The organism is Pseudomonas sp. NFACC24-1 (genome assembly GCF_900115235.1).
GTDB lineage: Bacteria > Pseudomonadota > Gammaproteobacteria > Pseudomonadales > Pseudomonadaceae > Aquipseudomonas > Aquipseudomonas fluorescens_AA.
In genome coordinates this window covers 57672-104806 of record NZ_FOVS01000023.1, presented here as the reverse complement: position 1 = coordinate 104806, position 47135 = coordinate 57672, and the positions used below count along the sequence as shown (strand labels likewise).

Below are 47135 nucleotides of genomic sequence, written 5' to 3'. Positions count from 1 at the left end.
GCCCCGTGCATCTGTCAAGCGGTTATTTTAAGAAGTTTTCAAAGTTTCGCCTCGGAAACCTCAACAACTTCAACCACTTGCGCCTCCGATCTCTCGTTAGCGGGAGGCGAATTCTACAGCGTTACTCGCTGCTGTCAACACCTCTTTTTCACCGCTTTCGACCGAGAAGATCGAACCGCACATAGAGCCAAACAACACCGCCCTATCTGCTCCTTCCAGACTTCGATGAACTGAAGCCCTGCGCCTTCGAAACCTACTTAACTCATTGAATCTCAAGGAGTTTTCCGCTTAGACTGCGCCGGAAGTGGGGCGAATTATAGACTTCCAGAATCTGCCGTCAACCCTTAATTACGCTTTTGTTGCAGAAGGGGCTTTCCTACCCAGCAAACGCGGGATCCGACGCATAACCGGCGGGACTCTCAGCATCAACAGCACGGCCCCAATAAAGGCGTATATCGACCACTCCTTCAAATCTGCCCGCACGATCCACAGCATATGCAGCAGCCCAAGACCCAGAATCAGATACACCAGGCGATGCAATTTCTTCCAGCGCACGCCAAGTCGACGCTGGCTGTAGCGATTGGACGTGACAGCCAGCGTCAGCAGACCGAGAAACCCAAGGGCCCCAACAATAATGTAAGGCCGCTTGCTCAACTCGACGCCCAACTGCGACCAGCCGAACCCCAGTATGAACGCCGCATACCCGCCTAAATGCAGCGTCACATAAGCAAAACACCACAACCCCAACTGGCGTCTGACCGCAATCCACCCCGCCCACCCCGTCATTTTTTGCAACGGCGTCATACTCAAGGTGATCAACAGCAAAATCAGCGTCCCCAACCCGAGCCGATCCACCAGCACTTTGCCCGGGTCAGGGCCCAACACGCTCATCAAGGCTTCGTAAAGCCAGAGCAACGGCCAGACAGCCGCGGCGATGAAGACGCTCATTCGCCAGACTGGAAAACGCATCAGTAGTCCTTCCTCAGGTCCATCCCTGTATATAAAGAAGCGACTTCATCCTGATAGCCGTTGAACATCAGCGTATCGCGCACATTGGGACTGAACAGCCCACTGGGCAAACGACGCTCACGTGCCTGGGTCCAGCGTGGGTGATCGACCGTTGGATTGACGTTGGCATAAAAGCCGTACTCGTCAGACGCAATGCTTTGCCAGGTGGTCTTTGGCTGCTCGCTCACCAGACTGATGCGCACGATGGACTTCACACTTTTGAAACCGTATTTCCAAGGGACCACCAACCGCAGCGGCGCGCCGTTCTGATTCGGCAACTCCCGCCCATACATGCCAACCGCGAGGATGGCCAACGGGTTCATCGCCTCGTCCAATCGCAAGCCTTCCACATACGGCCAGTCGATCAAGGCGAAACCGGAACGCTGCCCCGGCATGACCTTGGGGTCCTGCAAGGTTTCGAAGCGGATGTACTTGGCCTTGGAGGTGGGCTCGACCTGCTTGAGCAATGCCGAGATGGGAAAACCGATCCACGGAATGACCATCGACCAAGCCTCGACACAGCGCAGTCGATAAATCCGCTCCTCCAGTTGATAAGGCTTCATGAAGTCTTCCAACCCATAGCGCCCCGGCTTACCCACCTCCCCGTCCACGACCACGCTCCAGGGTTCGGTCTTCAAGGAGCCGGCATTGGCAGCCGGATCCCCTTTGTCGGTCCCGAACTCATAGAAGTTGTTGTAATGGGTCGCATCCTTGAACGGTGTGATGGGCTCGTTCTTGACCGTGACCGCCTCCCACCGGACGGATGGCAATTTCTCGGCAAACCAGGACGGCGCCTTGCCCGGCTCGACCTCGGCATAACGCGCCGCGTCGGCAGCGCTGGCCCATCGCGACAAGCCGCTCACGGCGAGACCCGCCATGGTTGCACCAAGCATTTGACGACGGGATAGGTAGAGGGATTCGGGCGTGACGTCCGATTCACGGCAGTCGGACGACTTGGGGATCTTGATCAGCATGACAACTCCGCAGTATTGGAGGGCAGATGCACCAATAGACTGCGGAGTATGGGGGAAATTACATTAAGGCAACGTTTAGCGTCGGCGAAGACGCAACAAGTATTGCACCGGACCCGAAGCGGCATAGGCGAGGAATACCAGCAGCAGGATACGCGGCGGATCACTGAACACCACCGCGAATACCAGTACCACTGCCAAAATCGCAACGAATGGCACACGCCCCTTCAGATCCAGCTCCTTGAAGCTGTTGTACTTGATGTTGCTGACCATCAGCATCCCGGCCGCGGCAACCAGCAGCGCCACCAGGAACGACATTTTAGAACCCTGGATGCCGTAGTCGCTGAATGCCCAGACCACACCCGCCACCACACCTGCCGCGGCCGGACTGGCCAGGCCGATGAAGTAACGTTTGTCAGCCTTGCCAACCTGGGTATTGAAACGAGCCAGGCGCAACGCCGCACCCGCCACATAGATGAAGGCAACCATCCAGCCGACCTTGCCCATGTCTCCCAGCGCCCAGCCGAACGCCAACAAGGCGGGAGCCACGCCAAAAGCGACCATGTCGGACAGTGAATCGTACTCGGCGCCGAACGCGCTCTGGGTGTTGGTCATGCGGGCGACACGCCCGTCCAGGCCATCGAGCACCATGGCGACGAAGATGGCAATGGCGGCGAAGGCGAAGTAACGGCTCGCCCCTGCGCTATCACCGGCGCTCAAGGCAGCCTGGGCACTCATGGAGTTGATGATGGAATAGAAACCGGCGAACAGGTTCGCGGTGGTAAACAGATTCGGCAGCAGATAGATGCCACGATGCCGGACCTTACGGCCTTCAGCGTCATGGCCTTCTTCGATGTGTTCATCGATGGGCAACAGGCTTTCAGCGTCAGGAGCCTGGCTTGGCTCGTCGGGACGTTCGCTCATGGGCAATAACCTTGCAACGGTGTGAAAAAAGTTCGACAGATGTCTGGGACGACGGTTCGGCCGCAAACGATGCAGCTTTATACCAGAAGCCATCGCCCAAACGAAAAAACGCGGCCAAGGCCGCGTTTTTCGACTCAAGTTCGCGACTTAGTTCTTGGCTTTGTCGACAATCTTGTTGGCGCTGATCCACGGCATCATCGAACGCAGTTGCTCACCGATGATTTCGATGCCGTGCGCAGCGTTGTTACGACGCTTGGCAGTCATCGAAGGATAGCCGGTAGCACCTTCGCTGATGAACATCTTGGCATATTCGCCGTCCTGGATACGTTTCAGGGCATTGCGCATGGCCTGACGGGATTCGGCGTTGATCACTTCCGGACCGGTCACGTACTCGCCGTACTCGGCGTTGTTGGAGATCGAGTAGTTCATGTTGGCGATACCGCCTTCGTACATGAGGTCAACGATCAGCTTCAGTTCGTGCAGGCACTCGAAGTAAGCCATTTCTGGTGCGTAGCCTGCTTCGACCAGGGTTTCGAAACCGGCCTTGACCAGCTCGACGGTACCGCCACACAGAACGGCTTGCTCGCCGAACAGGTCGGTTTCAGTCTCATCCTTGAAGGTGGTTTCGATGATGCCGGTACGACCGCCACCCACACCGGCAGCGTAGGACAGGGCCACGTTCTTGGCGTTGCCCGAAGCGTCCTGGTAGATCGCGATCAGGTCAGGGATACCGCCGCCTTTCACGAACTCCGAACGCACGGTGTGGCCCGGGGCCTTCGGCGCGATCATGATCACGTCGAGGTCAGCACGCGGCACGACCTGGTTGTAATGGATCGAGAAACCGTGGGAGAAGGCCAGGGTCGCGCCCTTCTTGATGTTCGGTTCGATTTCGTCGCGATACAGAGCACCCTGGAACTCGTCCGGAGTCAGGATCATGACCAGGTCGGCAGCGGCAACGGCGGAAGCCACGTCAGCCACTTTCAGGCCGTGGGCCTCGGCCTTGGCAACGGTGGCCGAGCCTTTACGCAGGCCGACAGTCACGTCAACGCCGGAATCCTTCAGGTTGCATGCTTGGGCGTGACCTTGGGAACCGTAGCCGATGATGGCGACTTTCTTGCCCTGGATGATCGACAGGTCGCAGTCTTTATCGTAGAAAACTTTCATGAATTTCCCCTATATCCGGCCGTTCAGGCCATTCGCTAATTTGGTTAGATGCTCAGTACTTTGTCGCCACGGGCAATCCCGGTGACGCCACTGCGTACGGTTTCCAGAATCGAGGCAGTGCCGATCGATTGAATGAAGCTGTCGAGCTTGTCGCTGGTACCGGTCAACTGAACGGTATAGACGCTGGCGCTGACATCGACGATCTGCCCACGATAAATATCGGTAGTACGTTTGATCTCGGCGCGCTGGGCGCCGGTGGCCTTGACCTTGACCAGCATCAGTTCACGCTCGATGTGAGCGCTTTCCGACAGGTCCACCAGCTTGACCACCTCGATCAGCTTGTTCAGGTTCTTGGTGATCTGCTCGATGATTTCATCGTGCCCCACGGTGGTCAGCGTCAGACGCGACAGGGTCGGGTCTTCGGTTGGCGCCACGGTCAGGCTTTCAATGTTGTAGTTGCGCTGCGAGAACAGGCCTACAACACGAGACAGCGCACCCGGTTCGTTTTCCAGAAGCAAGGAAATAATGTGTCGCATGATTAGGTACGCTCCGTCTTGCTCAGCCACATATCGCGCATGGAGCCGTCTTTGATCTGCATCGGGTAGACGTGCTCGCTGGTGTCGACCGCAATATCGATCACCACCAGGCGATCCTTCATGGCGAACGCTTCCTCCATCTTCGACTTCAGATCCTTCGATTCGGTGATGCGCACGCCAACGTGGCCATAGGCCTCCGCCAGCTTGACGAAATCAGGCAGCGATTCCATGTAGGAGTGCGAGTGACGGCTGCCGTAGCTCATGTCCTGCCACTGGCGAACCATCCCCAACACACCGTTGTTCAGGATCACGATCTTCACCGGCAAACCGTATTGCAGGCAGGTGGACAGCTCCTGGATGTTCATCTGGATGCTGCCTTCGCCGGTGACGCAGGCGACGTCGGCATCCGGGAAGCTCAACTTGATACCCATGGCCGCCGGGAAACCGAAGCCCATGGTGCCCAGGCCACCGGAGTTGATCCAGCGGTTGGGTTTGTCGAACTTGTAGTACTGCGCAGCGAACATCTGGTGCTGGCCCACGTCGGAGGTCACAAAGGCATCGCCCTTGGTCACTTCGCACAGGGTTTCGATCACGGTCTGCGGCTTGATCACACTGCCGTCACCCTTGTCATAAGGGAACAGGCCACGATCGCCGCGCCATTCATCGACCTGCTTCCACCAACTGGCCACGGACTCCTTGTTCGGAACCTCGCCGATTTCCTTGAGGATGGCGACCATTTCGGTCAGCACGCTCTCGACAGGACCGACAATCGGCACGTCTGCCTTGATGGTCTTGGAGATGGACGCCGGGTCGATGTCGATATGAATGATCTTGGCGTTCGGGCAGAACTTCGCCGGGCCGTTGATCACACGGTCATCGAAACGCGCGCCGACCGCCAGGATCACATCGGCGTGGTGCATCGCCAGGTTGGCGGTGTAGCTGCCGTGCATGCCGAGCATGCCGATGAACTGACGGTCCGTGCCTGGGAACGCGCCCAGGCCCATCAGCGTATTGGTGACCGGCAGGTTGAGCATTTTTGCCAGTTCAGTCAGCGGCGCGGAGCCACCGCCGAGGATCACGCCACCACCGGAGTACAACACAGGGCGCTTGGCCGCCAGCAGCATTTCGGCTGCCTTGCGGATCTGCCCGGAGTGACCACGGACCGCCGGACTGTAGGAACGCAGCTTGGCTTTTTTCGGGAAAATGTATTCGAACTTCTCGGCCGGGTTGGTCATGTCTTTCGGGACATCGACCACGACCGGGCCCGGACGACCGGATTCAGCCAGGTAGAAAGCCTTCTTCATGACTTCCGGGATTTCCGACGCGTGCTTGATCATGAAGCTGTGCTTCACGATCGGCCGGGAGATACCGATCATGTCGGTTTCCTGGAACGCATCGGTGCCCACCATGGTGCTGGGCACCTGGCCGGAGATGATCACCATCGGGATGGAGTCCATGTACGCGGTGGCGATACCGGTGATGGCGTTCGTGGCGCCAGGACCGGAAGTCACCAGGACCACGCCGGCCTTGCCGGTAGCACGGGCATAACCATCAGCCATATGGGTGGCCGCCTGCTCGTGACGAACCAGGATGTGGGTCACTTCCGGTTCTTTGAACAGGGCATCGTAGACATGAAGAAGAGCACCACCGGGGTACCCGTAGATATATTTGACGCCTTCGTCACGCAAAAAGCGGACGAGCATCTCACCGCCAGATAAAAGCTCCACGTTGTTCACCTCTAAAACGCCAGAATACCGACCCACGAAAAGGGGACGGGTCTTAATAGGTTTACTTCTCGGCAGAGCATGAGCGACGGTGGTCGCCGACTACGTCAGCACTGACTGAGCAAGTATTGGGATCGTCCCAAGTGTTGCGGGCCTTTCCCACCCAGCGCGAGGTAACGCGTTGCGGGTGTAACAGGTCGGCGCGGATGTGCGCCTCATGATCTGCCGAGTGGGTCTGCTTCTGGCAGTCCCTCTACAGCGGACTTTGGATTCTTCTGTTTCGCCTCCTTCAAGTCAAGTCGTCTATGTGCTTTATTCGAAGTAAGCGCATGAGAACGCAAGAAAAAACCCTTAAACGGCAACTGTGTTAGCTTCAATTGCGCAACTCAAGACAAGGAAACAGCATGCGAATGATCTTCTTGACGGCCAGCCTGCTGGTTGGCCTGAGCCCGATATGCATGGCCGCCCAGGTTTACAAATGGGTGGATGCCCAAGGTGTCACCCACTTCGGATCCCAGCCGCCCCAGGACGCAGAGGCCACGACTGTGATCAAGTCCTCGCCGTCCGCCACCAAACCGCCCGCGCCTCCTTCCGGCGGTGTCATTGGCGACCAGAAGGCGATCGATAAAGAGGTCAAGAAACAGGTTGCCGAGCAGGAAGCCCAGCTCAAGGCATTTTGCGAGCAGGCCAGGACCAACCTGGCGCAGTTGCAGAACAACCCGCGGGTGCGTGAAGACGTGGAAGGGGAAATGCGCCGCCTCAATGACGAAGAGCGGCGCCAGCGCATCGAGGAAACCCGCAAGCAGATCGATGAGCACTGCCAGTAACGTCGGTCAGCCGACGTTGCTGATCATCTGGTCGAACTGCGCCAACAGCCGCTGCAATCCCACGCCCTGCCCGGGTCGCTGGGCATAGACCATCTCGGCCATGGCCAGGATGCCCGAGGCGTTGGGCAGCGGCAGGTCGTTTTCCAGGATGGCTTTCATCCTGGGCAGGAAAATCCATTGCAGCCACTGCTCGAAATCCAGGGTGTCGACCGCGAACGGCTCTACACTGGCCAGTGCCTCGGCCGAAGGCGATACCTCACTCCACCAACCCTGGACCCGCAGCTCCCGCTCGATCAACAGCAACTGATCGGCGATTTGGGGAAAACGCGTATCCATCAGAGCGAAACCTTGGCCTTCTGACGGGCCAACGCCGCGCCAGCGGAATCGCCTTGTTTTTCACGGGCCTGGGCGATCAATTCCCACAGGCTGGCCTGAAGCGCCGGGCGACCACTGGAGAATGTCAGGCCACGGCGGGCCAGTTGTTCGGCTTGCGGCGCATCGCCCTGGGCCATGCGCACTTGGGCCAGGCGATAAAGCACCTGGGGTTCGCGCGGCGCTACACGCTGGGCACGCTCCAGGCTGGAGGACGCACCGTTGAGGTCACCGCCGGCCTGTTGCTGTTGTGCCGTGGTCAGCAGGGCCAGCACTGGGCCGTCCAGTTGTTCATCGGCGGACAAACCACCGGAGCTTGCCGACGGGACGCTGCTCGGCGCCGAAGGCATGCTGTAGCTGCCCTGATCGATCGGCGAAGTTTCGATAGGTCCTGGCGTGATCGGGCCCGGCGTGATCGGCGTGCTGCTGATCGGCGCCGAGGTTGTCGCACCACCGCCAGGCACCATCACGACGACACCGGTGTCACCCTGCGGGATGGCCTGGACCTGGCCCTGTGCCGGCCGCTTCACCGTCGTTTGACGGAAACCGCCGTTGGCCGAAACCCGCTCGCTGTTGGACACAGCCGTGCCGGAGTCAACGACCGGAATCGAACCGCGTTGTACGGTAGAGCAACCACTGAGCAAAGCCACGGCCGTTACCGCTGGAATCAACCACTTGTTCACTTGAAACCCTCTTTGCTTAATTCATCCAGTCCTTGACCCAATCCATCACCGACTCGGCGGGATTCGTGCCGCCACAGGCTGCACCGGGCGGCGGTTCGCTGCCGCGAATATACGGCATCTGTACGGCCCCCGGGCAATTGGCGTCGGAGCCTTGGCCAGTACGCGAATCGACCCAGGCCTGGACGATGTTGTCCGGTTGCGGCATGTCCAGCGGCAGCGGGTCGGCCTTGCGCATGAAACTGGTCCAGACCTGCAGCGCACCAGTGGCGCCGGTGAACGGGGTCTTGCCGTTGTCATCACGTCCGAGCCAGACCACCGCCAACAAGTCCTGGCTGAAACCGGCGAACCAGCTGTCGCGCGAGTCGTTACTGGTCCCGGTCTTGCCCGCCAGGGTCAGGGTCCGGGGCAACACGTTATAAACCGAACTGCCGGTGCCTTCACGCATGACCCGCTGCATCGCACTCTGGATCAGATAAATGGAGGCCGGGTCGAAGCGCTGCTGGATCTGGAACGGATAACGCTTGAGCGGCTCGCCATCGGCGGTCAGCACGCTGCGGATCCCGCGCATCGGCGTATTGAAACCACCGTTGGCCAGCGTCTGGTACATCGCCGCCACTTCTATCGGCGTCAGCCCACCCGCCCCCAGCAACATCGACGGGAAGGCCGGCAGTTCGCGGCTTACTCCCAGGCGCGCGAGGGTCTTGAGTACGTTCGGCACGCCGACTTCCAGCCCGAGGCGAGCCGTCGACAGGTTGTAGGAATGCGCCAACCCCTGATAGAGGAACACCGTGCCGTGGGAACGACGATCATAGTTCTGCGGTTTCCAGACCTGGCCGTCCGCGCCCTTGACCGAGAACGCCTCGTCCGACAACCAACTGGTCAGCGTGTACTGGCTCGGTTTTTCCAAGGCAGTGAGGTACACCGCCGGCTTGATCAGCGAGCCAATCGGACGCACCGCATCCAGGGCCCGGTTGAAGCCGGCGAAACTGGCCTGGCGACTGCCGATCATGGCTTGGACTTCGCCGGTTTCCGGGTTGGTCACCACCATGGCCGCTTCGACTTCCTCGGCGCCCTTGCGTCCGCCCAGCCGCTTGAAGGTGTCCTCGACCGAGGCTTCGGCCTTCATCTGCAGGATCGGGTCGAAACTGGTGAAGATGCGCAGGCCTTCTTCGGTCAAGTCTTCGTCGCGGTAGTCTTCCCGTAGCTGACGCTTGACCAGGTCCATGAAGCCGGGGAACGAACTGTCCGCCAGGCTGCCACGCTTGGTCACGCCTAGCGGCATCTTCTTCGCCGCCTCGACTTGCTCGGCCGTCGCCACACCTTGTTGTTGCAACAGGTCGAGCACCAGGTTGCGCCGCTCGAGGGCACGTTCCGGATTACGCCGCGGGTTGTAGGAAGACGGTCCCTTGACCATGCCCACCAGCAACGCCACCTGATGCAGCTTGAGTTCGGACAGCGGCTGGCTGAAGAAGAACTGGCTGGCAAGGCCGAAACCGTGCACCGCCCGTTGACCGTCCTGGCCGACGAAGACCTCGTTGAGGTACGCCTCCAGAATCTCCTGCTTGTCGTAGTGCAGCTCCAGCAACAGCGCCATCATGGCTTCGGTGAGCTTGCGGGTCAGGCTGCGCTCGTTGGTCAGGTAGAAGTTCTTGACCAACTGCTGGGTCAGGGTACTGCCGCCCTGGCGCATATGCCCCGAGGACGTGTTGACCCAGATGGCCCGGGCGATCGACTTGGGCGAGACGCCAAAGTGATGGTAGAAGTCGCGGTCTTCGACGGCAATCAGCGTGTCGAGCAGGAATGGCGGTACCTGGTCGATCTTGATCAGGATCCGGTCTTCGAGGTTCTTGGGGTACAGGCCACCAATGAGCAGCGGCTCAAGGCGCACCACTGACAGGCTCGCGTTGTTGGCGCCGGTCAGCGCAGCCACATAGTCACCGGAAAAACGCACCCGCACCGGTTGCGCCTGTTCCATGCCTTCATAGAACTGGAAACCACGGGTGTTGAGATCGATGGTATTGCCATTGACCGAGGCCGCACCCGGACCATTGGCCACGCTTTCACGGCGATAACCCAAGGCATCGAGTTCGGTCAGGAAGTCGTCCTTGCTCAGCTTTTGTCCGACGAACAGCTCCAACGGCCGGGCATAGACCTTGGCCGGGATGGTCCAGCGCTTGCCGGAGAATTTCTCCTGGACCACGGCATCGAGATAGACCGCAAAACCGGCGAGCACGACAAGGCCCACCAGGCTGAGTTTAAGGGCCCAGCCCAGCCAGGGCCGCAGGCGGCTGGCGGGTGGTTTCTTGGGGGTACGGGGGGATCGGGTACGAGTCATGGCGGCGGATTATACGCACTTTGCTGCGGTTCAACATGAGCCCGCCACGCGGTTTGCGTTAGCGCGGCTTGCCGCCATAATGACGACCTTGAATTTTCCCAGACTCTGAAGGACCGCCCGTGAGCCAATCCCTGATCGCCGCCTTGCAAAACCCGGCCCTCTACCCGCATCCCGTCGAAGCGTTCCAGGTCATCGAAACCCACATTTCCTGGGTATTGCTCACCGGGCCATACGCCTACAAGTTCAAAAAGCCGGTCAACTTCGGCTTCCTCGATTTCACCAGCCTCGAGGCACGCCAGCATTTCTGCAGAGAAGAGTTGCGCCTGAACCAGCGCCTGACCCAAGACCTGTACCTGGACGTCCTGCCGATTACCGGTAGCGTCGAAGCACCACAACTGGGTGGCGACGGTCCGGCCATCGAATACGCCCTGAAGATGCGTCAGTTCCCGCAAAGCCAATTGCTCAGCACGTTGCAAGCCAACGGCGAACTGACCACCGCGCACATCGACGAGATGGCCGCCCAGATCGCCCAGTTCCACCTCTCCACGCCCAAGGTGCCCGCCGAAAACGCCGCCGGTACTCCGCAAAGCGTGATGGCACCGGTGCTGCAGAACTTCGAGCAGATCCGCCCGTTCCTCAACGACAAGGCCGACCTGCTGCAACTCGAAGCGTTGCAAGCCTGGGCCGAAAGCAGTTTCGAACGCCTCAAGCCGCTGCTCACCCAGCGCAAGGCCGAAGGCTTCATCCGTGAGTGCCACGGTGATATCCACCTGGGCAACGCCACCGTGATCGACGGCAAGGTGGTGATTTTCGACTGCATCGAATTCAACGAACCGTTCCGTTTCACCGACGTCTACGCCGACACCGGCTTCCTGGCGATGGACCTGGAGGACCGTGGTCTCAAGTCCCTGGCGCGGCGTTTCGTCAGCCAGTACCTGGAACTGACCGGCGACTACCAGGGCCTGGAGCTGCTGAACTTCTATAAAGCCTACCGCGCCCTCGTCCGGGCAAAAGTCGCGCTGTTCAGCATGCCGGCCGAAGCCGATCCGGTGCAGCGCGCCACCACCCTGCGCCAATACCGCAACTACGCCAACCTGGCCGAAAGCTACAGCACCATTCCTTCGCCTTTCCTGGCCATCACCCACGGTGTTTCGGCCGTTGGCAAAAGCCATGTCGCGATGCGCCTGGTAGAGGCACTGGGCGCCATTCGCCTGCGTTCGGACGTGGAGCGCAAACGCCTGTTCGGCCAGCAACAGGTTCCCAACGATCCACAAGCCGGCATCTATAGTAGCGACGCCAGCAGCGCCACCTACGCCCGCCTGCATGAAGTCGCCGCAGCGATCCTGCGCGCCGGATTCCCAGTAGTGATCGATGCCACCTACCTCAAACACGATCAGCGCGACGCCGCGGCAAAAGTCGCCGAGGCCACTGGCGCTCCGTTCCTGATCCTCGACTGCGACGCACCGCAAGCGGTCATCGAAAGCCGGCTGGCACAGCGCCAGGCCGACCAACAAGACCCCTCCGATGCGAACCTGGCGGTCATCGCCGCACAACAGTCCAGCCGTGAAGCCCTGACCCCGGCGGAAATTCTCTGCAGCAAACGGGTCCAAACCAACGAAAGCGGTACGCTCGACATCGTGGTCGCGCAGATCCGCCAGCGCCTGCCAGGCCTGTAGATCACTATTTCGGCCGTGAAGCGATGTCCGGCTTCACGGCTGCCAAATAGTGGCACTATACTGGCATCATAAAACCATCAGGTGATATGAAATGAGCCTCCCCAAACTTCTCGGTACCCCGCTTTATGCCTTGCTGCGCAAAGATGATATCGCCGGGTTCAACAACGAACGCCCACAAGGTCCGGTCGACATGCGCGGCGGCGATTTTCGAGGGCTTGATCTGCGGGAACTGAACGCGGACGACGTTGACTTCAGCGACGCCTACTTCCGCTCCGCCGATTTGCGCGGCATCGATTTTCGCAAATCGTCACTAGAGGGCGCGAGCCTGGCCCATGCGCAGATATCCGGCGCCTACTTTCCGCCCGAGCTGTCTGCGGATGAAATCTTGATGTCGATGAACTTCGGCACCCGGCTGCGCTACCGCACCCGCTGACAGTGCCTGAACCGCGCCGGCCAACGCGCGGACCTGCCACGACCGAACGGACCTCCAGCGCCCCCGCTTGCGCTGGAGAATGCAGTCTTTTCCCTCCTCATCGTGCGTAATGCATTAGAAGCTTTTGCATCGAATCCCACCAAAGAATCACGCTTTTCCTACTGACCGCTACACTGCTCAGAAGCTTGCCCACCGCACCAGTCGGCCGTCGCAAGGAGGCTCGATGAATGATGAACTGCAACACCTGAAGAATCTGGGCAAGACATCGGCCCAGTGGCTGCACGCCGTGGGTATCCACAGTGCTTCCGATCTACGCCGGCTTGGAGCGGTAGACGCCTATCGCGCCGTGCGCACGCGCGGCTTCCGGGCGTCCAAGGTGTTGCTGTACGCCATCGAGGGGGCGTTGATGGATGTGCATTGGAACGACATTCCCGCTGAACGCAAGGAAGCCCTGAATAAACAGCTGGACGCCATTTCGACGCGTCACAAAGTCTGAGACCCCTTTCGTTTCCAGTGCGAACCCTAGCTGCGAGGTTATTTCGACGAATCGCAAAAACAATGTTTGACATGGTAATGAGAATCGCTATGATTACCACATCCAGTCGCGAGACTGGTCGATATTTGAACAGCCCTTGGTTCGGACTCTCAGATATCTCCTCATCAGGCTAATCACGGTTATTTGACCCGGCTCTTGCCGGGTCTTTTTTTGCCTGGAAGAAACCCTCTTTCCCACACACCGCCCCGTAGGAGCTGCGTAGGAGCTGTCGAGTGCAACGAGGCTGCGATCTTTCCCCAGACACTTGAATCCCAAGCGAAAAATCAAAAGATCGCAGGCTTCGCCAACTCCTACGGGGCGGGGTTGGATTTGCGCATCTGCGCACAATAATCCTGGGGCGGCATGGCCGGGGTGTACCACACGTAGTCCGCCATGGCCGACGTCACGTCGCTGCCCTCCTCGGCCAACATCAGGACGATTGGTGCCTCGCTGGCGCCAAGGTCCAACGCGTGCAGCGGCACGCCGACATCTTTTCGCCCATGCCAGGCGCCTGCGAACAACAATGCCGGTGTCGGCGCTTGCAGCAGGCGTTCGGCCATGCGCCGGTCACGCTGTTGCTGCACGGCCAGCATGGGTGGCATTTGCGACTCGGGCAGCAAACCACAGTGGGATTCACGGATCTGTCCCAACAACGCGTCTTTCACCGTGGCGGCATTGGCGCGAGCGCCCATCAAGCTGGGCGCTTGTCGGTAGAAACCTTGGATCTCGGCGGCGTCCAGATTGGCGGCCAGCAACGGATAGCGTTGCGCCAGGGCAAACTCGACGACGGGCCCGTACAGGCTCCAATCCCAACCGGGGGACCAGGCCAACGCGTCGGGCAGGTCCTTGGGCAAGGCGGGCAGTTGGCGGACCGAATCAACGCGTGGCTGTTGGGAGGGGGTGAGCATTTCCAGCAACAGGCTGCCCTGGGCCCGCTGCCCGGCCAAGGCCTGGAGCAGCCATAGCTGCAGCACGTGGTGGTCAGGATTGTCGTGCCGCTCCCCCACCACCACCCGAGGCGCCTTTGCCAGGCGTTCGACCAGTGCCTGGGGCGTCACGGCCTGGCCGTTGTGCAAATCACGGATCCGTCCGTCGAGCGGGGGCGGGGCGATGCTCTGGCACGCCGTCAGTACACTCAATGCCAGAATCAGGAGCAGGCGCACGTCCGTATCCTCCAGGGCGCCCTCAGCGGGCAATGATCAATGGATGCCCGCGCTCCGGATGATCTTGCACCAGCACATCCAGGCCAAACACCGCCTTGAGCGGTTCCGGGCGCAGCACGTGCCGGGGCGTGTCCAGGGCCACCGGTCGACCAGACGCGAGCAGCAACAGGCGATCACAGTAACGCGCCGCCAGGTTCAGGTCATGCAGGATAACCAGCACGGCGGCGCCGCGACCGGCGAATTCACGCACCGCCTGGAGAATGGTGTGCTGATGCAGCGGATCGAGCATCGAGGTCGGCTCATCCAGTAACAGGGTCTGCCCCGCTTCACCCGGCCACAACTGCGCCAACACCCGCGCCAGATGTACCCGCTGGCGTTCGCCGCCGGACAACGCCAGGTAACTGCGACCGTGCAGATGCGCGGCGTCTGCCGCTTGCAGCGCCGCGACGACGATTTGCTCGTCGCGCAGCCGACCACTCTGATGCGGCAGGCGCCCCATGCCGACGACTTCCTCGACGCGAAAGGCAAAATCCAGGGTCGAGGACTGCGGCAAGACCGCCAGGCGACGGGCGCGCTCGGCACCCTGCCATTGGTCCAGTGGACGGTCTTCGAGCCAGACCTGCCCCTGGCTCGGCCGCAACTCACCACACAGGCCCGCCAGCAAGGTACTTTTGCCCGCACCGTTGGGCCCGAGCACGCCGAGCACTTCGCCGGGGTTGAGCAGCAGATCGATGTCCGCCAGCACGGTGTTGCGGCCACGCTGAATGTGCAGGTTTTGTGCTCGCAACATCAGGCGCGCCCTCGTACCAATAGATAGAGGAAGAACGGCGCGCCGATGAAGGCCGTGACGATGCCGATCGGCAATTCCGCGGGGGCCAGCGCCAAGCGTGCCACCAGGTCGGCGAGCAGCAACAGGCTTGCCCCCGCCAGCACTGAAGCGGGCAGCAACACACGGTGGTCAGGCCCGGCCACCAGGCGCACCAGATGCGGCACCACCAGCCCGACGAAACCGATCATACCCGCCGCCGCCACCGCCGCGCCAACCCCCAGGGCCGTACAAAACACCAGCTCACGCTTGAGGGCTTCGACGTTGACGCCCAAATGGGCTGCCTCCGACTCCCCCAGCAACAGCGCATTGAGCTCCCGGGCCCGGCGTGGCAGCCAGAGCGCCACGCCGGCGCTGACCAGCAACAGCGGCCACAACCTCGCGTAGCTGGCGCCGTTGAGACTGCCCAGGTTCCAGAACGTCAGGGTGCGCAGGGTCGCGTCGTCCGCCAGGTAGGTGAACAGGCCGACGGCGGAACCGGACAGCGCGGTCAGGGCAATGCCCGCCAGGAGCATGGTCGCGACATGAGTCTGGCCATTGCGTCGACCGAGACGATAGACCAGCGCCGTAACGCCGAGCCCGCCAAGGAACGCACACAACGACAACACGTAGGGGCCGAAGGCTTCGGGCAATCCACCCAGTGCCGAGCCACCGACAATGGCGACGGCTGCACCTAACGCCGCACCGCTGGACACGCCCACCAACCCCGGGTCTGCCAGCGGGTTACGGAACAGCCCCTGCATCGCCACGCCGGACAACGCCAACACCCCGCCCACCGCCAGGCCCAGCAGCGTGCGCGGCAAACGGATCTGGCCGAGGATCAGTTCGGCCTGCTCCAGGCCATCGGCGGCCACCGGCAAGCCCAACAGGCGCAAAGCAGCGCGCAAGGTGTCCAGCAGCGGCAGGCTCACCGGCCCCAGGGCCAGGGACAGCCAGGTCGCCAGCAAGCACAGCAGGCCCAGGCCGAGAAACAAAGTGCGTGGCTTGACCAACGAAGTCATGGCGCCGCGGCCGGCTCAGCCGGATAGAAGCCTGCCGTCAGTTTCACCAGGTTTTGCGGCAACCGCGGGCCCAATCCGCCCACCAACAGCGTCGGGTCAAGCTCCATGATGCGCCCGTCCCTGGCGGCCCGGGTCGAGGAAAGAATCGGATTTTCCCTGAACAGCGCCGCACGGGCTTCTTCACCACTCAAGGCTCGGTCGGCGAAGACCAGCACTTCAGGATTCAGGCCGGCCAGGGTTTCCACAGAAAAAGACTTGTAACCGCTGTGGGTCGCCAGGTTGTGACCGCCGGCCTGCTGCAACAGCCAATCGGCAGCCGTGCCCTTGCCAGCGACCAGCGGCTTGCCACCGGAGCTGCCTACCAACAGCAATACGCCGGGAGCCTTTTGCTTGCGCTGGGCCTCGGTCACCCGGGCATGCTGCTGGGTGAGCTGTTCCTGATAATGGTCGAACAACCGTGTCGCCTCGGCCTGCGCCCCCAACAATTGCCCCAGGTGCTGCAAGTTGCCCTGTAGGGTCGGCAGGTCTGGCGTGGCCGAGAACAATTCGACCTTTACGCCGGCGCTGCGGATTTGCGCCAGCACAGGTGGCGGCCCCATTTCCTCGGTGCCCACCAGGATCTGCGGACGCAGGCTCAATACCCCCTCTGCGGACAGTTGTCGCTGATAGCCAATGCTGGGCAGGGCCCGCAAGGATTCAGGATGCTGGCTGGTGGTGTCCACGCCCACCAGTTTCGACTCGCCCCCCAGTGCACTGACCCATTCCGACAAGGCGCCGCCGGCGCTGACCCAGCGCTGCGGCAATTCAGCCGCGCTGGTCCCCTGGTTGAGCAACAGTGCGACACAGAGCGCAACAACGCGGATGTTCAGGCGCATCGGGCAGCTTCCTCAAAGAAGTTTTTCGCAGGACCGGGCCGGGCCAAGTATCCTCAACCACCTGCGAAGGAGGCGCCATTTGATAATTGTTTTCATTTGACCGTCAAGGGTGGATCTTTTGCTACATGAAGCCCAAAGAGGCTCACTCCGACAGACATATAGAGACACACATGAAGTTTCTTTGTACTACCGCCGAACTGCCCGACAACGGCAGTCGCGGTTTCGAGTTCGATGGGCGCAAGGTGCTGGTCGTGCGACGCGCCGGCCAGGTGTATGCCTATCTCAACCGCTGCCCGCACCGGGGCGTGCCACTGGAATGGCAACCCGACCAGTTCCTCGACCCCAGCGCCAGCCTGATCCAGTGCGCCACTCACGGCGCGCTGTTCCTGATCGAGAGCGGTGAATGCGTGGCCGGCCCCTGCGCCGGTCAGTTCCTGGCCGCGCTAGACAGCCGGGAGGACGAGCAAGGCATCTGGGTGTAGCGGTTCAAGCAACACTGGCAACGCACGGTCCACCCACATCTGCTCGGGCGTCAACGTCACTCCGTAGGCCAACACTTCCACACCCGCCGCTACCGCATCGCGCAGGGCTGCGGCGTATACCGGGTCGATCTCGTGCGCCGGGCGCACGGCCTCGATGCCACTCAGGTTCACGCAATACAGCTGCACCGCCCGCACACCTTCCCGGGCCAGGCAGGCCAGCTCCCTCAGGTGCTTGGCTCCGCGCAGCGTGACCGCATCGGGAAATGCCGCCACCTGGGTGCCATCGAAACCCAACGTGACACTTTTGACTTCGACCCAGGCCGAGCCTTGAGCGTAGTCCAGGCGAAAATCGATGCGGCTGTTTTCCATGCCATAAGCCACTTCACGCTTGAGCCCGGTGAACCCGTTCAGCTCACTAATGACCCCGGCGCGCAAGGCTTCCTCGACCAAGGCGTTGGCCCGTGCGGTATTGATGCAGGCCAGCCGCCCTTGCGGGGTTTCGCCGATTTCCCAGGTGCCGGGCAACTTGCGCTTGGGGTCGCTGGAGCGACTGAACCAGACGCGCGCGCCTTCAGCCATGCAGTTGAGCATCGAGCCGGTGTTGGGGCAGTGAATAGTGAGGAGTTCGCCGTGAACGGTCTCGATATCAGCGAGAAAACGCTTGTAACGTCGAATCAGACGACCTTCTTCCAACGCAGGGGAAAAACGCATCAGCCTTGCCAGCTCCGCAGTCCACGTTCGATTCGCGCCACCGCTTCCTGTAGCCGCGGCAAGCTCTGTGTGTAGGCGAACCGCACATGGTGGCTGGCCTGATGCCGGCCGAAATCCAGACCCGGGGTGAAGGCCACGTGTTCGGTTTCCAGGAAATGCTGGCAGAACGCAAAGGCATCGCCGCCGAAGGTACTGATATCGGCATAGAGGTAAAACGCCCCTTGCGGCTCCACCGCGATACCGAAGCCCAGTTCACGCAAGGCCGGCAGCAGAAAATCGCGGCGCAGCGCGAACTCGGCCCGCCGCTGCTCGAAGATTTCGATGGTGGCAGGCTCGAAACAGGCCAGGGCGGCGTACTGGGCCATGCTCGGCGCACTGATGTAGAGGTTCTGCGCAAGTTTTTCCAGCTCGCCGATGGCTGCCGAAGGGGCCACCAACCAGCCCAGCCGCCAGCCGGTCATGCCGAAATACTTGGAAAAACTATTAAGGACAAAGGCATCGTCGTCGACTTCCAGCACACTGGCGGCGTCGGTGCCATAGGTCAGGCCGTGATAGATCTCGTCCACCACCAGATGGCCGTTGTGGCCCTTGATGGCCTTGGACAACCCTGCCAGCTCGTCCCGGGTGAGGATCGTCCCGGTCGGGTTGGCTGGCGAGGCCACCAACGCACCGACGCTGTCCTGGTCCCAATGACGGTTCACCAGGTCCGGCGTCAATTGGTAGCGCACATCCGGCCCCACGGGTACCAACTGCGCCGCGCCTTCTATCAGGCGCAGAAAGTGACGGTTGCATGGATAGCCGGGGTCGGCCAACAGCCAATGCTTGCCCGGGTCCACCAGCAAGGCGCTGGTCAGCAGCAACGCGCCGGAGCCGCCCGGCGTGATCATGATGCGTCGAGGATCGATGTCCACCCCGTAGCGCTGCCCATAGAAGCCCGAGATGGCTTCGCGCAGCTCGGGAATGCCACGGGCCGCGGTGTAACGGGTCTTGCCCGCCGCCAGCGCGGCCTGGCCGGCCTGGATGATCGGTTCGGCGGTGGTGAAGTCCGGCTCGCCGATCTCCAGGTGGATGACATCATGCCCGGCGGCTTGCAGTTCGTTGGCGCGAGCCAACAGCGCCATCACATGGAAAGGTTCGATGGCGCGGCTGCGCGCACTGTAGGGCTGAGCCATTGGCCTTCCTTCAGAGGAAAAAGAACCGATTCTACCCAACTCGGGAAGAACTGCGGGAACACGCTCGAGGCCAAAGCGGTCTGAGCCCTCGAATTGCAGGAAATGACTCCCGCGATTGGCCCAGGCTTGACTAGAATCAAGCATTGAGCAGGTTTACATCCCCACCGAAGCGAACCCGGCCCCGTTTTACAGGCCCCGGCCGCCGCAGGCTCGACAACCGGGAGTAGCGCGGCCCGATTTGATCTGGTAAGTTCGCCCGCTTGCAGCCGCAGGGCCGGCAGGTGTCGGTGATGGAGCAATCCTGCGTAGTGGATTACAAGAGTAGAGGCGGTCCATTCATGCCCACCCAAGCAAAGCAAAATCAAAATCAGTCGCTCAGCGGGTTTGAGCCTTACGTCCCGCAAGCTGGCGAAGAGTATATGGGCGCCCCCATGCGCGCGCACTTCACCAAGATCCTGAACAAGTGGAAACAGGACTTGATGCAGGAAGTCGACCGCACCGTGGATCACATGAAAGACGAAGCGGCCAACTTCCCCGACCCGGCCGACCGTGCCAGTCAGGAAGAAGAGTTCAGCCTCGAACTGCGCGCCCGTGACCGTGAGCGCAAGCTCATCAAGAAAATCGACAAGACCCTGCAACTGATCGAAGACGAAGAATACGGTTGGTGCGAGTCCTGCGGCATCGAGATCGGCATTCGTCGCCTTGAAGCCCGTCCGACCGCAGACCTGTGCATCGACTGCAAGACCCTGGCGGAAATCAAGGAAAAACAGGTCGGCAAATAATCGCCGGGACTGTTACCGAAACGGAGCGTTCATACGCTCCGTTTTTTGTTTCCGATATTTTCTCCAAGCTTCGATGCCCCCCTTGTGGGAGCGAGCTTGCTCGCGATAGCAGTGGGTCAGCCAACAGTGATGTGACTGACAGGCCGCTATCGCGAGCAAGCTCGCTCCCACAAGGGGATATGCTTTTTTGTCGAGATTGCACGCCCACCGCCCGGACCCAGTAACATTCGCCCTATGACTGCCTACATCGGACGCTTCGCCCCCACCCCCAGCGGCCACCTGCATTTCGGTTCGCTGGTCGCCGCACTGGCATCGTACCTGGATGCCCGGGCCGTGGACGGGCGCTGGCTGCTGCGCATGGAAGACCTCGACCCGCCCCGGGAAGAACCGGGCGCGCAAGCCGCGATTCTCAAGGCGCTGGAAAGCTACGGGTTTGAATGGGACGGCGAAATGGTTCGCCAGAGCGAGCGCCATGACGCCTACGACCAAGTCATCAACCGGCTGTGCAGCCAAGGCCTGGCCTATGCCTGCACCTGTTCGCGCAAGCAACTGGAAGCGTACCAGGGCATTTATCCGGGCCTGTGCCGCAATGCCGGGCACGGCACCGAGGACGCCGCCATCCGCCTGCGCGTCCCCGAGCTCGAGTACCACTTCACTGACCGGGTCCAGGGCGAGTTCCGCCAGCACCTGGGCCGTGAAGTCGGTGACTTCGTGATCCGCCGCCGCGACGGACTCCATGCCTATCAATTGGCCGTGGTCCTGGACGACGCCTGGCAAGGGGTGACCGATATCGTGCGCGGCGCCGACCTGCTGGACTCCACACCGCGCCAGCTCTACCTGCAAGAACTGCTCGGGTTGCCCCAACCGCGTTACCTGCACGTGCCGCTGATCACCCAGCCCGACGGGCACAAACTCGGCAAATCCTACCGTTCACCGCCACTGGCGGCCGACCAGGCCACGCCGCTGCTGCTACGGGCGTTGCGCGCGCTGGGCCAGCAACCGGGCCTCGAACTGGTCGACGCCAGCCCACGGGAAGTGCTGGCCTGGGGCATTCGCCACTGGGACGCGGACAAGATCCCGCGCACACTGAGCCTGCCCGAAGCGCAAATACGTTGACGGCCCTTGCAGCTTGGCGCCCATCCGTTACCATCGCCGCACGTTTTCGGGCACGCGCATAAATTAGAGAGGCCGGGATGTATATCTATCGCTTGGTCCTGCTCCTGGTAGTGGGGATTTACTTGTTCTCCCCGGCCATCATGGATTGGTGGATCGATGCCACGGGTGCCTGGTATCGGCCGTATCTGCTCTGGCTGATCCTGATTGTCGTGACCTTCATCCTGCAGAGCCAAAAAGATGCCGATGAGCTTTAGCCTGACCCAGATGATCCTGATCAGCGCCGCCTACCTGGCGGTGCTGTTCGGCGTGGCCTGGATCAGCGAACGGGGCATGATTCCCCGGGCGATCATCCGCCATCCGCTGACCTACACCCTGTCGCTGGGTGTCTATGCCAGTGCGTGGGCGTTCTACGGCACGGTCGGGCTGGCCTATCAGTATGGCTATGGTTTCCTTTCCAGTTACCTCGGTGTATCGGGCGCGTTCCTGCTGGCGCCGGTGTTGCTCTACCCGATCCTGAAAATCACCCGCACCTACCAACTGTCCTCCCTGGCCGACCTGTTCGCCTTTCGCTTTCGCAGCACCTGGGCCGGCGCCCTGACCACGATCTTCATGCTGGTCGGGGTGTTACCGTTGCTGGCCCTGCAAATACAGGCTGTGGCCGACTCCATCAGCATCCTGACCCGCGAGCCGGTACAGCACCGGGTGGCGTTGAGTTTCTGCGTGCTGATCATCCTGTTCACGATTTTCTTCGGTTCCCGGCACATCGCCACGCGGGAGAAACACGAAGGCCTGGTGTTTGCGATCGCCTTCGAGTCGGTGATCAAGCTGATCGCCATCGGTGGTGTCGGTCTCTATGCCCTGTACGGCGTGTTCGACGGCCCGCAACAGTTGGAAGTGTGGCTGCTGCAGAACCAGACCGCCCTCGCCGCCTTGCACACGCCCTTGCAGGAAGGCCCGTGGCGCACGCTGTTGCTGGTGTTCTTCGCCTCGGCCATCGTGATGCCGCACATGTACCACATGACCTTTACCGAGAACCTCAACCCGCGCTCGCTGGTCAGCGCCAGTTGGGGCCTGCCGCTGTTCCTGCTGCTGATGAGCCTGGCGGTGCCGCTGATCCTCTGGGCCGGCCTGAAGCTGGGCGCCAGCACCAACCCGGAGTATTTCACCCTGGGCATCGGCATCGCCGCCAACAGCAAGGCCCTGGCGTTGCTGGCCTACGTCGGCGGCCTCTCGGCGGCCAGCGGCTTGATCATCGTCACCACGCTGGCCTTGTCGGGCATGGCCCTCAACCACCTGGTGCTGCCGCTCTACCAGCCACCCGCAGAAGGCAACATCTACCGCTGGCTGAAATGGACCCGACGGGCACTGATCGTCGCGATCATCATGGCCGGCTACGGTTTCTACCTGATGCTGGGCGACGGGCAGGACCTGGCCAACCTGGGCATCGTCGCCTTCGTCGCCACCTTGCAGTTCCTGCCCGGCGTGCTGTCGGTGCTGTATTGGCCGACCGCCAACCGCCGCGGCTTCATCGCCGGCCTGCTGGCGGGAATCCTGGTGTGGCTGGTGGCGATGCTGCTGCCGCTGATGGGTAACTTGCAGGGCTTCTATATTCCGCTGCTGAACATGATCTACGTGCTCGACGACACCAGTTGGCATATGGCGGCCATCGCTTCCCTGGCCGCGAACGTACTGATGTTCACCCTGATCTCGCTGTTCACCAACGCCAGCAGCGAAGAGGCCAGCGCCGCCGAAGCCTGTGCGGTCGACAATGTTCGTCGTCCACAGCGCCGCGAGCTGCACGCCGCCTCGCCCCAGGAGTTCGCCACGCAACTGGCCAAGCCCCTGGGCGCCAAAGCCGCGCAAAAGGAAGTCGAACAGGCCCTGCGCGACCTTTACCTGCCCTTCGACGAACGCCGCCCGTATGCCTTGCGTCGCCTGCGGGACCGGATCGAGGCCAACCTGTCCGGCCTGATGGGCCCCAGCGTGGCCCAGGACATGGTCGAGACGTTCCTGCCCTACAAGGCCGGCGGCGAGAACTATGTCACCGAAGACATCCACTTCATCGAAAGCCGTCTCGAGGATTACCACTCGCGCCTCACCGGCCTGGCCGCCGAACTGGACGCCTTGCGCCGTTACCACCGCCAGACCCTGCAGGAACTGCCGATGGGCGTGTGTTCCCTGGCCAAGGACCAGGAAATCCTGATGTGGAACAAGGCCATGGAAGAACTGACCGGGATCGCCGCCCAGCGCGTGGTCGGCTCGCGGCTGAGCACCCTGGGCGAGCCATGGAAAGGCTTGCTGCAAGGCTTCATCGACCTGCCTGACGAGCACCTGCACAAACAGCACCTGGCCCTCGACGGCCAGACCCGTTGGCTGAACCTGCACAAGGCGGCGATCGACGAGCCGTTGGCACCGGGCAACAGCGGCCTGGTACTGTTGGTGGAAGACCTGACCGACACCCAGATGCTCGAAGACAAGCTGGTCCACTCCGAACGCCTGGCAAGCATTGGCCGGCTGGCCGCCGGGGTGGCCCACGAAATCGGCAACCCGATCACCGGCATCGCCTGCCTGGCGCAGAATCTGCGCGAAGAGCGCGAGGACGACGGCGAGTTGACGGAAATCAGCGGCCAGATCCTCGAACAGACCAAGCGCGTGTCGCGCATCGTCCAGTCGCTGATGAGCTTCGCCCATGCCGGCGGTCACCAGCACAATGACGAACCCGTCTGCCTGGCCGAAGTGGCCCAGGACGCCATTGGTCTGCTGGCCCTTAACCGGCGCAATTTCGAAGTGCAATTCTTCAACCTGTGCGACCCGGACCATTGGGTCGATGGCGACCCCCAGCGGCTCGCCCAGGTATTGATCAACCTGCTCTCCAACGCGCGAGACGCCTCACCGGCCGGCAGCGCGGTGCGGGTCAAGAGCGAAGCCTTCGAACACACGGTCGACCTGATCGTCGAAGACGAAGGCAGCGGTATCCCACAGAACATCATGGACCGATTGTTCGAACCCTTCTTCACCACCAAGGATCCTGGCGAAGGCACCGGTCTGGGCCTCGCACTGGTCTATTCCATCGTTGAAGAGCATTATGGACAAATCACCATCGACAGCCCGGCCGATGTTCAGAGCCAACGCGGCACCCGTATCCGGGTGACCTTGCCGCGTCATGTCGAAGCGACGTCCGCTGTGAACTGAGACCGTCGAGAGAATCGAATCAATGCCGCACATTTTGATCGTCGAAGACGAAACAATTATCCGCTCCGCCTTGCGCCGCCTGCTGGAACGCAACCAGTACCAGGTCAGCGAAGCCGGTTCAGTGCAGGAAGCACAAGAACGTTTCAGCATCCCCACGTTTGACCTGATTGTCAGCGACCTGCGCCTGCCTGGCGCCCCGGGTACCGAGCTGATCAAGCTCGGCCAGGGCACGCCGGTGTTGATCATGACCAGCTACGCCAGCCTGCGCTCGGCGGTCGACTCCATGAAAATGGGCGCGGTGGACTACATTGCCAAACCGTTCGACCACGACGAGATGCTCCAGGCCGTGGCCCGCATCCTGCGTGACCGACAGGCGGCGACCAGCAACCCGGCGGAACCCGTCGGCAAGGCCAGCGCCTCCGCGAAAGTCGGGGTCAGCAACAGCAATGGCGAGATCGGCATCATCGGTTCCTGCCCGCCCATGCAGGACCTTTACAGCAAGATCCGCAAAGTGGCGCCGACCGACTCCAATGTCCTGGTCCAGGGCGAGTCCGGCACCGGCAAGGAGCTGGTGGCCCGTGCCCTGCACAACCTGTCGCGCCGAGCCAAGGCACCGATGATCTCGGTGAACTGCGCGGCGATTCCGGAGAGCCTGATCGAGTCCGAACTGTTCGGTCACGAGAAAGGTGCGTTCACTGGCGCCAGCGCCGGGCGCGCCGGGCTGGTGGAAGCGGCGGACGGCGGCACGTTGTTCCTCGATGAAATCGGCGAGCTGCCACTGGAGGCTCAGGCGCGCTTGCTACGGGTGCTTCAGGAAGGCGAGATCCGCCGGGTCGGCTCGGTGCAGTCGCAGAAGGTCGATGTCCGCCTGATCGCGGCCACCCACCGTGATCTCAAGAGCCTGGCGAAAATCGGCCAGTTTCGCGAAGACTTGTATTACCGCTTGCACGTGATCGCCTTGAAGCTCCCTGCCCTGCGCGAGCGTGGCGCGGACGTCAATGAAATCGCCCAGGCGTTTTTGGCCCGCCAGAGCGCGCGGGTCAATCGCACCGACCTCAAGTTCGCCCCGGACGCCGAACAGGCCATTCGTCATTACGCCTGGCCGGGTAACGTTCGGGAGCTGGAAAACGCGGTGGAGCGGGCGGTGATCCTGTGCGAGAGCCCGGAAATCTCCGCCGACCTGCTGGGCATCGACATCGAACTGAGCGACCTGGACGACGAAGAATTCATCGGCCTGGCCCCACAACAGGGCGGCGCTGCCAACAACACCAGCCACGAACCCACCGAAGACCTGTCCCTGGAGGACTACTTCCAGCATTTCGTCCTCGAACACCAGGACCACATGACCGAGACCGAACTGGCGCGCAAGCTGGGCGTCAGCCGCAAGTGCCTGTGGGAACGGCGCCAGCGCCTGGGGATTCCACGGCGCAAGACCGGGGCGACCAGCGAAAGCTGACTGTGTGGGAGCGGGCTTGCTCGCGAATGCGGTGTGTCAGTCGAATTTACGCTACCTGACACTCCCCATTCGCGAGCAAGCCCGCTCCCACAAGGGAAACCCGCTGCGTACACAGGGAATGTGAAAAAACTGTTACCTCAGTCTTTTTCACGTAACAGAAGCCGGGGTTTACGGTAACGAAACCCCGGCTTTTTTTCGCCTCGGAAAAATGGCTATAACCATAGAACCCCCGGTTTCCCTGGGTTTCGCAAAAGTTGGCACGCACCCTGCTATAGCTTTGGTACAAGAACAATAACAAGCAATGCACAAGACAATAAAAATAAGACGAATCGACTCACGCACAATAAAAACAAGACGGCGAGAGGCGCAGCTAACTGATTCTTTTGGAGAGGCGTTGTATTTGGGGCTTGCCCCACAACCAGGCCGAGAACAATAAAAACTGTCTCAAGACAGGTGCCTGAACTGGTTGGATCGATTGATCACTGCAACACAGCGACCAAAGCAATCCGTTTGCTCTTGGCTCCCGATTGGGAGGGTCACGAAGGGAAAACCTCGTGGCGCGGGCACTCAACAAAAACAAGAAGCCCGAAACCAATAATAAAAACAGAGCACGCAACTAATTCTGGGGGAGCTTCGGCTCCCCTTGTGGTTTCTGACATTTCCCCCTCCCTGAAGCCTACAAAGCTTGTCGCTTGCAGCTCAAAACTGCTGCGTCCTACACCATCCCTCGACTAAATGCTAGAATCCCCGCCCATCATGCGGTCATTCTTCGTTTTTGGCCGAATATTCCTTCAAACAGTGCATCCCATGCTGAAGAAGCTGTTCCAGTCATTCCGTTCTCCCTTGCGTCGTACGCAACACATTCGCAGCACGCCTGAGGTGCTCAACAGCGGCCAGCACTCGCTGCAAAAGGCCCAGTTCAGCCGTTATGCGGTGAACATCGTCGAACGTTTGCAGAACGCCGGCTACCAGGCCTACCTGGTCGGTGGCTGCGTGCGCGACATGCTGCTCAACATCACCCCCAAGGATTTCGACGTCGCCACCAGCGCCACGCCGGAACAGATACGGGCGGAGTTTCGCAATGCGCGGATCATTGGCCGGCGCTTCAAGCTGGTCCATATCCACTTCGGCCGCGAGATCATCGAAGTGGCAACCTTCCGCGCCAATCATCCGCAAAACGATGAAGAGGAAGACAGCAACCAGTCTTCCCGCAACGAGAGCGGACGCATCCTGCGCGATAACGTCTACGGCACGTTGGAAGAAGACGCGCAACGCCGCGACTTCACCATCAACGCCCTGTATTACGATCCGGTCAGCGAACGCATCCTCGATTACGCCAACGGCGTCCACGACATTCGCAATCGTCTGATCCGCCTGATCGGCGATCCGAAGCAGCGCTATCAGGAAGACCCGGTGCGGATGCTGCGAGCCGTGCGCTTCGCCGCCAAGCTGGACTTCGGTATCGAAAAACACAGCGCCGTGCCGATTCGCGAACTGGCGCCCATGCTGCGGGAAATTCCCTCGGCGCGCCTGTTCGAGGAAGTGCTCAAACTGTTCCTGTCCGGCAACGCGGCAGACACCTTCGAGATGCTGGTGGACCTGCAGCTGTTCGATCCGCTGTTCCCCGCCAGCGCCGAGGCCCTGGAGCACAACCCGACCTATACCCACACCTTGATCAGTGAAGCACTGATCAACACCGACCTGCGCATCAAGCAGAACAAGCCGGTGACCCCGGCGTTCCTGTTCGCCGCCTTGCTCTGGCCTGCCCTGCCGGCCCGGGTGCTGCGCCTGCAAGACCGTGGCATGCCGCCGATCCCGGCGATGCAGGAAGCCGCCCACGAGCTGATCGCCGAACAGTGCCAGCGCATCGCCATTCCCAAACGCTTCACGATGCCGATCCGCGAGATCTGGGACATGCAGGAGCGCCTGCCACGGCGCAGCGGCAAACGTGCCGACCTATTGCTGGACAACCCGCGTTTCCGCGCCGGCTACGACTTCCTGCTGCTGCGTGAAAGCGCGGGTGAGCAGACCGATGGCCTGGGCGAATGGTGGACCGATTACCAGGACGCCAACGACAGCGAGCGCCGCGATATGATTCGTGAGCTCAGCAGCAAGGATGACGGCGCCAGCGGCCCACGCAAGCGCCGCCGCAGCAGCGGTGCCAAGCGCAAGCGTGCCGGTGTACCGAGCGCATCGGGCGAGTAATCGATGGAACGCATCTACATCGGCATGGGCAGCAACCTGGCCGAACCCGCCGAACAATTGCGCAGTGCCGTCCAGGCGCTGGCGCAACTGCCCGATACCCAACTGGTGGGTGTCTCGGCGTTTTATCAAAGCGATTCCCTGCTACCCGGCCAGCCGCGCTACACCAATGCGGTGGCGGCGCTGGACAGTCACCTGGCACCGCTGGACCTGCTCGATGCGCTGCAAGCCATCGAAACCGGACAAGGTCGCGAACGCCTCGAACGCTGGGGGCCGCGCACTCTGGACCTGGACATCCTGCTGTTCGGCGATCGCCTGATCGACGAGCCCCGCCTCAAGGTCCCCCACTACCACATGCAGGCCCGGGCCTTTGTCCTGTACCCACTGGCCGAACTGGCCCCCGCCGACCTGCGCCTGGCCGATGGACGCTTGCTCAAGGACCTGCTTGCCGCGTGCCCGTTTGCCGGCCTGGAACGCCTGCCCTCCCACTGACGAAGACCATCCCCTGTGGGAGCGAGCTTGCTCGCGATAGCGTCGGCACATCCAGCATCCGGGGCGACTGACACACCGCCATCGCGAGCAAGCTCGCTCCCACAGGTTTCGGGACCCGGCAGTCAGATCCGAAACACGCCTCCACGCTGAAACGCATCAGTAACCCCGGTAACACCCGCCGGTAACACATCCAATTGACTTCCCGATTGCTCCTCACGACTATAGGCGTCCCGCTGCCGCCAACGCGGCACTAAAGGGCGCAATCCAGGCCTTACAAGCACCACGCATAGAAGGTGCGCCTGTATAGATAACGAATCATGCGCGTTACTCGCAGTCATTCACGAGCGCCTAATGAGGACTTTTTCATGCCAGCTATTACCCTGACCACGCTGCAAGGTCTCAAGCAAAAAGGTGAGAAAATCACCATGCTGACCTGCTATGACGCAACCTTCGCCCATGCCTGCAACGAGGCCGGTGTCGAAGTGCTGCTGGTGGGCGATTCCCTCGGCATGGTGCTGCAAGGTCACGACAGCACGCTGCCGGTGACCACCGCCGAGATGGCCTACCATGTGGCCGCCGTCAAACGCGGTAACACCGATGCGCTGATCCTCGCCGACCTGCCGTTCATGGCCTACGCCACCCTCGAACAAACCATGGCCAACAGCGCCATGCTGATGCAGGCCGGTGCCCACATGATCAAGGTCGAAGGCGCGTTGTGGCTGGCCGATTCGATTCGGCTACTGGCCGAGCGGGGCATTCCGGTGTGCGCGCACCTGGGCCTGACCCCCCAAGCGGTGAATATCCTCGGTGGCTACAAGGTCCAGGGCCGCAATGAGAACCAGGCGCGGCAGATGCGCGCCGATGCGATTGCGCTGGAACAGGCGGGCGCGGCGATGCTGCTGCTCGAATGCGTGCCCAGCGAGCTGGCTGAAGAAATCACCCAGGCGGTGAAGATCCCGGTGATCGGGATCGGTGCCGGCAACGCCACCGATGGCCAGGTGCTGGTGCTCCACGACATGCTCGGGCTGTCGATCACCGGTCGCGTGCCCAAGTTCGTGAAGAACTTCATGGCCGGGCAAACCTCTATCCAGGGCGCGTTGAGTACCTACGTCGCTGAAGTCAAGGCCGCGACTTTCCCGGGCGCCGAACACGGATTTTCTGCATGAACACCGTCAAAACCGTACGCGAACTGCGCGCCGCCGTGGCCCGTGCCCGCGGCGAAGGCAAACGCATCGCTTTCGTGCCGACCATGGGCAACCTGCACAGCGGTCATGTGGCGCTGGTCACCAAGGCCGCACAACGGGCCGACTTCGTGGTGGCGAGCATTTTCGTCAATCCGCTGCAATTCGGCGCCGGCGAAGACCTGGACAAATACCCCCGCACCCTGGCAACCGACCAGGAAAAACTGCTCCAGGCCGGCTGCCATCTGCTGTTCGCCCCCAGCGTCGAAGAAATGTACCCCGACGGCATGGCCGGACAGACCCGGGTCAGCGTCCCGCAATTGTCCGAAGGCTTGTGCGGCGCCAGCCGTCCGGGGCACTTCGAAGGCGTGGCGACGGTGGTCAGCAAGCTGTTCAACATGGTCCAGCCTGACCTGGCGGTGTTTGGCCAGAAAGACTTCCAGCAACTGGCGGTGATCCGGGCCCTGGTCCATGACTTGAACATGCCGATCCAGATCATCGGCGAGCCCACCGTCCGCGCCGAAGATGGCCTGGCGCTGTCGTCGCGCAATGGCTTCCTCAGCCCGGATCAACGTGCCGTCGCGCCCGTGGTCTATCGCGTCCTGAGCCAGATCGCCGAGTCAATCAAACAGGGCCAGCGGGATTTCCCGGCGCTGATCGACGAGCAGCTCAAGCAGCTCGAAGCGGCCGGCCTGCGTCCCGATTACCTGGAAATCCGTCACGCCAAGACCCTGCGCCCGGCGTTGAGCGAGGACCGCGACCTGGTGATTCTGGTGGCCGCCTTCCTCGGCACCACGCGCCTGATCGACAACCTGCATCTGGACCTCGACACCCCCGCCTGAAACATCACAAAAACCCTGTGGGAGCGAGCTTGCTCGCGATAGCGATGCATCAGTCGACATCGATGTCGGCTGACCTGACGCCATCGCGAGCAAGCTCGCTCCCACAGAGAGTCATCTGCGTTCCGTCTGTCGGCCCCTTCCCATCCCGTTGTATAAAAAAGTACCGGGAACCGGTCAGACAAAGTCAAGACAGATTGCAACGCGAGGTTTACTGTAGTCGCCCTGCGTCTGGCGATCATGTCGATGCAGTGTCCGGATGCCCACCTCGAGCCGCGCCGGAATTTTTAGTGTACAAAAGGTCGTTCAAGTAAAAAGGAAACCCGCAGCGATGGCGTATTACCGAACCCCTCATGACGTGACCGCTCTGCCAGCCTGGCAAGCGCTGAATGACCACCGCAAAGCCATGCAGGATTTCAGCATGCGCGAAGCGTTCAATGCCGATCCGCAGCGTTTCACTCAATTCACCCTGTCGAGCTGTGGCCTGTTTCTCGACTACTCGAAAAACCTGATCAACGCCCAGACCCGCGACCTGCTGGTGGGCCTGGCCAACGAAGTCGATCTCAAGGGCGCGATCAAGTCGCTGTTCGAGGGCGAAATCGTCAACGCCTCGGAAAACCGCCCGGCCCTGCACACCGCCCTGCGTCGGCCGGTGGGGGACAAATTGCTGGTCAACGGCGTCAACGTGATGCCAGACGTGCATAAAGTGCTGAACCAGATCACTGACCTGGTCGGCCGCATTCACGACGGCCTGTGGCGCGGCTACACCGAGAAGCCCATCACCGACGTGGTGAACATCGGCATCGGTGGCTCTTTCCTCGGCCCGGAACTGGTGTCCGAAGCGCTGTTGTCCTACGCGCAAAAAGGCGTTCGCTGCCACTACCTGGCGAACATCGACGGCAGCGAGTTCCATGAACTGACCATGAAGCTGCGCGCCGAGACCACGCTGTTCATCGTCTCGTCGAAATCCTTCAACACCCTAGAAACCCTGAAGAACGCCCAGGCCGCCCGCGCCTGGTACCTGGCCCAGGGTGGCTCCGAAGCGGAGCTGTATCGCCACTTCATCGCCGTGTCGAGCAACAATGCCGCCGCCGTGGCCTTCGGCATCCGTGAAGAGAACATCTTCCCGATGTGGGACTGGGTCGGCGGGCGTTACTCGCTGTGGTCGGCCATCGGCCTGCCGATCGCCCTGGCCATCGGCATGTCGAACTTCAAGGAATTGCTCTCCGGCGCCTATTCCATGGACCAGCACTTCCAGAGCGCCCCGTTCGAGCAGAACATGCCGGTGCTGCTGGCGCTGCTGGGCGTGTGGTACGGCAACTTCTGGGGTGCGCAGAGCCATGCGATCCTGCCGTACGACCACTACCTGCGTAACATCACCAAGCATTTGCAGCAATTGGACATGGAATCCAACGGCAAGAGCGTGCGCCAGGACGGTACCCCGGTGTCGACCGACACAGGCCCGGTGATCTGGGGCGGCGTCGGCTGCAACGGCCAGCACGCCTACCACCAGTTGCTGCACCAGGGCACCCAGTTGATCCCGGCCGACTTCATCGTGCCAATCGTCAGCTTCAACCCGGTTTCCGACCATCACCAGTGGCTGTACGCCAACTGCCTGTCCCAGAGCCAGGCGTTGATGTTGGGCAAGACCCGCGCCGAGGCCGAAGCCGAGCTGCGGGACAAGGGCGCCAGCGAAGAAGAGGTGCAGAAACTGGCGTCCCACAAGGTGATCCCGGGCAACCGTCCGAGCAACACCCTGGTGGTCGAACGCATCAGCCCACGGCGCCTCGGCGCACTGGTGGCGTTGTATGAGCACAAAGTGTTCGTGCAGAGCGTGGTCTGGGGCATCAACGCCTTCGACCAATGGGGCGTGGAGCTGGGCAAGGAACTGGGCAAGGGCGTCTACAACCGCCTGGTGGGCAGCGAAGAGAACCCGGCCGAAGATGCCTCGACCCAGGGCCTGATCAACTACTTCCGCGGGCGTCACCGCGGCTGATCTTGGGGTTGCACTGCCCTTGTGGGAGCGGGCTTGCTCGCGAAGACGGTGTGTCAGTTGCCATTAATGTATCTGACACACCGCTTTCGCGAGCAAGCCCGCTCCCACAATGACTCCATGTACAACTTGAACTCGATATTCCCAGGGCGCATCTTTATGACTTGTCGCAAAAACAAGAATAAGGAACCGTCATGTTCGATATCAGCCAGTACCCCCACGCCGATGCCGTCCGCCGGGCTGCGCAACTGAGTCAGGACGAGTACAAGCGGCTCTACAAAGAATCCATCGAACACCCCAGCGCCTTCTGGGCCGAGCAAGCCACACGCTTTCTCGACTGGATGACGCCCTGGCAGACCGTCCAGCGCTATGACCTCAAGAATGGCGACGCGACCTGGTTCGCCGGCGGCAAGCTGAACGTCAGCGCCAATTGCATCGACCGTCACCTGGACACCCGTGGCGAACAGGTCGCGATCATCTGGGAAGGCGACGACCCCGCCGAATCGGCGCAAATCACCTACAAGAAACTGCACAACCATGTGTGCCGCCTGGCCAACGTGCTGAAAAGCCGCGGCGTGAAGAAAGGCGACCGGGTCTGCATCTACATGCCGATGATCCCCGAGGCCGCCTACGCCATGCTCGCCTGCACCCGCATCGGCGCGGTGCATTCGGTGGTGTTCGGCGGTTTCTCGCCGGACTCCCTGCGCGACCGGATTCTCGATGCCGATTGCCGCACCGTGATCACGGCTGACGAAGGCGTACGTGGCGGGCGCTTCATACCGCTCAAGCGCAACGTCGACAAGGCCCTGGAAAGCTGCCCGAACGTCAGCACCGTGCTGGTGGTCGAGCGCACCCAGGGCGAGGTGGGCTGGGTTGAAGGCCGGGACCTCTGGTATCACCGGGCCATGCACGACATGAGCGACGACTGTCCACCCGAACCGATGGACGCCGAAGACCCGCTGTTCATCCTCTACACCTCAGGCAGTACCGGCAAACCCAAGGGCGTGTTGCACACCACGGGCGGCTACCTGCTGCAAGCGGCGATGACGTTCAAGTACGTGCTGGACTACCGCGACAACGAAGTGTTCTGGTGCACCGCCGACGTCGGTTGGGTCACCGGCCATAGCTACATCGTCTACGGCCCGCTGGCCAACGGCGCCACCACGCTGATCTTCGAGGGCGTGCCGAGCCACCCCAGCAGTTCGCGCTTCTGGCAGGTGATCGACAAGCATCGGGTCAACATCTTCTACACCGCACCGACCGCCCTGCGCGCGTTGATGCGCGAAGGGACCGGACCGTTGCAGGAAACGTCCCGCAAAAGCCTGCGATTGCTCGGCAGCGTCGGTGAGCCGATCAACCCGGAGGCGTGGGAATGGTATTTCAACGTGGTAGGCGAACAGCGCTGCCCGATTGTCGATACCTGGTGGCAAACCGAAACCGGCGGCATCATGCTCAGCCCGTTGGTCAGCGCCCCACGGCTCAAACCGGGCTGCGCCACCCGGCCGATGTTCGGTGTACAACCGGTCTTGCTGGATGAGGTGGGCAAGGAAATCAGCGGCGCCGGCAGCGGTGTACTGGCGATCAAATCCAGTTGGCCTGGGCAGATTCGCAGTGTCTATGGCGACCACCAACGCATGGTGGACACGTACTTCAAGCCCTACCCCGGCTATTACTTCACCGGCGACGGCGCGCGCCGAGACGAAGACGGCGATTACTGGATCACCGGGCGCATCGACGACGTGATCAACGTCTCCGGGCATCGCATCGGCACCGCCGAGGTGGAAAGCGCCCTGGTGCTGCACGACAACATTGCCGAAGCCGCCGTTGTCGGCTATCCCCACGACCTCAAGGGCCAGGGTATCTATGCCTTTGTCACGCCGATGAACGGTGTGGAGGCCAATGACGAGCTGAAGAAGGAATTGCTGGCCCACGTCAGCAAGGAAATCGGCAGCTTCGCCAAGCCGGAACTGATCCAGTGGGCGCCAGCGCTGCCCAAGACCCGTTCGGGCAAGATCATGCGGCGCATCCTGCGCAAGATCGCCTGCAACGAACTCGACAGCCTCGGCGACACCTCGACCCTGGCCGATCCGAGCGTGGTGGAGGGGCTGATCGACAAGCGTCTGAATCGCTGAGCCAGACGACTTGGTTCCTCAGGGGCACCGTTCCTCTGTGACAAGAGCCTTTATCTGTGGCAAGGGGATTTGTCTGTGGCGAGGGGATTTATCTGTGGCGAGGGGATTTATCCCCGTTGGGCTGCGCAGCAGCCCCCCCCTACAACAAGCAAGGTCTGGCTGACACTCCGAGTAGCCAGATCTTGGGGCTGCTGCGCAGCCCAGCGGGGATAAATCCCCTCGCCACAGGTCGGTGCCGGGTTTGCATAACTGCTAAACTCCCGCGCCTCATTTCTCTAAGGCGCGCCCGGCATGTCTTCCTTGAATCAGGCGCTGCGCGCCGCCCTCGACCAGCGTCAGGAGCTGCTCGGCCAACTGCACCCGCAAGGCACCGACTGCTATCGCCTGTTCCACGGCAGCCAGGAAGGCGCGCCCGGCCTGACCGTCGACCGCTACGGCCCGCAACTGCTGGTGCAGAGCTTCCATCAGTCGCTGGAGCGGGACGACCTGCTGCAACTGCACGGCCTCGTCAACGAACGGCTGGGCCTGGAAACCCTGTTGGTCTACAACGACCGCGCCCGGGGCAATTCGCGCGTCGACCGCCAGGACACGGTCTATCAGGCTGACGAAGCCGCCCTGCAAGACCTGGTCGGGCATGAGTGGGGCTTGAATTATCGCGTTCGCGGCCGCCATGCCGGGCAGGATCCACTGCTGTTTCTCGACCTGCGCAACGCCCGGGGCTGGGTCAAGGCACACAGCCGCGGCAAAAGCGTGTTGAACCTGTTCGCCTATACCTGCGGCGTCGGCCTGAGCGCAGCGGCCGGTGGCGCGCGGGAAGTGTGCAACCTGGATTTCGCCGAAGGCAACCTGGCGGTGGGTCGCGAAAATGGCCTGCTCAACCCCGACTTGCCGCCGATGGCGTTCGTGCAGTCGGATTACTTCCCGGCGATTCGCCAACTGGCCGGCCTGCCCATCAGCCAGCGCCGTGGGCAAAAACTGCCCAGCTACGTGCGCCTGGAACAACGCCAGTACGACCTGGTGCTGCTCGATCCACCGGCCTGGGCCAAAAGTGCGTTCGGCACCGTCGACCTGTTGCGCGACTACCAAAGCCTGCTGAAGCCGGCATTGCTCACCACCGCCGAAAACGGCGTACTGATCTGCTGCAACAACCTGGCAAAAGTGTCCATGGACGACTGGCGCGACCAGGTGTTGCGTTGCGCGGAAAAAGCCGGTCGCCCGGTGCGCGAGTGGAGCGTGCTGACGCCCGGCAGCGATTTCCCCTCCCTGGACCAGCAACCGCCGCTCAAGACCCTGGTCCTCCAGCTCTAAGCCAGGCTCAGAATTCTCACGCAAAAAACGGACAAATCTGTTAAATCACAGTGGCTTCGGAACCGTAAACGCATGCCATACTCCAAGGCACTCCGAATTCACACTAGATGAAGCCGCACATGCCCAAAGGATTGATTCGCGCTTTCGGCGCCCTGTTGACCGCACTGGCCCTCTACAGCCTGTTGGGTTTTCTGATTTTGCCAGGCATCGCCTTGCGTATCGCCAACCAGCAATTGGCCGCCCATGCGACAGTGCCGGCGCAGATCCAGCGTGTGGAACTCAATCCCTTCAGCCTTGAGGTGACCCTCTGGGGCCTGAATATCGGCGAGCCAGGCAAGGAGCAGGTCGGCTTCGAACGGCTGTACGCCAATTTGCAACTCGACAGCTTGTGGTCCGGCGCCCTGCACCTGGTCGACATCGAGATGGACAAACCCAAGACCGAAGTGGTGTTCGCCAAGGACGGTCAGCTGAACCTGCTGGGCCTGTTCAAGCTGCCGGCCAGCGAACCGACGCCCGCCGATCCCGAGGCCAAGCCGTTTCCCCTACGGGTCGATCGAATCAAGTTGACCGGCGGCTACGTGCATTTCCAGGACCTGCGTCCCAGTGAGCCCATCGAGTTTCTCTACGACACCCTCGATTTCGAGCTGAAGAATCTCAGCACCCTGCCCGACGACAATGCCGACATGACCCTGGTGGCCGCCGGCCCCGAAGGCGGGCAGATCGACTGGACCGGTAATTTCAGCCTCACACCGATTGCCTCCCAAGGTACGCTCAAAGTCACTGGCGGCCAGATGAAAGCCTGGTGGCCCTATGTGCGCGACGCCGTACCGCTGGTGCTGGAAAACGGTGTCTTGAACCTCAGTACCGACTACAAGCTCAACCTGGCCAAGGGCACCGAACTGCTGCTCAACAACGTCGCGGTCAGCGTCGCGCCCTTTGCCATCAAGGCCCCCGATGGCCGCCCACTGGTGAAACTCGAACGCCTGGACGTGAGCGAAACCACGGTGGACCTGGCCAAGCAGCAAGTGGTGGTCGGCAAGATCCGCAGCCAGAAGCTGGAAACCTGGGCCGCTCGCGAGGCGGACGGGCAACTGGACTGGCAGAAGCTCTTCGCCAGCCAACCAGCCAAACCGCAGGTCAAGGCGGAACCGGCATCCGCCCCGGCGGCGGCCGACTCGCCAAAACCTGAACCGACACCGCCCGGCAAACCGTGGCAAGTGATGTTGAAGGACGTGCAACTGCGCGATTACCAGGTGCACCTGGCCGATCGCCAGGCGCAGCCCGCCGTGGCCCTGGAGGTCGGCCCGCTGAACCTCGACCTGCAGAACTACGACACCCTCAACGGCTCGCCCTTTACCCTCAAGCTGGACACCGGGCTGGGCAAGCAGGGCAAGATCCTGGCCGATGGCGAGGTCAACCTGAACCCGATCAGCACCAGGCTCAAGGTCAAGACCCAGGACATCGACCTGCGCGTCGCCCAGTCCTACATCAACCCGTTCATTCGCCTGGAGCTGCGCTCCGGGATGCTCGGCAGCGACCTGGCGGTCGACCTCAAGAGCACCGAGCCGCTGGCATTCGCCGTCACCGGCCGCGCCCAGGTCGAGCAGTTGCACACCCTCGACACCCTCAAGACCCGCGACTTCCTCAAGTGGCAGCGTCTGGTGCTCGAAGGCCTCAATTATCAGCACGGCGACAGCCTGTCCATCGACAAGGTCAACCTGTTCCAGCCTTACGCGCGCTTCATGATCAACGACGACCGCACCACCAACGTCGATGACCTGCTGATCCCGCAACCGGCCGACAGCGGTACAAAGAGCACCGCGGCAAAACCGAAGTCCCAGGAAAAACCGCTGGGCATCCACATCGGCGGCATCGCCATCAACGACGGTTCGGCCAACTTCGCCGACTTCAGCCTGACGCCCAATTTCGCCACGGCCATCCAACAGCTCAATGGCCAGATCGGCACCATCGACAGCCGCCAGGCCCAACCGGCCAGCGTGGACGTCAAGGGCAAGGTCGACCGTTACGCGCCGGTCACCATCAAAGGGGCGGTAAACCCCTTCGATCCGATGGCCAGCCTCGACATCGCCACCAGTTTCAAACGGGTCGAGCTGACGACCCTGACGCCCTACTCCGGTAAATTCGCCGGCTACCGCATCCGCAAGGGCCGGCTCAATCTCGACCTGCATTACCGAATCACCAAGGGCCAGCTCCAGGCGGAGAACAAGGTGGTGGTCGAACAATTGCAGTTGGGGGAAAAAGTCGACAGCCCGGACGCCGTGAGCCTGCCGCTGAAGCTGGCCGTCGCCTTGCTCAAGGACTCCGAGGGCAGGATTTCCATCGAACTGCCAGTCAGCGGCAACCTCAACGACCCGCAGTTCAGTGTCATGCCGATCGTCTGGCAGACCCTGCGCAACCTGGTGGTCCGCGCGGCCCAGGCGCCATTCAAGCTCATCGGCGGGCTGGTGGCCGGGGGCGGCTCGGAAGACCTGGGCAGCGTGGCGTTTGCACCGGGCTCCAGCGACCTGAGCAAGGACAACGAAAGCACGCTGCTCAAACTCTCCGAAGCCCTGGGCAAACGACCGGAGCTGCGCCTGGAGATCGAAGGCACCGCCGCCGAAAGCAGCGACGGTCCATTGCTCGCCGCCCAGCGCCTGGAACGCGAATACCAGTACAACTACTACAAGATGCTGCAACGTCGGGGCGACAAAGTACCGGCCCAGGCCTCGCTGATACAGGTGCCCGAGGATGAAAAGCCCCCTCTGCTCGAAGGCATCTACCGCACGCGCCTCAAGACTCAGCCACCTGCCGAATGGGCGCAACTGGATAAAAAGGCGCGCATCGAGAAACTGCGCGAAAGCGTGATCAAGTTCTGGAGCGGCAGCGACGTGCTGTTGCGTCAACTGGGGCAGGAACGGGCCAGCAGCATCAAGGACTTCCTGGTGGACAAAGGCCAATTGGCCGACGACCGCGTGTATTTCATCGACGCCAGCCTCGGCCAGGCCGAAAGCGATGGCCGGGTGATTACCCCGATGCATCTGGATGCCGAATAAGATGAAAACCTGGTACGGGCTCAGCCTGGGTATATTGCTCATCGCCGGCCAGGCCTCGGCTGCTGACACGCTGCGCTGCGGCAGCCAGTTGATCAGCGTCGGTGACCGCTCCAGCGAAGTGCTGCAAAAGTGCGGACAGCCTGTGGCGCGGGATGACCTGGGCTATAAACGCAGTGTCAATCGCCGGGAAGAATACCCGGTGGAGGAATGGACCTACGGGCCCAACAGCGGCATGTATCAGTACCTGCGCTTCGAGGGGAATCGGCTGGTGCAGATTACCAGCAAGCGGGGGCGCTGAATGTGCCGCCGCCATCGCGAGCAAGCTCGCTCCCACATTTGACCGCATTCCTTCTGGCAGAACTCGATCCCTGTGGAACAGGCTTGATCACTTTCTTCTGAAAGAACTTGGTCCCTGTGGAACAGCTTGATCACTTTTTCTGAAGGAACTCGATCCTTGTGGGAGCGAGCTTGCTCGCGATAAGGGCAACTCGATTTCCCCGGCCGGACCGCACATTTTTTCTCCCCAGAATAGAACAGGCCCCCGACACGAATGCCGGGGGCCTGTAATGGCCACGTCCCTGTGGCCTTCGCATGAACTCCAAAGCAGCGGCAAGCGTATGACTCAGCCCGCTTGCCGCGCCCTCTCCCAGTCCAGGCGAGAAGTCTTGGCCTTACTCGGCTTTCAGGCCGTCAGCCGATACGGCCTTGACGCCTTTGATTTTCTTGGCAATTGCCATGGCGGTTTCCTTCTGCTGTTCGGTCACGGCAACAGTGGAAGACAGGGACACAACGCCTTTGTTGGTTTCGACTTTGATGTCAGTACCTGGAATGCCTTTTTCGGTGACCAGGTCAGCTTTGACCTTGGTGGTGATCCAGGTATCGGAGGTGGCTTCCTTGGCCTCTGTCACTTCGCCTGCGGCCAGCATCATAGGAGCCTGAGTTGCTTGAGTGGTCTCGGCGAATGCGCTAGCCATGGTCAGGGTCAGTGCGGTAGCAGCGGCGGCAGTGATAGCGAACTTCTTCATACGAGTAACTCCTGTTTTTCTCAGAAACTGCCGGAGTTGCATCCCGGCAGGGTTATCAGGAGTAGTGCGAAGGCTGTGCCACTTTTGAAACATTCATAAAACCCTTAAAAATCAGCATGTTAAGCGGAGCGACAAATTTCACATTCATGCAAAATGCATGACCTGGCGACTTTCTACATGCAAGTTGCGGGTTTCGCTCAGCTGCTAAGCACCTGAATTGCCGAACATTTCCAACGCGCATAAAAAAGCCCCGGTGTTTAAGCGGGGCCGAGTCAACCGGGATGGGGTTATGGATTCGCAGCGCCGGTACAGCCAGTCGGCAAGAACTCCTGGGCAGCAGTAGAAGCACAGGTCCAGACACCTGCAGCCGAACGCGAGAGTGTAATCGTCCTCCCCTGGACGAGAGCAGGCGAATTCAGGAGAGCACAAGCAATCGTGCCCGCTCCGGCCGCCGCCGTGCCTGTAATGGTGATTGTGCAGTTACTGGTAGGTGAGGTGATGCCCATGTTGGCGATCGTAGGGTCAACCCCTCGATTCATATTGTCCTCGTACGGTACCTTGAAGGCCGTGATTTCGGCCAACCCGGCCGTGGCCTTCGCCCGCGCCTGATACCTGGAATATTGCGGCAACGCAAAGGTCGCCAGAATGCCGATGATCGCCACGACAATCAGCAGCTCGATCAGCGTAAAGCCCTTTTGCTTACTCATAGACATCTCCCATGCATGAGTCGAAATCTCATGACCTGAAATGGCCGTTGCAGGGCACATGCCAACCCTGAAGCGCCATCAATAAAGGGGTTGCCCCCCCACAACGGCGACGTCCTACCTCAACAACCGCACTATCTGACGTTTTTTGTCACCCAGGCTCGCTGGTTTGGCGTCGATGCTTGACTAGGCTATAAGTCATGAACTGTCCGCCGCCGGAATCCCCATGAATGACATCGCCCTCAGCGGCCTGACCAAGCAATTGGTACTGGCTGAACTGCTCACCGAGCAAAGTGCGCAGCAGGCGTACCAACAGGCCCAGCGCAGTCGTATGCCCCTGGTCAGTTATCTGGTGCAAAACAAACTGGTGCAGAGCCAGCGGGTTGCCGAAATTGCCTCGGAGCATTTCGGCGTCGCCCTGCTGGACCTCAACAGCCTGGACAAGGACACCCAGCCCACCGGGCTGGTCAGCGAAAAACTGGTGCGCCAGCATCACGCCCTGCCGCTGTGGCGACGAGGCAACAAGTTGTTCGTGGGCATCTCCGACCCCACCAATCACCAAGCCATCAATGACATTCAATTCAGTACCGGCCTGACCACCGAAGCCATCCTGGTGGAGGACGACAAGCTCAGCGATGCCATCGAAAAATTCTTCGAGTCCAGTAGCACGGGCCTGGAAGGCATGGGCGATGTCGACCTGGACGGTCTGGACATCGAATCGATCGACGATTCCAAGCAGGACGCCATCGGCAGCCAGGACACCGACGACGCGCCCGTGGTGCGTTTCGTCAACAAGATGCTGCTGGACGCGATCAAGGGCGGCTCTTCCGATCTGCACTTCGAGCCTTACGAAAAAATCTACCGGGTGCGGGTGCGCACCGACGGCATGCTACGGGAAGTGGCCCGGCCGCCGATCCAACTGGCGACCCGTATCGCCGCCCGCCTGAAAGTCATGGCCAGCCTCGATATTTCCGAACGGCGCAAACCCCAGGACGGCCGGCTGAAAATGCGCCTGTCGAAAACCAAGTCCATCGACTTCCGGGTCAACACCCTGCCGACGCTCTGGGGCGAAAAAGTGGTGATCCGGATCCTCGACCCCTCCAGTGCGCAAATGGGCATCGATGCCCTGGGCTACGAGCCGGATCAGAAAGACCTGTACATGGCCGCCCTCAAGCAACCGCAAGGGCTGATCCTGGTCACCGGCCCGACCGGCTCGGGCAAGACCGTGTCGCTGTACACCGGGCTGAATATCCTCAACACCGTGGACATCAATATTTCCACCGCCGAAGACCCGGTGGAGATCAACATGGAAGGCATCAACCAGGTCAACGTGAACCCGCGCCAAGGGCTGGACTTCGCCCAGGCCCTGCGCTCGTTCCTGCGCCAGGACCCGGACGTGATCATGGTCGGCGAGATCCGTGACCTGGAAACCGCCGAAATCGCCATCAAGGCCGCCCAGACCGGGCACCTGGTGCTCTCCACATTGCACACCAACAGCGCCGCCGAGACCCTGATTCGCTTGCAGAACATGGGCATTCCGGGGTTCAACATCGCCACCGCCGTGCACCTGATCATCGCCCAACGGCTGGCGCGCAAGCTCTGCGCCCACTGCAAGAAAGCCATCGAGATTCCCGAGGAAACCCTGCTCAAGGAAGGTTTCCCCCGGGAACGCATCGGCACATTCACGATCTATGAGCCGGTCGGTTGCCAACAATGCAGCCACGGTTACAAAGGGCGCGTAGGGGTTTACGAAGTGGTCAAGAACACCCCCGAGCTGCAGCGGTTGATCATGGCCGAGGGCAACTCGCTGGAAATCGATCTGCAAATGCGCAAGGACGGCTTCAATGACCTGCGCACATCGGGACTGCTCAAAGTGATGCAGGGCGTCACCAGCCTCGAGGAAATCAACCGGGTCACCAAGGATTGAGCATGGCGGTCAAGGCAGTAAAAACCGACGTCTATACGTGGGAAGGCAAAGACCGCAAAGGCGCGAAAATGACCGGCGAGCTGACGGGACAGAGCCCGGCCCTGGTCAAGGCACAGCTGCGCAAACAAGGCATCAACCCGGAGAAGGTGCGCAAGAAATCCACCTCGATATTCAGCAAGGGCAAGCGCATCAAGCCGCTGGATGTCGCCCTCTTCACCCGCCAGATGGCAACGATGCTCAAGGCTGGCGTGCCGCTGTTGCAGGCGTTCGACATCATCGGCGAAGGCTTCGACAACGCCAACATGCGCAAGCTGGTGGACCAGGTTAAGCAGGAAGTCGCCGCCGGCAACAGCTTCGCCGCCTCGCTGCGCAAATGCCCGCAGTATTTCGACGACTTGTACTGCAACCTGGTGGACGCTGGCGAACAGGCCGGTGCGTTGGACACCCTGCTGGACCGGGTCGCGACCTACAAGGAAAAGAGCGAAGCGCTCAAGGCCAAGATCAAGAAAGCCATGACCTACCCGACGGCGGTGATACTCGTCGCTGCGGTGGTCACCGGCATCCTGCTGGTCAAGGTGGTGCCGCAGTTCGAATCGGTCTTCTCCGGGTTCGGGGCGCAGCTGCCGGCGTTCACGGTGATGGTCATCGGCCTGTCGGAACTCATGCAGCAATGGTGGTGGATGCTGCTTGGCGGTTTGGTGGGAACCTTTTTCGGGGTGAAATATGCCCTCAAGCGTTCCCAGGCGTTTCGTGACTGGCGAGACAAGTGGCTGCTCAAGCTCCCCTTGATCGGCACCTTGATGTACAAGTCCGCGGTGGCGCGCTTTGCCCGCACGCTCTCGACCACGTTCGCCGCCGGCGTGCCGCTGGTCGAAGCCCTCGATTCAGTATCGGGCGCCACCGGCAACGTGGTGTTCAAGCGCGCCGTGCAGCGCATCCGCCAGGACGTCTCCACCGGCATGCAGTTGAATTTTTCCATGCGCGCGTCAGGGATCTTTCCGAACCTGGCCATCCAGATGACCGCCATCGGCGAGGAATCCGGCGCGCTGGACGACATGCTCGACAAAGTGGCGAGTTTTTATGAGGCCGAAGTGGACAATCTGGTGGACAACCTCACCAGCCTGATGGAACCCTTCATCATGGTGGTCCTGGGGGTCGTCGTGGGTGGCCTGGTGGTTGCCATGTACCTGCCCATCTTTCAACTCGGCTCTGCGATCTGACATGCCCCTGAGCGAATTTTTCGTGCTGTATCCCGTGGCTTTCGTGCTCGTTGCGGCATTGCTCGGCCTGATCGTCGGCAGCTTCCTCAACGTGCTGGTGTGGCGCCTGCCGAAGATGCTCAACCGCGAATGGCGCCTGCAAGCCCACGACCTGCTGGGCCTGCCGGCCGAGACCCCGGGCCCGGTCTACAACCTCATGCTGCCCCATTCCCAATGCCCGCACTGTGGCCATCGCATCCGCGCCTGGGAGAACGTTCCGCTGTTGAGCTACCTGATGCTGCGCGGCCGCTGTTCGAGCTGCGCCGCGCCCATCGGCAAGCGTTATCCCTTGACCGAAGTGGCCTGCGGCGCGCTGTCGGCGTTCGTCGCCTGGCATTTCGGCTTTGGCTGGCACGCCGCGATGGTGATGGTGTTGACCTGGGGCCTGCTGGCCATGAGCCTGATCGACGCCGAGCATCAACTGCTGCCCGATACCTTGGTGTTGCCATTGTTGTGGCTGGGCTTGATCGTCAACAGCTTCGGGCTGTTCGTTTCCCTGGACCAGGCGATGTGGGGCGCGGTGGCCGGCTACCTGGCGCTGTGGTCGGTGTTCTGGGTGTTCAAGCTGATCACCGGCAAGGAAGGCATGGGCTACGGGGATTTCAAGCTGCTGGCGATGCTGGGCGCCTGGGGCGGCTGGCAGGTCCTGCCGCTGACGTTGCTGTTGTCGTCGCTGGTGGGCGCCGTTATCGGTGTCATTGTACTGCGCTTGCGTGATGCGCCCGGGTCGACACAGATTCCTTTCGGACCTTATCTGGCCATTGCCGGCTGGATTGCCTTGCTCTGGGGTGGTCAAATAACCGACTTCTATTGGCAGTCTGTCGGTTTCTAATGAATACCCCTCTGGAAAAACCCTGGATTCTCGGCCTGACCGGTGGCATTGGCAGCGGCAAAAGCGCGGCGGCCCAGCATTTCATCGATCTGGGTGTGCACGTCATCGACGCCGATCATGCGGCACGCTGGGTGGTCGAACCCGGGCGCCCGGCGCTGGCGAAAATCGCCGAGCACTTCGGCCCTGGCGTATTGCAGTCCGACGGCACCCTGGACCGGGCGGCGCTGCGCAAGCTGATTTTCGAACATGCCGATGAACGCCGCTGGCTCGAAGCGCTGCTGCATCCGCTGATCGCCGAGGAAATCGCCCATCACCTGGCTCAGGCACAATCGCCCTACGCGATCCTGGTGTCGCCGCTGCTGATCGAGTCAGGTCAGTACGCCATGACCCAGCGTATCCTGGTGATCGATGCGCCGGAACAACTGCAGATCGAACGTACGCTGCAGCGCGACCAGACCAGCGAACAGCAGGTCCAGGCGATCCTCAACGCCCAGTCCAGCCGCCAGGATCGCCTGAGCCATGCCGACGACGTGGTGGTCAATGATCGCGACCTCGCCTGGCTGCACAGCGAGGTCGAGCGCCTGCATCACTTTTACCTTACTTTGCGTGGAGGCCACTCATGAGCCAAACCCCAACCGTTGATTGCCCAACCTGTGGCGCCCCTGTGGAATGGAGCCCGCAGAGCACATTCCGGCCGTTCTGTTCCGATCGCTGCAAACTGATCGACCTCGGCGCCTGGGCGTCGGAAGAACATAAGATCCCGGTCAGCCCCGACGCCGAGGATGAGCTGTTCAGCGAAGATTTCGAGCCCCGGCATTAAGGCAGTGTCGCTCACTCAGGAAAGGTCTGAGTCATTGTGGCGAGGGGATTTATCCCCGCTGGGCTGCACAGCAGCCCCAAAAAGCTGAATGCAGTGAATCTGAAACACCACAGTGTCAGGTTTCAGGGCTGCTACGCAGCCCAGCGGGGATAAATCCCCTCGCCACAGAGTCATCGTTTTCTTGGGTGTACGGCATTCGCCATTAAGGCCGCATGAAACCGTAGTCCTGTTCGTCGTCGAGGTTTTCCGCCAGGAAACTCAACTCGTCGGCCAGGTCTTCAGCGCTGCGCACTGTCTTGCTCTGCTGCACGATCGCACTGAGCAAGGCACGCAGGCTCAAGCCCGGGTCGAAACCGATCTCCATGGCGGCATCGTGGCTACGCCTGATCTCTTGCCTGGCCCACTCATAAACACTCATGGTTGTACTCCTGGAAGTTTTCCAGAGCATGCAGGGCGTGCGCAGGGGCAGCCTTGACGTGAATCAAGGCTTGTCATCATCGTTCCACGGTGCCGACAGGTAGCGCGTGCGGTTGAAGGTCTCCAGCCATTCGGGGCTGAACACCACCAACGCACTGATCACCATGCCGTTGATGAAAGCTTCGGGAAAAATGATCAACCAGAGGTAGCCGATGAAGTCCTCCAGCCAGTAAGGCATGGCGAATACACCGTCGTACCACAGCAGACCAAGCCCCAGCAGCAGGCACGCCAACGCCGAAAGCGCGGCGGCGAGAAACCCCGAACAGAAGATGTACACGAACAGATTGCGCGGTTGGGCGCGCTCCACCAGGATCGCGCAACATTCGGTGATCATTACCGGCAGCAGGATCAGCAGCACGCCGTTGACCCCGACCGCCGCCATGTCCTGACGCCCCAGCAGCACCAGCGCAAGCTGCGCGCACAGGCCACCCAGGATCGCCAACGGCCAGTCCAGCAGCAGCGTCACGGCGGTCATGCCGATAAAGTGATACGAGACGCCCGTATCGAAATCCCGTCGCACCAGCCACAGCATGAACAGCGCCAGCACCGTGCCGAACAGCAGATGCTGGCGACGGTTGTCCGTGAACAGCTCGACCCACGGTGCCCGCGCCACAGCCCAGGCCAACACCGGCACATAAACCAGCCAACCGACCGCCAGGGTTTGCGGTGATAGCAGTTCAGCACCGATCATGGACTACTCCTTTCGCTTGCCCTTGTCTCAAACAGGGGTTACTTCAAACCAGCAGTCTACACCCCCACCCATAACGTCCATTAATCCACGCAATGCTTTCAGCTTGTCGCAATTGAACGCTAAGCTTGGGCTCATGGATGATTCCGATTATTTACGCCTGCTGACCATCGCGGCCGAGCAAGCCAACGCCTTTCTCTCCAATGCCCGCAAATGGGAGCGTGAGCGTTGGGTCTGCC

At 61.3% G+C, this 47135-nt stretch carries 44 protein-coding genes and 1 pseudogene (1 of these 45 only partly in view); 26 read left to right on the top strand and 19 right to left on the bottom strand.

What is annotated here, in order from left to right; genetic code table 11:
- Positions 1–348 precede the first annotated feature (348 nt).
- The 6 genes from msrQ to BM317_RS20670 all read right to left on the bottom strand — a co-directional run bounded on the left by msrQ (position 349) and on the right by BM317_RS20670 (position 6330).
- Positions 349–969 carry a protein-methionine-sulfoxide reductase heme-binding subunit MsrQ gene (gene msrQ, locus BM317_RS20695; RefSeq protein ID WP_092476008.1) on the bottom strand — a complete coding sequence of 207 codons (621 nt, stop codon included), beginning with the start codon at positions 967–969 and terminating at the stop codon, positions 349–351.
- Positions 969–1982 (bottom strand): protein-methionine-sulfoxide reductase catalytic subunit MsrP, encoded by a 1014-nt coding sequence (gene msrP / locus BM317_RS20690; RefSeq protein WP_092172311.1) that lies wholly within the window; start codon positions 1980–1982, stop codon positions 969–971. Before msrP ends, msrQ begins: the two co-directional genes overlap by 1 nt.
- 75 nt (positions 1983–2057) lie before the next feature.
- Positions 2058–2903, bottom strand: a complete 846-nt coding sequence (pssA, locus tag BM317_RS20685; protein WP_092172315.1) for a CDP-diacylglycerol--serine O-phosphatidyltransferase — start codon at positions 2901–2903, stop codon at positions 2058–2060.
- 147 nt (positions 2904–3050) lie between these two features.
- Positions 3051–4067, bottom strand: a complete 1017-nt coding sequence (ilvC, locus tag BM317_RS20680; RefSeq protein ID WP_024779611.1) for a ketol-acid reductoisomerase — start codon at positions 4065–4067, stop codon at positions 3051–3053.
- Positions 4068–4111: 44 nt separating this feature from the next.
- Positions 4112–4603 carry an acetolactate synthase small subunit gene (gene ilvN, locus BM317_RS20675; RefSeq protein ID WP_003205610.1) on the bottom strand — a complete coding sequence of 164 codons (492 nt, stop codon included), beginning with the start codon at positions 4601–4603 and terminating at the stop codon, positions 4112–4114.
- Positions 4604–4605: 2 nt separating this feature from the next.
- Positions 4606–6330 (bottom strand): acetolactate synthase 3 large subunit, encoded by a 1725-nt coding sequence (locus BM317_RS20670; RefSeq protein ID WP_060743130.1) that lies wholly within the window; start codon positions 6328–6330, stop codon positions 4606–4608.
- A gap of 401 nt (positions 6331–6731) precedes the next feature.
- Here BM317_RS20670 and BM317_RS20665 point away from each other — a divergent pair, with 401 nt between their 5' ends.
- Entirely contained in the window at positions 6732–7154 is a 423-nt protein-coding gene (locus BM317_RS20665; RefSeq protein ID WP_170842350.1) for a DUF4124 domain-containing protein, read from the top strand.
- A 6-nt stretch (positions 7155–7160) separates the two neighbouring features.
- On the opposite strand, the gene BM317_RS20660 is transcribed toward BM317_RS20665, so the two are convergent.
- The 3 genes from BM317_RS20660 to mrcB are packed head-to-tail and all read right to left on the bottom strand — an operon-like array spanning position 7161 to position 10544.
- The gene (locus BM317_RS20660; protein ID WP_060740604.1) at positions 7161–7490 is read right to left on the bottom strand and encodes a YqcC family protein; all 330 of its coding nucleotides are present in this window, start codon (positions 7488–7490) and stop codon (positions 7161–7163) included.
- Entirely contained in the window at positions 7490–8209 is a 720-nt protein-coding gene (locus BM317_RS20655; protein ID WP_092172321.1) for a tetratricopeptide repeat protein, read from the bottom strand. Before BM317_RS20655 ends, BM317_RS20660 begins: the two co-directional genes overlap by 1 nt.
- Positions 8210–8225: 16 nt before the next feature.
- Positions 8226–10544: a penicillin-binding protein 1B gene (mrcB, locus tag BM317_RS20650; protein WP_092476004.1), complete on the bottom strand. Its 2319-nt coding sequence runs from the start codon at positions 10542–10544 to the stop codon at positions 8226–8228.
- A gap of 119 nt (positions 10545–10663) precedes the next feature.
- On the opposite strand from mrcB, the gene BM317_RS20645 reads away from it, so the two are divergent.
- The 3 genes from BM317_RS20645 to BM317_RS20635 all read left to right on the top strand — a co-directional run bounded on the left by BM317_RS20645 (position 10664) and on the right by BM317_RS20635 (position 13149).
- Entirely contained in the window at positions 10664–12220 is a 1557-nt protein-coding gene (locus BM317_RS20645; RefSeq protein WP_092172329.1) for a bifunctional aminoglycoside phosphotransferase/ATP-binding protein, read from the top strand.
- Positions 12221–12311: 91 nt separating this feature from the next.
- Positions 12312–12653: a pentapeptide repeat-containing protein gene (locus BM317_RS20640; RefSeq protein WP_092172332.1), complete on the top strand. Its 342-nt coding sequence runs from the start codon at positions 12312–12314 to the stop codon at positions 12651–12653.
- Positions 12654–12876: 223 nt separating this feature from the next.
- Complete coding sequence (locus tag BM317_RS20635) at positions 12877–13149, top strand: TfoX/Sxy family protein (protein ID WP_072411727.1); 273 nt, start codon at positions 12877–12879, stop codon at positions 13147–13149.
- Between the two features lie 350 nt (positions 13150–13499).
- Here the strand turns inward: BM317_RS20635 and BM317_RS20630 are convergent, their stop codons facing one another.
- From BM317_RS20630 to BM317_RS20615, 4 genes are read right to left on the bottom strand one after another with little or no spacing between them, the layout of a single operon-like run.
- Positions 13500–14351, bottom strand: coding sequence for a ChaN family lipoprotein (locus BM317_RS20630; RefSeq protein ID WP_092476001.1), 852 nt, complete (start codon positions 14349–14351; stop codon positions 13500–13502).
- A 22-nt stretch (positions 14352–14373) separates the two neighbouring features.
- Positions 14374–15141: a heme ABC transporter ATP-binding protein gene (locus BM317_RS20625; RefSeq protein ID WP_092475998.1), complete on the bottom strand. Its 768-nt coding sequence runs from the start codon at positions 15139–15141 to the stop codon at positions 14374–14376.
- Positions 15141–16124 carry a FecCD family ABC transporter permease gene (locus tag BM317_RS20620; protein ID WP_170842354.1) on the bottom strand — a complete coding sequence of 328 codons (984 nt, stop codon included), beginning with the start codon at positions 16122–16124 and terminating at the stop codon, positions 15141–15143. Before BM317_RS20620 ends, BM317_RS20625 begins: the two co-directional genes overlap by 1 nt.
- 50 nt (positions 16125–16174) lie before the next feature.
- Complete coding sequence (locus BM317_RS20615) at positions 16175–17053, bottom strand: heme/hemin ABC transporter substrate-binding protein (protein ID WP_092475995.1); 879 nt, start codon at positions 17051–17053, stop codon at positions 16175–16177.
- A gap of 170 nt (positions 17054–17223) precedes the next feature.
- On the opposite strand from BM317_RS20615, the gene BM317_RS20610 reads away from it, so the two are divergent.
- Positions 17224–17535: a Rieske (2Fe-2S) protein gene (locus BM317_RS20610; protein WP_092172347.1), complete on the top strand. Its 312-nt coding sequence runs from the start codon at positions 17224–17226 to the stop codon at positions 17533–17535.
- Here the strand turns inward: BM317_RS20610 and sfsA are convergent.
- Together sfsA and BM317_RS20600 are read right to left on the bottom strand one after the other, a co-directional pair.
- On the bottom strand, positions 17497–18246 hold the full coding sequence (gene sfsA / locus BM317_RS20605; RefSeq protein ID WP_092172350.1) for a DNA/RNA nuclease SfsA: 750 nt from the start codon (positions 18244–18246) through the stop codon (positions 17497–17499). The two genes, BM317_RS20610 and sfsA, sit on opposite strands and share 39 nt — an antisense overlap.
- Complete coding sequence (locus BM317_RS20600; protein WP_092172353.1) at positions 18246–19418, bottom strand: pyridoxal phosphate-dependent aminotransferase; 1173 nt, start codon at positions 19416–19418, stop codon at positions 18246–18248. The genes sfsA and BM317_RS20600 overlap by 1 nt, the downstream gene beginning before the upstream one ends.
- A gap of 338 nt (positions 19419–19756) precedes the next feature.
- Between BM317_RS20600 and dksA the strand changes: the two genes are divergently transcribed.
- The 15 genes and pseudogenes from dksA (at position 19757) to BM317_RS20530 (ending at position 39462) form a co-directional block, all read left to right on the top strand.
- On the top strand, positions 19757–20200 hold the full coding sequence (dksA, locus tag BM317_RS20595; RefSeq protein WP_003205639.1) for an RNA polymerase-binding protein DksA: 444 nt from the start codon (positions 19757–19759) through the stop codon (positions 20198–20200).
- 234 nt (positions 20201–20434) lie between these two features.
- Positions 20435–21316 carry a tRNA glutamyl-Q(34) synthetase GluQRS gene (gluQRS, locus tag BM317_RS20590; RefSeq protein ID WP_092475991.1) on the top strand — a complete coding sequence of 294 codons (882 nt, stop codon included), beginning with the start codon at positions 20435–20437 and terminating at the stop codon, positions 21314–21316.
- 77 nt (positions 21317–21393) lie between these two features.
- A complete protein-coding gene (locus tag BM317_RS20585) occupies positions 21394–21570 on the top strand; it encodes a hypothetical protein (RefSeq protein WP_003176118.1) in 177 nt (58 codons plus the stop codon).
- Complete coding sequence (locus BM317_RS20580) at positions 21554–24508, top strand: sensor histidine kinase (protein ID WP_162491245.1); 2955 nt, start codon at positions 21554–21556, stop codon at positions 24506–24508. Before BM317_RS20585 ends, BM317_RS20580 begins: the two co-directional genes overlap by 17 nt.
- Positions 24509–24530: 22 nt before the next feature.
- On the top strand, positions 24531–25964 hold the full coding sequence (locus BM317_RS20575) for a sigma-54-dependent transcriptional regulator (protein WP_092475988.1): 1434 nt from the start codon (positions 24531–24533) through the stop codon (positions 25962–25964).
- A gap of 807 nt (positions 25965–26771) precedes the next feature.
- On the top strand, positions 26772–28169 hold the full coding sequence (locus BM317_RS20570; RefSeq protein ID WP_170866271.1) for a polynucleotide adenylyltransferase PcnB: 1398 nt from the start codon (positions 26772–26774) through the stop codon (positions 28167–28169).
- A 3-nt stretch (positions 28170–28172) separates the two neighbouring features.
- Positions 28173–28658, top strand: a complete 486-nt coding sequence (gene folK / locus BM317_RS20565; RefSeq protein WP_092172365.1) for a 2-amino-4-hydroxy-6-hydroxymethyldihydropteridine diphosphokinase — start codon at positions 28173–28175, stop codon at positions 28656–28658.
- A gap of 15 nt (positions 28659–28673) precedes the next feature.
- Positions 28674–28775: pseudogene (locus tag BM317_RS31225) on the top strand (metal ABC transporter ATP-binding protein); the annotation flags it as partial.
- Between the two features lie 248 nt (positions 28776–29023).
- Positions 29024–29824 carry a 3-methyl-2-oxobutanoate hydroxymethyltransferase gene (gene panB, locus BM317_RS20560; RefSeq protein ID WP_092172368.1) on the top strand — a complete coding sequence of 267 codons (801 nt, stop codon included), beginning with the start codon at positions 29024–29026 and terminating at the stop codon, positions 29822–29824.
- Positions 29821–30681, top strand: coding sequence for a pantoate--beta-alanine ligase (gene panC / locus BM317_RS20555; protein ID WP_092475982.1), 861 nt, complete (start codon positions 29821–29823; stop codon positions 30679–30681). The genes panB and panC overlap by 4 nt, the downstream gene beginning before the upstream one ends.
- A 328-nt stretch (positions 30682–31009) precedes the next feature.
- Positions 31010–32674 (top strand): glucose-6-phosphate isomerase, encoded by a 1665-nt coding sequence (gene pgi, locus BM317_RS20550; RefSeq protein ID WP_060740585.1) that lies wholly within the window; start codon positions 31010–31012, stop codon positions 32672–32674.
- A gap of 191 nt (positions 32675–32865) precedes the next feature.
- Positions 32866–34803: an acetate--CoA ligase gene (gene acs, locus BM317_RS20545; protein ID WP_092475979.1), complete on the top strand. Its 1938-nt coding sequence runs from the start codon at positions 32866–32868 to the stop codon at positions 34801–34803.
- A gap of 291 nt (positions 34804–35094) precedes the next feature.
- Positions 35095–36111, top strand: coding sequence for a class I SAM-dependent rRNA methyltransferase (locus BM317_RS20540; protein ID WP_092475976.1), 1017 nt, complete (start codon positions 35095–35097; stop codon positions 36109–36111).
- Positions 36112–36230: 119 nt separating this feature from the next.
- On the top strand, positions 36231–39164 hold the full coding sequence (locus tag BM317_RS20535; RefSeq protein ID WP_170866270.1) for a DUF748 domain-containing protein: 2934 nt from the start codon (positions 36231–36233) through the stop codon (positions 39162–39164).
- A gap of 1 nt (position 39165) precedes the next feature.
- Positions 39166–39462, top strand: coding sequence for a DUF2845 domain-containing protein (locus BM317_RS20530; protein ID WP_092172380.1), 297 nt, complete (start codon positions 39166–39168; stop codon positions 39460–39462).
- A gap of 373 nt (positions 39463–39835) precedes the next feature.
- On the opposite strand, the gene BM317_RS20525 is transcribed toward BM317_RS20530, so the two are convergent.
- On the bottom strand, positions 39836–40189 hold the full coding sequence (locus BM317_RS20525) for a BON domain-containing protein (RefSeq protein ID WP_092172383.1): 354 nt from the start codon (positions 40187–40189) through the stop codon (positions 39836–39838).
- A 287-nt stretch (positions 40190–40476) separates the two neighbouring features.
- Positions 40477–40896, bottom strand: a complete 420-nt coding sequence (locus tag BM317_RS20520; RefSeq protein WP_092172386.1) for a pilin — start codon at positions 40894–40896, stop codon at positions 40477–40479.
- A gap of 223 nt (positions 40897–41119) precedes the next feature.
- On the opposite strand from BM317_RS20520, the gene pilB reads away from it, so the two are divergent.
- Genes pilB through yacG form a run of 5 tightly spaced genes read left to right on the top strand, consistent with a single transcriptional unit; the run spans position 41120 to position 45731 of the window.
- On the top strand, positions 41120–42820 hold the full coding sequence (pilB, locus tag BM317_RS20515) for a type IV-A pilus assembly ATPase PilB (protein WP_092172389.1): 1701 nt from the start codon (positions 41120–41122) through the stop codon (positions 42818–42820).
- A 2-nt stretch (positions 42821–42822) separates the two neighbouring features.
- Complete coding sequence (locus BM317_RS20510; protein ID WP_092475969.1) at positions 42823–44040, top strand: type II secretion system F family protein; 1218 nt, start codon at positions 42823–42825, stop codon at positions 44038–44040.
- Between the two features lies 1 nt (position 44041).
- Positions 44042–44911 carry a prepilin peptidase gene (locus tag BM317_RS20505; RefSeq protein ID WP_092172395.1) on the top strand — a complete coding sequence of 290 codons (870 nt, stop codon included), beginning with the start codon at positions 44042–44044 and terminating at the stop codon, positions 44909–44911.
- Positions 44911–45534: a dephospho-CoA kinase gene (gene coaE, locus BM317_RS20500; RefSeq protein ID WP_092475966.1), complete on the top strand. Its 624-nt coding sequence runs from the start codon at positions 44911–44913 to the stop codon at positions 45532–45534. The genes BM317_RS20505 and coaE overlap by 1 nt, the downstream gene beginning before the upstream one ends.
- Entirely contained in the window at positions 45531–45731 is a 201-nt protein-coding gene (yacG, locus tag BM317_RS20495) for a DNA gyrase inhibitor YacG (protein WP_046065035.1), read from the top strand. The genes coaE and yacG overlap by 4 nt, the downstream gene beginning before the upstream one ends.
- Positions 45732–45933: 202 nt before the next feature.
- Here yacG and BM317_RS20490 read toward each other — a convergent pair whose 3' ends face one another.
- Together BM317_RS20490 and BM317_RS20485 are read right to left on the bottom strand one after the other, a co-directional pair.
- Entirely contained in the window at positions 45934–46149 is a 216-nt protein-coding gene (locus BM317_RS20490; RefSeq protein ID WP_053125334.1) for a hypothetical protein, read from the bottom strand.
- 63 nt (positions 46150–46212) lie between these two features.
- Positions 46213–46899 (bottom strand): energy-coupling factor ABC transporter permease, encoded by a 687-nt coding sequence (locus tag BM317_RS20485; RefSeq protein ID WP_092172401.1) that lies wholly within the window; start codon positions 46897–46899, stop codon positions 46213–46215.
- Positions 46900–47032: 133 nt separating this feature from the next.
- Between BM317_RS20485 and BM317_RS20480 the strand changes: the two genes are divergently transcribed.
- Positions 47033–47135, top strand: the 5' portion of a protein-coding gene (locus BM317_RS20480) for a DUF1780 domain-containing protein (RefSeq protein ID WP_025215531.1). 524 nt of this gene lie beyond the right edge of the window; the window shows 103 of its 627 coding nt (coding positions 1–103); its start codon is at positions 47033–47035; the stop codon falls past the right edge of the window.

Excerpts from the sequence above, each read along its gene's own strand:
- msrQ (WP_092476008.1), bottom strand. The coding sequence starts at position 969 with ATGCGTTTTCCAGTCTGGCGAATGAGCGTCTTCATCGCCGCGGCTGTC.
- msrP (WP_092172311.1), bottom strand. The coding sequence starts at position 1,982 with ATGCTGATCAAGATCCCCAAGTCGTCCGACTGCCGTGAATCGGACGTC.
- pssA (WP_092172315.1), bottom strand. The coding sequence starts at position 2,903 with ATGAGCGAACGTCCCGACGAGCCAAGCCAGGCTCCTGACGCTGAAAGC.
- ilvC (WP_024779611.1), bottom strand. The coding sequence starts at position 4,067 with ATGAAAGTTTTCTACGATAAAGACTGCGACCTGTCGATCATCCAGGGC.
- ilvN (WP_003205610.1), bottom strand. The coding sequence starts at position 4,603 with ATGCGACACATTATTTCCTTGCTTCTGGAAAACGAACCGGGTGCGCTG.
- BM317_RS20665 (WP_170842350.1), top strand. The coding sequence starts at position 6,732 with ATGCGAATGATCTTCTTGACGGCCAGCCTGCTGGTTGGCCTGAGCCCG.
- BM317_RS20660 (WP_060740604.1), bottom strand. The coding sequence starts at position 7,490 with ATGGATACGCGTTTTCCCCAAATCGCCGATCAGTTGCTGTTGATCGAG.
- mrcB (WP_092476004.1), bottom strand. The coding sequence starts at position 10,544 with ATGACTCGTACCCGATCCCCCCGTACCCCCAAGAAACCACCCGCCAGC.
- BM317_RS20640 (WP_092172332.1), top strand. The coding sequence starts at position 12,312 with ATGAGCCTCCCCAAACTTCTCGGTACCCCGCTTTATGCCTTGCTGCGC.
- BM317_RS20635 (WP_072411727.1), top strand. The coding sequence starts at position 12,877 with ATGAATGATGAACTGCAACACCTGAAGAATCTGGGCAAGACATCGGCC.
- BM317_RS20625 (WP_092475998.1), bottom strand. The coding sequence starts at position 15,141 with ATGTTGCGAGCACAAAACCTGCACATTCAGCGTGGCCGCAACACCGTG.
- BM317_RS20615 (WP_092475995.1), bottom strand. The coding sequence starts at position 17,053 with ATGCGCCTGAACATCCGCGTTGTTGCGCTCTGTGTCGCACTGTTGCTC.
- BM317_RS20610 (WP_092172347.1), top strand. The coding sequence starts at position 17,224 with ATGAAGTTTCTTTGTACTACCGCCGAACTGCCCGACAACGGCAGTCGC.
- sfsA (WP_092172350.1), bottom strand. The coding sequence starts at position 18,246 with ATGCGTTTTTCCCCTGCGTTGGAAGAAGGTCGTCTGATTCGACGTTAC.
- BM317_RS20600 (WP_092172353.1), bottom strand. The coding sequence starts at position 19,418 with ATGGCTCAGCCCTACAGTGCGCGCAGCCGCGCCATCGAACCTTTCCAT.
- dksA (WP_003205639.1), top strand. The coding sequence starts at position 19,757 with ATGCCCACCCAAGCAAAGCAAAATCAAAATCAGTCGCTCAGCGGGTTT.
- gluQRS (WP_092475991.1), top strand. The coding sequence starts at position 20,435 with ATGACTGCCTACATCGGACGCTTCGCCCCCACCCCCAGCGGCCACCTG.
- BM317_RS20585 (WP_003176118.1), top strand. The coding sequence starts at position 21,394 with ATGTATATCTATCGCTTGGTCCTGCTCCTGGTAGTGGGGATTTACTTG.
- BM317_RS20580 (WP_162491245.1), top strand. The coding sequence starts at position 21,554 with ATGCCGATGAGCTTTAGCCTGACCCAGATGATCCTGATCAGCGCCGCC.
- BM317_RS20575 (WP_092475988.1), top strand. The coding sequence starts at position 24,531 with ATGCCGCACATTTTGATCGTCGAAGACGAAACAATTATCCGCTCCGCC.
- BM317_RS20570 (WP_170866271.1), top strand. The coding sequence starts at position 26,772 with ATGCTGAAGAAGCTGTTCCAGTCATTCCGTTCTCCCTTGCGTCGTACG.
- folK (WP_092172365.1), top strand. The coding sequence starts at position 28,173 with ATGGAACGCATCTACATCGGCATGGGCAGCAACCTGGCCGAACCCGCC.
- panB (WP_092172368.1), top strand. The coding sequence starts at position 29,024 with ATGCCAGCTATTACCCTGACCACGCTGCAAGGTCTCAAGCAAAAAGGT.
- panC (WP_092475982.1), top strand. The coding sequence starts at position 29,821 with ATGAACACCGTCAAAACCGTACGCGAACTGCGCGCCGCCGTGGCCCGT.
- pgi (WP_060740585.1), top strand. The coding sequence starts at position 31,010 with ATGGCGTATTACCGAACCCCTCATGACGTGACCGCTCTGCCAGCCTGG.
- acs (WP_092475979.1), top strand. The coding sequence starts at position 32,866 with ATGTTCGATATCAGCCAGTACCCCCACGCCGATGCCGTCCGCCGGGCT.
- BM317_RS20540 (WP_092475976.1), top strand. The coding sequence starts at position 35,095 with ATGTCTTCCTTGAATCAGGCGCTGCGCGCCGCCCTCGACCAGCGTCAG.
- BM317_RS20535 (WP_170866270.1), top strand. The coding sequence starts at position 36,231 with ATGCCCAAAGGATTGATTCGCGCTTTCGGCGCCCTGTTGACCGCACTG.
- BM317_RS20530 (WP_092172380.1), top strand. The coding sequence starts at position 39,166 with ATGAAAACCTGGTACGGGCTCAGCCTGGGTATATTGCTCATCGCCGGC.
- BM317_RS20525 (WP_092172383.1), bottom strand. The coding sequence starts at position 40,189 with ATGAAGAAGTTCGCTATCACTGCCGCCGCTGCTACCGCACTGACCCTG.
- BM317_RS20520 (WP_092172386.1), bottom strand. The coding sequence starts at position 40,896 with ATGAGTAAGCAAAAGGGCTTTACGCTGATCGAGCTGCTGATTGTCGTG.
- pilB (WP_092172389.1), top strand. The coding sequence starts at position 41,120 with ATGAATGACATCGCCCTCAGCGGCCTGACCAAGCAATTGGTACTGGCT.
- BM317_RS20510 (WP_092475969.1), top strand. The coding sequence starts at position 42,823 with ATGGCGGTCAAGGCAGTAAAAACCGACGTCTATACGTGGGAAGGCAAA.
- BM317_RS20505 (WP_092172395.1), top strand. The coding sequence starts at position 44,042 with ATGCCCCTGAGCGAATTTTTCGTGCTGTATCCCGTGGCTTTCGTGCTC.
- coaE (WP_092475966.1), top strand. The coding sequence starts at position 44,911 with ATGAATACCCCTCTGGAAAAACCCTGGATTCTCGGCCTGACCGGTGGC.
- yacG (WP_046065035.1), top strand. The coding sequence starts at position 45,531 with ATGAGCCAAACCCCAACCGTTGATTGCCCAACCTGTGGCGCCCCTGTG.
- BM317_RS20490 (WP_053125334.1), bottom strand. The coding sequence starts at position 46,149 with ATGAGTGTTTATGAGTGGGCCAGGCAAGAGATCAGGCGTAGCCACGAT.
- BM317_RS20485 (WP_092172401.1), bottom strand. The coding sequence starts at position 46,899 with ATGATCGGTGCTGAACTGCTATCACCGCAAACCCTGGCGGTCGGTTGG.